The sequence below is a fragment of the Hymenobacter tenuis genome, from assembly GCF_054780495.1.
The window spans coordinates 1,887,589-1,945,259 of sequence record NZ_BAAGWF010000001.1; the positions used below are offsets into that span (position 1 = coordinate 1,887,589).

Consider the following 57,671-nt stretch of genomic DNA (forward strand, 5'->3'; position numbering starts at 1 on the left):
CAGGCTTTGCCCACGCTGCAATCTGCTTTCTGAGTTGCAGCGCATACGCTCCTACTAGAGGCGCTGGGTTCTGGGCATACGTGCTGTCACAACGGTGATGCAAGTGTACCAAGCTTTCGAAGTCGCCGGCAGCCGCGCCAGCCTGAAGCCACGCCAATGCGCGCTTCTTACTAACTAAGCCAGAATACCAGAATTCACCTCCGAGCGTGCGTTGCGCCGGCACATACTGGCGCTGGGCAGCTTTTTCCAACCAACTGATGGCTAGCGTATCGTTCCGGGTTACGCCTTGCCCGGCGTGGTATGCTTTGCCCAACTCATACTGGGCCTGGGGCATTCCTAACGCAGCCGCTTGCCGTAAGAAGGGTAGCGCCTGCTCATACTGGGCAGTTTGTTGAAGGGCATGCGCACGCTCGAGCAACGCCATGGCTCCTTGCTGCGCCTTACACCACGGGGCCAAGCTTAGCAAGATAACTACTACCCCTACTGCACGCATAAACCGTTACGGCACATAGCTGGTCTCTACCCGGAAGCGCTGGTCGGGCGTGGCAAGACGCTGCACCGCTTTCTTAGACAGGCGCACCAGAATGTTGGTGTTTTCGCCGGTATCAGGCAAGGGTCCAATTACCCGCACGTACACCGATTGGCCATTCATGATGTTGCGCACCTGCATAATGGTACCTACCGGCGCCGTTTTGTGCAAGGCCAGGTATTTATCCGATGCATCCGTCTGGATAGCCGTAGCCAGCCCGCTTTCTGATACGCGGCGCACAATTTCACTAGCTCGCTCCGGGCCGCGTTCCTTTTCTGGAGCTGGTGCAGTGCTTGGTGCTTCGGGGGTTACGGCGGGGGTAGTGGCTGAGTCGCGGGCCCGCTCACGAGCGGCGCGCTCCCGCGCCTCCCGTTCCCGGGTTTCCCGCTCCCGGTTGCTGCGCTCAGCATCCTCATCGCGTTCTGGGCGCGCGGCGGGGGTAGTGCGAGTCGGAGCGGCAGCAACAGGCGCGGCCGGGCGAGCCGGTGCAGGAGTGCTTGCACCAGCGGCCACAATCACGCTTTGGCCCACACGCACATTGTAGTTTGTGGCAAAGCCGTTCAGGCGGGCTAGTTCGGCCGGCGTGGTTTGGAAGCGGCGCGCAATGGCAAACAGGGTCACGCCGGGCTCTACCTTATACACGCGGTTGCCGTTGGCATCCGTTGGCAAGGCCCGAACGGAAGCAGTGGTAGTGGCGGGAGCTGCCTTTGGTGCAGCAGGCTGCGACAAAACCACACGGTTGCGGGGCACCAGCACAATCTGGCCGGTTACTAATGCTCCTTTCTGGTCGGAGTTGGCTTCCACGATCTGCTCCACGGGCACTTTGTAGCGCCGCGCCAGCCCATAAAGGGTTTCGCCAGGCACTACGCGGTGCTTAATCAGCATTTTATTGTTGCGATACTCTACCCCAATGGAATCGGGAGGAGCAACCCGACCGGGCCCGGCCAGGGCAGTAAAACCAGTAATGGTAAGCGCGGTGCTCAGCAACAAAAATCGGGACATACTAACGGCAAGCAGAAAGAAGGTGAGCTGGCCCTAAAGCGGGCGAAAACAGCAACTCACATAAAGTTTGCCGAAAGTTACGGATTCAGGCGAAAGCAACCGCCTCAATATCACAGCAGCAGTTTTTTATTGCTCGATTTCAGGAGATGCTGGTGCTAGGCTGGTTTTTTCGACTTTTGTGCTGCTCACCTTTTTTCGCACTTGCTTATGCACGCCATCGGTATCATTCCTGCCCGCTACGCCTCTACCCGCCTGCCCGGCAAACCGCTGGTTGACTTAGGCGGCCAATCCATGATTCAGCGGGTGGTAGCGCAGGCCAGCCAGTCGGGCCTAAGTCGGGTGGTAGTAGCCACCGATGATGCGCGCATTCTTGACCACGTACGTGGGTTTGGCGGCGAGGCCGTGCTTACCTCCCCCAACCACCCTAGTGGTACCGACCGGGTATGGGATGCCTACCAACAGCTCGACACTGCCGCTGATTGTATCATTAATATTCAGGGCGATGAGCCTTTCGTTCACGCGGCCCAGATTGACGCCTTGGTGCAGCTCTTTGCACGGGCCGAGCCGCCTCAGCTGGCTACCTTGGTCAAGCCGGTGCTCACGGAGGAAGAGCTTTTCAGCCCGCACCTGCCCAAAGTAGTGCGCGACGCCGCCGGCTATGCCTTGTACTTCAGCCGCCATCCACTACCCTTCCAGCGCCAACAAGCCGAAGACCAATGGCTGCAGCACCACCGCTACTTCCGGCACATTGGCCTTTACGCGTATCGGCCCGATGTGCTGGCCGACATCACCCAGCTGCCCCCCTCGGCCCTGGAGCTGGCCGAAAGCTTGGAGCAACTGCGCTGGCTGGAAAACGGCTACCGCATTCTTACCGCCGAAACCGAATTGGAAACCATTGGTATTGATACGCCCGAAGACGTAGCCCGCGCCCTAGCCCATTTGGCGCAGCAAAGGCCCTAGTGGCTTATTGGTTGGCCCGCCGGTCGAGGTGCGCTTCGGCAACTTGGTGGTGTTCGTCTTTCATTTCCTTGGAGAGAAAGAAGTTAAGGGCCGTCCGGATGACGGCAATAGCACCCAACTTCCCAATTTGCTCCCAACTGGGCGAAATGGCCGTGGACAGGATATCGGCGCCAAGCTGAAATTCCAGGGCCAGGGCCAGGTAGCGCGCCAAGGTCAGGCGAATGGCGGTGAAATCGGCGGTTTGGCGCTTGGCCAACGCTTTCAGAAACAAGATGCCGGCTAGCACAATGCCGAGGGCAATGATGACAGCCCCAATCGTTTCAATCCCGAGCTTGAGCCATTGCACAGCTTCAATAACCCAGTTTTCAGCAAGCAAATGGACAGTAGCAGGTTCAGCAGCCATAGATAACGAGGAAAGGCAACGTGGAGGCAAGCGCGGCGGCCCGCAACCTTAGCCGCCGGCCTTCTTGGCCTTATACCCTTTCTCCAGCAGTACGGCCATCACCTTGTCGCGGAAATCTCCCTGGATGATGATTTCGCCCTCTTTGGTGTTGCCGCCCACTGCGCATTTGGTTTTAAGCAGCTTGCCCAGCTCCTGTAGGTCGGCGTCCTGACCCACGAAGCCTGTTATCAGCGTAACCTGCTTGCCACCCCGCGCCTTTTTATCCAGTTGCACCCGCAAGTTCTGCTGTTGGGGCGGCAAGGTGCTGGCCTGCTCCTCGCCGTTTTCCTGGTACTCAAAATCGGGGTTAGTGGAATATACCACTCCTTCCCGGCGTTTTTTATCGGCTTTCATAAAGCAATTTGTGAAGTTGTGAAGCGTGAAATTGTGAAAACGTTTCGGGTGCGCGGTCAAACCCCTGACTGTTCCAGTGTTTCCATAGTTGAAGTTACAGTAAGGCAAGATGACCCACGCGTCTGTGCGCCGCTTCTCCTTCCACTGTTTTACCCTTGATCACACGGCTACCTCCAGGGCCAGCTCTTCCAGTTCTACTTCAAACTCGGCGGCCTCTCCTACATAGTCGCCATCCACGTGAAAACCCAAGGAATGTGCTGTCTGGACGCGGATATGGCGGCTGGTGTGAAACACGGCACTGCCGGAGGTTGCCAGCGTTCCGAGGGCTAGGGCCACACCCACCCGCACGGCGCGGGTCAGCGGCAAGGCATCAATCAGGCACACATCCAGCAACCCATCCTGAATATCGGCGCGGGGCGCGATGTAGGCGTTGTTGCCGTATTGGGCGGCATTAGCGAAGGCCAGCACGTAGCAGCTGGTTTCCAGCACCAAGTCGTTGAGCTGCACTTGCACCGGCACCGGGCGGTAGCGCCGGTACTCGCGCAACGCTACCTTCACGTACGTGCTCAACCCCCGCGTGCCGGCCCGGGCAAACATCTTGCTGACATGCGCGTCAAAGCCCAGCCCGGCCGTGCAGAAAAACCAATGCCCGTTAATGCGGCCAGCATCAATGCGCTGGAACGAAGGGCGGCTGACTCGTTGCACGGCCCCCGGCAAATCAAGCGGGATGTGCAGATGCCGGGCCAAGCCATTACCGGAACCGCGAGGCACAATACCGAGCGCCGCCGAGGTACCCAGCAGGCCGCGGGCCACTTCATTTACCGTGCCGTCGCCGCCCACGGCCACCACCACCCGGAAGCCGGTTTGCGCCGCGTGGCGGGCTAGTAACTCCGCATGCCCGGCGTATTCGGTGGCTTGAATCTCGAAGTCGGCACCGGCGGCGGTGGCATAGCGCGTGAGGAGCGCCGGCACATCCTGGGTGCGGTTGGTACCCGAGGTCGGATTCAGGATAAAGCAGATGCGCACAAACAGTAACCTAGTAAGTGAATGATAGAGCCCGCTAAAGATAGAAGTCCAAGTTGGGTTCGGAGCGTCTGGGCTTCCTTGTGCCCACATAGCCCCTCATTACTAGCCCTCCGATAAAGTAAAACCGCCTGCCCGGTTTCCCGAGCAGGCGGCTTCGTATGCGATAAGCTTAAAAGCTTAGCCGTTCATTTTCTCGCCCAGTTTCTGGATGAGGTCAGCAGTGCGAGTGCTGTAGCCGGTTTCGTTGTCGTACCAGCCTACCACTTTCACCAACGAACCGTTGGCTGAGGTCAGCTCCGAGTCGAAGATGCACGAGTGCGGGTTGCCCACGATGTCGATGCTCACCAGCGGATCGGTGCTGTATTCCAGGATGCCTTTCAGCGGGCCTTCAGCAGCAGCTTTTACGGCTGCATTGATTTCCTCCTTGGTTACCTCACGCTTCAGAATCACGGTCAAGTCCGTGGTCGAGCCATCCGGAATAGGCACGCGCATGGCGATACCGTCCAGCTTGCCCTTCAGCTGGGGCAGCACCAGGCCCACGGCCTTGGCAGCACCTGTGCTGGTTGGGATGATGCTGTAGGCAGCAGCACGGGCGCGGCGCAAATCTTTGTGCGGCGCGTCCTGCAGGTTCTGGTCAGAGGTGTAGGCGTGCACCGTGGTGATGTAGCCTTTCTCGATGCCGAAAGCGTCGTCGAGAACCTTGGCCATTGGAGCCAGGCAGTTGGTGGTGCACGAAGCGTTGGAGAGGATGGTTTCCTCGCCGGTCAGGATGTCTTCGTTCACGCCCAGTACTACCGTAGGGATGTTACCCGTAGCCGGAGCCGAGATAACCACCTTTTTAGCACCAGCGGTCAGGTGTTGGCCTGCGCCAGCCTCATCTACGAAGCGGCCGGTTGATTCCAGCACCACGTCAACGCCCATCTGGCCCCAGGGCAGCAGCTTGGGGTCGCGCTCAGCCAGCGCAGCAATACGCTTACCATTTACGGTCAGGCTTTCCTCATCGTAGGCTACGGTGCCGTCAAAACGACCGTGAACGGAGTCGAATTTCAGCAGGTGCGCCAGCGTTTTATTGTCAGTCAGGTCGTTGATAGCCACGACCTCTACGTTCTCGCGCTGCAACAGCGCTTTGAACGTGAGACGGCCAATGCGGCCGAAGCCGTTAATGGCAACTTTGATTTTAGCCATAGTAGTATGGGGAAATGGGAGGTTTATCGGTCCGGAGGGGCCGGGTGAAAACGCGCAGCGAAGGTAGGAGGCTACAGGTATTTCGCCAAATCAAACCGAACATCCGTCTTTCCCGGGCTGCTTTTACTACCCCTGCTCAGGCTGCAAAGCCCCCTGATCTTAAAATTTTCACTTGAAAATCAGCCTATTCAGCTAAAGCAGCACTTTTTTTCAAATCGAGCTATTGCGCCGAATGTTTGGCTCCCTATCTTTGCATCACCAAAACGGAAAACGCTCCGTGGGTAACTGGTCCGTTCGTCTAGGGGTTAGGACAGTAGATTTTCATTCTACCAACAGGGGTTCGATTCCCCTACGGACTACAACATTGTAAAAAGCCTCTGCGCTAGCGCAGAGGCTTTTTTGTTGCCCAAGTGCGTCTATCACTCCTCTTTATTGGCTAGGATTCGGCGCTACACACAGTGCTAGTCTGAAAGCTGTTGTGCAAGCACGGTTTCCCTTCCACGGTATCAGTTCATCCGGCCTCGCGGTTCGCCAGTTGAGTGGGCCTAGCCCCTGCTGCATCGGCTCAAAAACACAGCCATTCTTTGCCTTCTCATGCGGCTGCCGGAGTGTTGAGCTTGGGTTTGGGTTGCGCGCACGGTAGAAAAAAGGAGAGAAAAAAATAATGGCTGATCACCATTTTCTCCCGTAAGCTTGGTAGTTAACCAACTGTTTGCAGGCTCATGTCCCGAACCATTATCGTCTCGAATCGTCTCCCAACTAAAGTCCAGCGCACCGAAGAAAGCCTCACGTTTCAGCCCAGCGAAGGCGGGCTGGCTACCGGATTAGGCTCTATCTATAGGCAGGATGGCAATATGTGGGTGGGCTGGCCGGGGCTGTTCGTGGAGGATGAGGCCGAGGAAGCCTATGTAACGGAGCAACTCAGCACTGATAGCATGTCGCCGGTGTTTCTGACCGAGTCGGAAATTCGGGATTTTTATGAAGGGTTCAGCAACTCCACGCTGTGGCCTACCTTTCATTATTTCCCGCAGTATGCCACCTACGAGCAGGCGCATTGGGATGCGTATGTAGCAGTAAATGAGAAGTTCTGCCGAGCTGTGCTGGCGCTGGCGGGCCCCGAAGACACCATTTGGGTCCATGACTACCAGCTGCTGCTGCTACCTGAAATGCTGCGCCGTGAGCGGCCAGACGCAACCATCGGTTTTTTCCTGCACATCCCCTTTCCTTCCTACGAGCTGATTCGGGCACTGCCTTGGCGTGCTGAGTTGCTACGCGGCATGCTGGGCGCTGACCTAATTGGTTTTCACACGTTTGGCTACATGCGGCACTTCCTCAGCGCCGTGTCGCAGCTGCTGGGCTTCTCCTCCCAGAACGGACAGATTGATACGCCTACCCGCACCGTGCTGGTAGATGCCTTCCCGATGGGCATTGACTACGAGCGCTACGTGCAAGCAGCCGCCTCAGAAGAAGCTCAGAAGCACGAGGCCGAATACCGCGAAGCATTACGCGACACGCGGGTTATCCTTTCCATTGATCGGCTCGACTACTCCAAAGGCATTGCCCAGCGGCTGCGCGCCTTTGAGGTGCTGCTGCAGCGCTACCCTGAGTGGCGCGAGCAAGTAAGCCTGATTATGGTGGTAGTACCCTCCCGCGACCAGGTGGCGCAATACGCCAGCCTGAAAGAAGAAATCGACGAGCTGGTGGGCCGCATTAATGCGCAGTACCGGACCATCAGCTGGACGCCTATTCACTACTTCTACCGCTCTTTCCCGCTGGAGGAGCTAGCCTCGCTGTACCGCTTGGCCGAAGTGGCGCTGGTAACTCCCATGCGCGACGGCATGAATTTGGTAGCCAAAGAGTTTGTGGCAAGCAAAGTCGACCAGCGTGGTGTCCTGATTCTAAGTGAGCGGGCTGGCGCAGCCCGAGAGCTCTCGGATGCCATTATTATTAACCCCACCGACACCAATCAACTCGCGGAGGCAATGCACGATGCGCTGGTGATGCCTGAGGAAGACCAGATACTGCGGATGAGTGCTATGCAGGCCCTCGTAAAACAGTACAATGTGTTTGCCTGGACCAAGCTGTTCATGAACCGCCTGGAGTACAGCAAAATAAAGCAGCAAACGCTGGCCACTGAAATTATGTCGCCAGCAGTGCTAACGCAAATCCAGACCAAGTTCCGAGCCGCCAAACACCGCTTGCTGCTGCTCGACTACGACGGTACGCTGACGCCCTTCAACTCCTTGCCGCAACGCGCCCAACCCGACCAGGAGCTTCTGTTTCTGCTGCAGGCTTTGAGCGCCGATCCGCTGAACCGCATCGTCATTATCAGTGGCCGCGACCGGACTACCCTCCAGAAATGGCTCGGGCACCTACCCATCGACTTTATTGCCGAACATGGAGTGTGGTTGCGCGCAAAGGGCGAGGAGTGGCAGATGTTTCAGCAGTTAAACAACGAGTGGAAGGCGGATATCCGCCCGATTCTGGAGCTGTATGTGGCGCGCACCGCTGGCTCCTTTATCGAAGACAAGGAGTACTCGCTGGTATGGCACTACCGCCGCGCCGATGCGGAACTAGGCGAGGTCCGGACCCGGGAGTTGCTTAACCACCTCACCTTCATGACTTCTAACACCGATTTGCATGTCATGGAAGGCAATAAGGTGTTGGAAATCAAGACGGCGGGCATTAACAAAGGCTCTGCTGCCTCCCGCTGGCTGGCCACTTACCAGCCCGATTTTGCCCTAGCCATCGGCGACGACCGAACCGATGAAGACACGTTCCGGGCCATGCAGGCAGAAGGCTACACCATAAAGGTGGGCACCGGCGGCCGCTCCCTGGCTCAATACCACGTGGCCTCCACCAACGATGTACGCAAGCTACTCCGGGCTTTGCTGTAGGAAATGACCTAGTAAAAGCCAGGCCTACAAACTAAAAAAGAGCGACCCTGTGCAGGGTCGCTCTTTTTTGGGCCTAATATTCACAGTCTGTGCTGAAGAGCCGTAGCCATTATGCTCTTACTGACCTTTTTGCTGAGCAAAGTCGGAGCAGCTCGCTCAGCAGAGAGGTTTGGAGTTTTCAGATACTGCCTAGATAAAGTTTGGCTTGCTGAGCTTCTGCGCAATACGATAGGCAGCATTTACTAAGCCTACATGGCTGTAGGCCTGCGGGAAATTGCCCCACTGCGAGCCGGTTTTGGCATCCACATCTTCGGAGAGCAGCCCTAGGTGGTTGGTGTAGCTGGTGAGCTTCTCGAACTCCGTAATGGCCTCCTCTACCCTGCCCACGCTGGCCAAGGCCTCAACGTACCAGAAAGAACAAATCAGGAACGTGGTTTCAGGAGTACCAAAGTCATCGGCGTGGCGGTAGCGGTAGAACAGTCCTTCAGGGGTTTTCAGCTCCCGCTCCAGCGCGGCCAGGTGCTTGCGGGCCCGTTCGGAGGCTGGGTCCAGGTAGCCCATCAGGATAAGTTGCATGGCACTGGCATCGAGGTGCGGCGAGCCGATGGCGTTGGTATACGCCTCCAGTTCGGGGTTGTAGCACTGCTCAATGTGGTCGGCGGCGGCTTGCATCAGCCGGTTGGCGCGGGCTTCCATGTCTGTGTTGCCCAGGGAGCGGGCCACTTTGCCAGCTGCCAGGCTGCCTGCCCAATGGAACAGGTAGGTGTAGCAGTGGTACTGCGCTAGGTTACGGAACTCCCACAAGCCGGCATCGGGCTGGTCCATGGTAGCCTCAATCAGGCTTAGGGTTTCGTACACCAGCTTTTCCGGGTTGGGCCGCTCGGGGTCGAGAAACCGGCAATCCACATACAGGGGCAGCAGCGCCACCAGCACCTGGCCATACACGTCGTTCTGCACGTGGGTATACGCATCATTGCCGATGCGCACGGGCTGGTTTCCTAGGTAGCCAGCCAGCGGCAACTCCTGCTCCACTAGCTCCGACTGGCCACTGATGCCATATAAGGGCTGATACTTGCCCTTTACTTTGGTAGAGATGTTGGCGATGTAGTGGAAATACCGCTCTAGCTCCTCAAAATGGCCAATGTTGTTGAATGCCGTCAGGATGTAATACGTGTCGCGCATCCAGCAGTAGCGGTAGTCCCAGTTGCGGGTGCTGCCGGGTGCCTCGGGTAGAGAGGTAGTGCTGGCCGCAATAATGGCTCCGGTATCCTCGTACTGGTGGATTTTCAGGGCCAGTGCCGAGCGAATCACCTGGTCCTGGCTGAAGTTGCTGATGCTGGTGCTCTTTACCCAAATGCGCCAGTAGTCAATGGTGCTGCGCAGAAACCGCTCGGCGGTGCTTTCCAGAGGGGCCTCCAATGGCGCGCCGTAGGTCAGGACCAGGTACTTGGTTTCGTTCAGCACAAAATCCTCCTCATCCAGCACATAGGTCAGCGGGATGTTAGTAGTAAGCCTGATTTCCTCCTCAAGGCCCAGAAAGGCAATGTGGTTAGAGCTCCGACGACGTTTCAGCTTCAGGGCGCCGTACTCGCCTACCGGGCGGCAGGCCACCCGCACGCGGGGCACACCTTCCAGCGGCTCTACCTTCCGGATGAACATCAGGGGCTTGTAGTAGCGCTCATATTGCTGAAAGCGCGGGGCAAAGTCGGTTACGCGGTAACTGCCTTCCGAGGTGGTTATTTCCGTGCACAGCACGTTGGTGTTGGCGCGGTAGTATTGGTGGGAGGTAACTTCTAGCGTTGGGTCGGCGGGCCGGATGCTGTACTCGCCGCCTTTATCGTCATCAAGCAAAGAACCAAATACAAAGCTGCTGTCGAAGCGAGGCCAGCACAGCCAACGCACGGCGGTATCGGTGCCAATCAGTCCTAAAAAGGCACAGTTGCCAATCAGGCCGAGGTCGTAGGTATGTTTTGTCATGAGGAAAGGGTTTGCAGCGTCAGCAGGGCTAGGCGCCACGGGGTTTGGTAGGGGTGTACCGTGCTTGCGCCGCTGAGGTTGCCGCAGCTTTTTGGCTAATAGCTGCGTATGCCTTGAGCTAATGCCTTTCGCAGGCCCCAATCAAGCCTTTTTCGGTGCCTTACTCCGCAGGTTATGCCCTCTACCACCATTGCCTCTACGCCAGCCATTAGCAAAAAGACCAGCCGCGTTCCGCTTTACATCACCTTGGCGTTGGTAGCGGGGCTAGCGGCCTGCTGGTTTCTGTGGCCCGCTTTTCAAGCTGAAGTCCGGGAAGCCTGGACGGTGCTTAAAAGTGGTGAGCAACCGCGCATTGCGGCCTGGATGCGGCAGTTTGGCTACTGGGGGCCCCTAGTGCTGATAGCTGCCATGGTGGTGCAAATGTTTCTGTTTGTGGTAAATGTGGTGCTGCTTATTCTGGTGGCTATTCTGGCCTACGGCCCATGGTGGGGCTCTTTGCTGGCTCTGGTCGGCATCTGTATTGCCTCCACGGTGGGGTATGGCCTGGGCCGAAGCCTAGGAGAATCGTTCGTGGCCAAGGTGCTGGGCCAAAAAACCGAGCAGAAAGTGATTGACATCGTGGACCGCTACGGCATGTGGGCCATTATGTTAGCGCGGCTGTCGCCGGCGCTTTCCGATGATGCCATCAGTTTTGTAGCGGGGCTGGCCCGCCTAGGCTACCTGAAATTTATGTTGGCGACTGTAGCAGGGGTAGTGCCCCTCATTGCCCTGCTCGCATACCTGGGCGAGGACAGCGAACGGCTGAAAACCGGCCTGCTGTGGGTGACTGCCGTGAGCATTCTGCTGTTTGGGGCCTATGTATGGTGGGACCGAAAACACGGCGTCGGAAAAAAATCAGCCTGATTCTGGCGCACTTAGCTCAATTTTTGAAAAATTTTAAGCGCCAGCTATTGCTCTGAAACCTTGGCCCCGTATCTTTGCACCACCAAAACGGAAAACGCTCCGTGGGTAACTGGTCCGTTCGTCTAGGGGTTAGGACAGTAGATTTTCATTCTACCAACAGGGGTTCGATTCCCCTACGGACTACGCTAAAAGGTCTTTTGCTTCGGCAGAAGACCTTTTTTCTTTTTCACCCTAGGTGGCGTGGGTAGTACAGGCCTAAAAAATACTACCGGCGCGCATACAACGGCCGGGCAGTGGATCCTACCTTTGTAGGGCTTCCGGTGGGTCGGGAGCTGCTTTTTCTTTCGTTTGCCGTGTTGAACCTTTTCAGGATTCGCGGACTGCTGGGCCTCGTGGTCGGCAGCCTGCTGCTACTCCTTTGTGCCGTTTCGGCCCGCGCCCAACAAGTGCCCCTTGTCCGCGACGTAAGCCTCCGCACCGACACCAGCCGCTACAGCCTCAGCCGGCACACCATAGCCATTCAGGGAGAACCCCACCTATTTTTTACGTATCGGCAGGATGACGAAATAGCCGAACTGCTGGTCTACCCCTTTGCCCCTAGCCCGACGGCTCCGCTGCGCCTACAGCGCTCCGCCGATTTTGTGCTGGTTGATTCACTGACGGCGGTGGATGGCGGCCAGTACTATCGCGCCAAAATGCGCTTCAAGGACCTGACCGGCACCCGCTACCTGCGCCTAACCTTCCAGCAGGCCCCCGACACCGTGGGCCGGCCCCTTCGCACCCAAACCATCAATCTGCTGCCCGTTACGCGCACCACCCTGGAGTTCCGGCCTTCGGATACGGAGTTGTTTGTGGGCGAAGAGAAGGTGTTTGACCTGATCAGCAACAACCCCAAAAACATCCGGGTAAGCCCCGAATGGACACGCGGCCAGGACATTGACTACCGCATTGAGCAGGAAAAAGGTGTGCTACGCCTGCACGTGCTGCCCAACGCAACCGGCACGCGCCAGCTTACGCTGCGGCCCCAAACCGAACGCCCGTTCCTCACCGATAATAACCGCCGGGTAACCTACGCCTTGCCGCCAGTGCGCCAGGAGTTCACCGTGAAGGCCTCGCGGCTTCGTTTCCTGAGCGTTGATAAAAAGGAAATCACGCTCGATGACCTTTCCCGCCGCAAAGGCGTTGAGCTGATTCTGGACAACGGCCGCACCTTCGACCTGAAGCGCACCTACCGTATTGAAGATCAAGAGGAAGCTGGCGGCGCACTTATCGCTGAGCTGTTCACGCGCCAGTACCTCACCAACGACCGGGTGTTGTGTTGGCTGCGTGTGTACAATACCCACCGCCAGACCGAAAGCTACCTGTACATCAAGGAAAACGACCAGGCCAAGTACGTTACCAACTTTAATATTTCGCCCAAAACGGCCATTAGCAACGTGAGCGTGCGCCACCGCGGCGGCGACTGGACCAACAGCACCAACGTGAACCCAGGCGAAACCGTGGACGTGCGCCTGGAAGGCGAATCCTTGACCCGAGCCCGGTTTCACTTCGAGGATGTGCAGGTGATTCCCTCCGATTCCAGCATCCGATCCGATGCCGCCGTGGTGTACCGCATCCAGATTCCGGTAACGATAGATAAAAAGCGCATTACCATTTTCAATGCGGGCCAACCAACCGGTTTTGGCTTATCAGTACGGGAGTTTCAACGGCCCCATCCCCTCGATTTTGTGGGCGTCACGTTTGGAGAAGCGCCTAGGCCCGTTACCCGCCTCAATGGCCCTATTCTGTACGACCGCACCATTCGGGACTTGGTATTCAGCTTTAATTCCGGCGCTATCGACTCGGAGCAGCAGCTCTATGGCAAGCAGTACCTGACCTTCGACATTCGAACTCAAAATGCGAAAGGAGAGCTGATTGAGCTTCGCACGATTGATAACGTGGTGGTGTGCCCCGATGGCAGCTCGGTTCGGGCCGCCTTCTACCAGGACAAGCAGTGCCAGGTAGGCAACCTCAGCCTGAATAGCCTGCTCAGCTACCGTAAAACCTACGACCTCGACGACTGGAGCACGATTATCATCACCATCAAACACACCCAGAGCCAGTACCAAGAGCCGGGCTTTTCGCAGAAGCTGGAGCTAGTGTTGCAGCGGCGCGTCAAGTTTGACATCGATATTAGTTTTCCGGCGGGCTTGCTTACCAAGCAGATAAACAGTGACGTGAAAGGCTACAACTCCTTTAACGGCATTAGCTTAGCCACGCTGGCACAGTTCAGCTTTTATAACCCCAACAAGATCAACAAGCTCCGGCCTTATAAGGTAGGAGCCGGGTTTGTGGCCTTCAATGCCTTCAATTTAAGCCAAGATGCTGCTGTTTCCCGCGAGTTGGGCTTAGTTATCCTGGGCTCGGTGTACCCTACCCGCAGCGACGCGAAGTTTACGTTCCCGCTATACCTAGGCGGGGGTTATCTGCTGAACAAGCAACGTTTTTTCTTTATGCTGGGTCCGGGAATTGGCATTAGGCTGTAAAGCGGCGCAGGCAGCCCGCAGAGAAAAAGCGCGTTATTCTGAGCACACCCAAGCGCCTTCTTCCGTAAGCACTACCCGCACCTGAACGGTTATCAGTCGGGCCGGGGCAGTGAAACGGGGAATGCTCTTCGGTTGAACGCTCCGGTTAGCGCGCTTTTGCTGTTCCCGTTTTCGCCCTGCATGTCTGCTCCCATCACTGCTCCTGTTCCTGCCGCCGCCTCTAGCTCGCCATTCACACCCCTGCGCATTCCGTTTTTTCGGATGCTCTGGATTGCCTCTTTTGTTTCGAACATCGGGACGTGGATGCAGAACGTGGGGGCCGTGGGGCTGATGACCGAGCTGACGCCTTCACCCGTGCTGGTGGCCCTGCTCCAGACGGCTTCGGCGCTGCCCGTGTTTCTGCTGAGCCTGCCCGCCGGTGCTCTCGCCGACCTCGTTGACCGCCGCAAGATGCTGCTGCTGACCCAGTGCTGGATGGCCGCGGTGGCGCTGCTGCTGGCCACTGTCACGCTACTCGGGCTTAATAATCCGTGGCTGCTGCTTACCCTTACCTTTCTGCTGGGGCTAGGTGGCGCCCTGAACAACCCCGTGTGGCAAACCGTGACGCCGGAGTTGGTGCCGCGCCAAGAGTTGCCTCAGGCTATTGCGCTTAATAGCGTTAGCTTTAATCTGGCCCGGGCCTTTGGGCCGGCGCTGGGTGGTTTGGTAATCGGGTATTTCTCGGCGGGGGCGGCGTTTCTGCTGAACGGGCTGTCGTTTTTGGCTACCATTTATATGGTGTACAGCTGGAAACGGGAGCCGCAGACCACCTCTACGTTAGCCACGGAACGCGTGGTGGCGGCCATCCGGGGTGGCATCCGCTACGCACGGTTTGCGCCCCCAGTGCAGCACATTCTGGTGCGCGGGGTTTGCTTCACGTTTGGGGCTAGTGCGCTGTTTGCCCTGATGCCGGCCGTAGTAGCCCGGCGCCTGCAAGAGCCGACTTCGTTTTACTCCTTGCTTCTTTCCTGTATGGGGCTAGGCGCGGTGCTGGCGGCCTTTATCTTGCCAAAGCTCAACCGCAAGCTAACCATTGACTGGCGCGTGACGCTGGCAACGGGTGCCTTTGCAGTGAGTTTGCTAGGCCTCGGATACGCTGATAACCACTGGCTGCTGTACGCACTGCTCACGCTGGTGGGCATGGCCTGGATGCTGGTGCTCAATTCGTTTAGCGTGGGAGTACAAACGGTGGTGCCGCGCTGGGTACAAGCTCGCACTATAAGCTTGTACCTGCTTACTATTCAGGGCGGAATGGCCCTAGGTAGTGTGGTATGGGGAACTGTGGCCGAGCAGGCCGGGCTCCCGCTGGCTCTTACTGCCTCCGCTATCTGGCTCGGCCTGACTATGCTGCTGGCATTCCGCTTCTCATTGCGCACCTCCCCTGAAAGCCTCGACCACACCCCGGCGCGCCCCCGTCCGGAGCCGGTGCTGGCCGAAGCTCCCAATCCCAACGAAGGCCCCGTTATCATTACAACTACATACCGCGTAGCCGCCCCTGACCAGCCGGCCTTCACGTATCTGATGGAGCAATTGGCGCGCATCCGGCGCCGGGAAGGAGCTATTGGCTGGGGCCTGTACGCCGACATGGCCGACCCAACCCGCATGGTGGAATACTTCATGACGGACTCTTGGGAGGAGCATGCCCAACAGCACCTCCGAGGTGTAAGCCGAGACGAGGCCGAACTGAAAACGCAAATTAACCAGCTCCACCAGGGCCCGGAGCCTCCCGTTGTGTCGCACTTGCTAGCCCAGCACTACCGCGCCACGGCCCCGCCCGCACCTATGGTACCCGGCAGCACCCGCATGGTAGCCAGCACGGCCGGCGAAGCCACCGCATAGTTGTCTGTCATATGGTTCCAATAGAGCCCAGACCATTGTACTAAAACCTAATGGCAAGCTTGTCGCTTTCTACCTGAGCTTCTCTTTCCTCTCCCCTCCGACTTCATGAAACTACTTTACAGCTACCTGCGCAATTACTGGGGGCTGCTGGCCCTGGCATTGCTGCTTGCCGCTATCAACCAGATTTTCTCGCTCCTCGACCCCTATATTTTCCGCCAGATAATCGACCGCCATGTCGTGAAGGCGGGTGAAAACGCGTACCACGATGGGTTCTGGGCCTTTCTGCAGAGTGGCGCGGGCCTCCTAATTCTGCAGGCCATGGGCGTAGCCATGGTGTCGCGCATTGCCAAAAACTTCCAGGATTACTACGTCAATGTCATCACCCAACGGCTTGGGGCCGAGCTGTATTCGGATGGACTGCGCCATTCTCTGGAATTGCCCTATCAGGTGTTTGAAGATCAGCGCTCCGGCGAAACCCTGGGCAAGCTCCAGAAGGTGCGCACCGATGTAGAGCGACTGATTCAGAGCTTCGTGAATGTGCTATTCATCTCGCTGGTGGGCATCATTTTCGTGGTGTGGTATGCCATCAGCGTGTACTGGCCTATTGCGGCCGTGTACTTTCTCACCATCCCAATTCTGGGTTCGCTAAGCTTGTTTCTGAGCCGGCGCATCAAGGTGATTCAGAAAACTATTGTGGCCGAAACCACGGCACTGGCCGGGTCTACCACCGAAAGCCTGCGCAACATTGAGCTTATCAAAAGCCTAGGCCTCGCGCAGCAGGAAACCAAGCGCCTGAATGCCACTACCGAAAAAATTCTGAAGCTAGAGCTGAAGAAAGTGCGCTACTTACGCTCGTTATCGTTTGTGCAGGGCACGTTTGTGAACCTGATGCGCAACGTGATTTTGCTGATGCTACTGTTTTTGGTGGTTCAGAAGATTATCACCGTCGGCGAGTTTTTCTCCTTCTTCATTTACTCCTTCGCCATTTTCGGGCCGCTGCAGGAAATGGGGACCATCATCAACGTGTACCGCGAAACGGAAGCCTCTCTGGCTAACTTCCAGCTGATTCTGGACACGCCCAAGGAAGTAAAGCCCACGCACCCCAAGGTGATTGACAAGATTGAGACGCTGGCTTTCGACGCCGTACACTTCCAGCACCTTACCGCCAGTAGCCCAGCCCTCGATGGTATTTCGTTTGAGGCCAAGCTCGGCGAAACCATTGCATTTGTGGGCCCTTCCGGCTCAGGCAAAACCACGCTGGTAAAGCTGCTCGTGGGCCTTTATCCACCGGCCACTGGCCAGATTTTGTACAATGGCATTCCGGGCCCTGAGCTCGACCTAGACTTGCTGCGTGAGCAAATTGGCTTCGTAACGCAGGATACCCAGCTGTTTGCCGGTACCATCCGCGAAAACCTGTTGTTTGTAGCGCCGCAGGCCACCGACGAGGAGTGCCTGCGCGCCCTGCACCAAGCGGCCGCCGACGGCTTGCTAGCCCGCGCCCCTCTCGGCCTCGACACGGTGATAGGCGAGGGCGGCGTGAAAGTCTCGGGCGGTGAAAAGCAGCGTCTGAGTATTGCCCGGGCTCTGTTGCGCCGCCCCACCCTGCTGGTATTCGACGAAGCCACTTCCGCCCTCGACTCACTTACCGAAGAGGAAATCAGCCAGACCGTACGCGACCTATCCGGCTCCCGCCAGCACATTACCATCCTGATTGCGCACCGCCTGAGCACTGTTCTGCACTCCGACCGCATATTTGTGCTGGAGCGCGGCCGTGTTGCGGAAGCCGGCCGCCATGAGGAGCTGTTAGCCCAGCGTGGCCTCTACTATGCTATGTGGCGCCAGCAAATTGGCGAGCGGCCGCAGGCAGCCATTGCGCCCCAGCGCCGGCCGGCCACGGTGTAAGCGCCGCTGAATACTTTTTCTTGCCTTGCTTTCGTTGCATGCAGGAGGGTAGTAAGTACGCTCGCCTTACTCCATGCAATAGAGACCAACTGGCTTCTGAACTAAACTTAAGGCAATTGTGTTTTTTCGATGTAACGCAGCTATATATCAGCTCATTTCAAGCTGGCATCGTTGGGTTATCCGAAATGCATCCTGATTACCTGGGTTAGCAAATTCAGTTTCCAGGTAGTATTTCAGCTGTTGTAAGCCCGAAAATTTTCGGCAAGGTTCTTGTCAATCATCTAGTATCACTTAACAGGACTTTTTCATGAACCACCCTCGCTTCTTCCGCCGCTTCGCAGGCTTGGTGCTTGCCGGGTGGCTGGTTCTTACCGGCTCGCTTTCGGCGCAGTCACAAGCCTCAGGCCAGCGCGACGTACTGCGCGAAATCACGGATGTGGTTGGTTTGAAGCCTCGTTTTGAGTTACTAGCTTCAACGCAGGTGCAAAACGCCGCTGCTGTAGTGTATGGCGGTAAGCGCTACTTGCTGTATAACCCGCAGTTTGTGGGTGCCGTGAACCGTGCCGGGCGTACTGACTGGGCTGGCGTAAGTATTTTGGCCCACGAAATGGGCCATCATCTCAACGGACACACCCTTCGCTCGGGTGGCTCTAATCCCGCCGATGAGCTGGAAGCCGACGAGTTTTCGGGCTTTGTTCTGCGCAAGATGGGCGCAAGCCTAGCCGAAGCGCAAGCCGCTATGGCTATTGTTTCCGATGATGAAGCCTCCCCGACGCATCCGGGCCGCACGACGCGCCTTTCTTCTATTGGCGAGGGTTGGCAGCGGGCCAACCAACAGATTGTGGCCAGCACCCGTTCGGCAGCTCCCTCAGCGGCTCCGGCTGTGCTTGCCAACCGGGCCACTGCGCCTACTCGGGCAATTGCTACCAACGCTCGGCCCATGAGCGTACTGGGCAAGATTGTCTTCCGCGATAATCCGAATCAGCCCTTCTACATCACCAACCAACTCAGCATTGTGCGCGTTGATCGGCAAGACCTTAGCACACAAGTTGTTGGCCGCCTGACTCGGTCTGAAAGCATTAACTACCCTTACGTGCTCGTTGATGGTCAGCAGCGGCGCCTTTATATCAGCCGCACCGGCAGCATTCATGATACCAGTGGGCGCCAGGTAGCCATGCTTTCTGATCCGTCGTAACGTTTCCTACGTTTTGCTTACTTGAAAAGCCTGTTCCAATCTGGAGCAGGCTTTTTTATTGGGATGCACTGATCATCAACCTTATATAAAATACTCCTAGAAGCCCTGCGCTGAGCCGTTTACTAGATGCCGTTGTGGTCCAAACCGTTGGCAAGGGCTAGCCAAGGCCTTACGCACTACCTTTAGCTGTCACGTAGCCTATTCCCATGCCCTCCTACCCCTTCCTTCTGATTGATGCCTTTACTGAAACTGCGTTGGGCGGAAACCCCTGCGCCGTGGTGCTGGATGCCGATGACCTGACTGACGCGCAAATGCAGCAGCTGGCCCGCGAGTTCAACCAATCGGAAACGGCTTTTGTGCGGCGCTCCGAGGTAGCGGCGTTTGGCGTCCGGTACTTTACACCCAGCGAAGAAATTCCGCTGGCCGGCCACCCCACCATTGCTACCATCACGGCCCTACTGCACACCAGCCGCCTGCCCCGCCCTACCACCGAGGCGCTAAATATGCAGCTTGAGTTGCTCCACGGGCCAATTGACATTACCATCCTGCCTGCTGCCGCTGGCACGCTCTCGCAGGTACTCATGACCCAGCGCCGCCCGGAGTTTGGGCGGGTACACGACCTAGCAGAAGTGCTGCCGCTGTTTGGCCTGACTCCCGATGACCTGGTGCCCGGCTCGGTGGTGCAAACGGTTAGCACTGGCACCCCGCAACTGATGGTGTTCCTGCGCGATGCCGCCGCCCTCCGGCGCGCTCACCTTCCGCAGCCAGCAGCCCTGGAGGAATACCGCCAACACCACCAGTTTTTCAGCTCTCACCTGTTCTGCCTCGGCGGTGCTACTCCGGCCGGCGACACTTTCGCCCGCCACCTTTGCACACCTCCTGATGTACTGGAAGACCCCGTAACCGGCTCTGCTACTGGCGGGATGGCTGCGTACTTGTGGCATTACGGCTACCTAGCGGAGCCTCAGTTTACAGCCGAGCAAGGCCACTGGCTGGGGCGCCCCGGTACTGTGCAAGTAAGCATTCAGGGCCCGCGCCACGCCATTGAGTCGGTCCGGATTGGTGGTACTGGAGTCATTGTCCTGGAAGGGCACCTGAGCCTCTAGGCCTGCCAGAGCAACAAACCGTACGGGTTTGGGTGAAGTAAGGCTTGTGACCGGAACACAACCTAGCGTTGTGCTTGTTACTATCGTTTAAGGCCTTACCAGGGTCTCAATTATTTTGAACAGCATCCCGAGCCTACATGCCAGAACTACCCGAAGTAGAAACCTACCGCCGTTTCCTACACGACGCACTACTGCACCAAACCATTACGGCCGTTGAAGTACGGGATGCCCACGTGCTGGCCACCGATGAGGATATACTGCGCCAAGCACTAATTGGGCGCACCGTAACCGACACTTCCCGCTTAGGTAAGAACTGCTTTCTGCACCTCGACGATGGGCGGGTACTAGTTCTGCACTTCGGGATGACCGGAGACGTAGGAGCCTACCGCGACGAGCCCGATGCACCGCGTTTCACCAGAGTAGCCTTCCATGTGGCCTCAGGCCTGCGGGTAGCGTTTGTCGATCCACGCAAGTTCGGGCGCATTCGGCTGGCCGAAAGCGTAGCCCAATACCAAGCCGACAAAAAGCTGGGCCCTGATGCGCTGGACATTACGCCCGAGCAACTTGGGAGTAAGCTCAGCCGGCGCAAGACCATACTCAAGCCACTGTTGCTCGATCAAAGCATCACGGCTGGGCTGGGTAACTGGATTGTGGATGAGGTCTTATTTCAAGCCAAAATTCATCCGGAGCAGCCAGCTAACACATTAGATACCAGCAAATTCAAGGACTTGCACGAGGCTATTCAGGTAGTACTCCAAACAGCCATTTCACACGAAGCTACCTACCGTGATTTCCCGGCTGAGTTCTTGATTCATGCCCGCGAATGGGATGATTCCGCGACGCCCGGAACGGACAAGCACCAGTACTGTCCGCGTCACCCGGCTACCAAAATAGACAAAAATTATGTTGGCGGCCGAGCTACCTATACCTGCTCCCAGTGCCAAACCGTAAACTAGGCATCGGAATAGTGCAAACTATATATAAAAGGGCCCGCTACCAGTTTAGCAGGCCCTTTTTAATTTTTCATGAATTTACTACCACAGTATCAAGAAAATACGCTGTTTTTTGCAACATAAGTATACATGGTGGTAAAAATCTACTTTTCTTCACAACCCCCTGAACCAGTATGATTTATAATTATTTAGATTTGCATCAGCGGAAGCCACCCGGCAGCCCAGTAGTAGAGAAGTTGGACATTAAAAGTGAGGCATATGCCGCAGAAGTACTACGCCTCGAAGCGTGTTGTTGCACAATCACCAAAAACCGTTTTCATGAAGAAACTGCCCGTATTCCTGAGCTTGCTAGCATCTACCCTAGTATTCTCCTCATGCGAGAAAGAAATAGAAGAAATTAAGGATCCTGCCCAGGAAGTGGCCGCTGCCGCTACTAACGCTCAGTCTAAGTCCGAGTTGCTGACTGCTGGTCAGTGGCACTTGTCCGGCCTAACGCTGTCCACGACGGCTGCCGGCGCTGCCGCAACTCCGGCTATCGATATGTTACCCCGCTTGAAAGCCGCCCAGAGCGACAACTTGCATACGTTCAAGGCTGATGGTTCTTACATTTTGGATGAGGCAGCCATAAAGGCGCACCCCGAAGCTCCTCAGCAAATTACTGGTTCCTGGAAGCTTTCCGGCGACTCGCTTACCATTGCCCAGCCTAATGTTACCCGTCGTTTCGCCGTAGAGCAGCTCACCAGCACTACGCTGCGCATCAAGCTGACCCAGGCCGGCGACAAAGGGGTTACTACTTATACGTCCGTTTTCTCGCGCTAAGCTTTTTGCAGCCGATGAGAAACCAAGAGCGCCCGGCTTCCACGCCGGGCGCTCTTGGTTTTTATAGACCTCTTGGCAGCAGTAAAAAGGCGCTTGCTGCAACCAGCTGATTGTTTTACAGCTCGTTGTTTTGAATTTCGGCTTTACGGGTGAGGGCCGTCAGCCACGACTTACTGGCTTCCGATTCGCTTTCGTAGCCCCAGCGCCGCTCGTCGCCGAGGGGGCCGCCGGAGCGGGGCAAGGTCCGGTTTACCCAGCTGAGTACATCAGTAGTAGTACCTGGAAACAGGCCGTGGAAGGCCGACAGCATTTTGGCGGGTACGCTCAGGATGACTTCCGCATCGCCGCGGCGGCAGGCATTCCAGATCTGGCGGGCAGCGCTATCCGCATCAATAGAAAGCACTGGCAAGGAGTCAGCAATGATAAAAGCCGCGTACTCCTTCTTGTGCTGGCCTTTCACAATGGCATTCCGGGCGCTGCCGGTTCGCATAAGCCCCGGGCAAACCGTTGTCACCTGAATACCATGCTGCAGCAGCTCGGCGCGGAAGCTTTCAGAGAGGCCTACGAGGGCAAACTTACTGGCACAATAGGGCGCCAGGTGCGGTACAGGCACTTTCCCCCCCACGGACGCAATGTTGACGATACGACCCTCGCCGCGCCGGCGCATGGCGGGCAGCACGGCCTGCATGGCGTGCAGCGGAGCCCAGAAGTGGGTATCCATGGAATCCTGGTAGTCGCGCAGTTCAATGTTATCCAGGGGCCCCGCCGTAATGATGCCGGCATTGTTAATGAGCACATCAATACTTCCCAGCGTGCGCTGCACTTCGGCTACCAGAGTCTGAACTTGCTCGGCATTGGTTAGGTCGCGCACGAGGGCTAGTACTTCGGCCCCGTCCTGAGCCAGCTCCTGACGGGCGCGCTCCAGTTCCTCGGCGTCGCGGGCACAGATGGCTACTTTGGCACCTTCTGCAATGGCCTGGCGGGCTAAAATCAGGCCCAGGCCGCGCGAGCCGCCGGTAATAAGCACCACGCGCCCGGTGAGGTTGTAGCTGCCGCGGCGGTTGGAATAGAAGGTGGCAGCCAACAGTCCTACCGCACCAGCGGCAGCAGCTAGTAGAGTATTACGGGTTTCAGGTTTCATACGCTAGGTTGATAACGGAGACGAAGTACTACCTCCTGTATGGAAACCTACCCGGAAAGGTTACGTGCGGCCCCGGACAGAATTTCTGCTTCCGGCGGAATACTATCCGGAGTTTGCGCGTTGTCGGTGGCAGATTGCTATTCTGGCATCATCTTTACTGTCTGAAAGTTTCGGCCGCGTACTTTTATCTCGCGGCCCCATCTTTTCGCTTTTCCTCTGCATGAAAACTTCTTTGCTCGCTTCCCTGCTTTTCCTGGCTGCGCCTACGGCCCTGCTTGCCCAAACCACCGCGGCTAAGCCGAAGCCCAAACCAGCTACAACCGCTGCGGCGGCCGCACGGCCCGCGGCGGCACCCAATCCGGCGCAAATTGAAGCCCGCGCCAATGCGCTTACCGATAACATGCAGAAGGCCCTAGGCCTGAATCCGCAGCAAGTGGAGAAAGTGCGCCAGATTAACCTGATTAGCGTACGCGGCGTGGAAACTGCCCGCCAGAAATACCGCCAAGACGTGCGTAAAATGGCCGCCGTAGTGGACGACATCGGACAGTCGCGCCTCTCGATGCTGAAGGAAACTCTCTCGGCGCAGCAGTTTGATAAATATCAGCGCAAGCGCGAAGAGAAGATGGGCGTTCCGAGCACGCAAGGCGCGCAGGGCAACGCCGCACCCGGCCTGGGTAGCCGCTACGAGGAATAGACAACTGAATATTAGCTACCAGCAGCGGAGAGTTGGATGGTGTTGCGCTACTAGGCCTGCAACGCCATCCAACTCTCCGCTGGCTTTTTGGGCGTTATCCGAGCACTTGAATTCCCAGCTTCACGATAAAGCCGCCTACCACCACCAGAAACAGAATCCGGACGAAGCCGGTGCCGTGGCGCAGGGCCAGATGCGCCCCCAACGTGGAGCCGATGATGTTGCTGACCGCCATGGGCAAGGCCACCGCCCACAGAATCTGGCCGGTGTACGCGAAGTACGCCAGGGCCGCCAGGTTAGTGGCCACGTTTACTAGCTTAGCCGAAGCCGAGGACGTGATAAAGTCGTAGCCAAACAAACCCACAAAGGCAAACAGCAGAAAAGAGCCTGTGCCCGGCCCAAAAAAGCCGTCATAGAAGCCAATCAGCACCCCGACAAGGGCGCCATATACGGGCTCGCGCTTGGCTGAAAGCCTGGGGGCGTGCAGAGAGCCGAAATCTTTGCGCCAGAACGTGTAGATGGCAATAACCACCAGCAGCCCTAGTACTAGCGGAGGCAGCAGCTCCTGCGGCAGCTTACTTACTACCCGCGCCCCCAGAAACGAAAACACGCCTGCTACTGCGGCAGCGGTGCCTACTGCTCGCCATTGAATGGGCACCTGCCCGGCATAGCGCCGCAAGGCCGCTGCCGTTCCCATCAGGGAAGAAACCTTGCCCGTACCCAGAATAGTGGGCACCGGCACGCCGGCATCTTTAAGCAGCACCAGCATGGCGGGCAGCTGAATAAGGCCGCCGCCGCCCACGATGGCGTCAATTAGGCCCGCTAAAAAGGCAAATACGCACAGCAGCGCGAGAGTAAGGGTCGAAATCATGCGGCCGCGAAGGTACGCTACGGCAAGGGGCATTCCGAGTAGGAATCCGCATCAAGAGCTAGTGATTTACAGAAGCCCTACTAGCCCTCGATTTCAAGTAAAACCGCCAGCCTGACCGGCCAAGACTTTACACGATAGACAAGGAGCCGTAAACTTCCGCGGCCAACAGGTGGTTAGTAAGGCTATTCCTTTTTCTGCCATGAATATTTCCTCAACGTTGCGCGTGAGCGTGCTGGATCAGTCGCCGGTACCGGTGGGCCGTACCCCGCGCGAGGCTCTGCAACATACCATTGAGCTGGCCCGCCTCACCGACCGGCTGGGTTTCACGCGTTTCTGGGTGTCGGAGCACCACAATACCAACACGCTGGCGGGCACGGCGCCGGAGGTGCTGCTAGCCCGCCTGGGGGCCGAAACTTCTCGCATCCGGTTGGGCTCAGGGGGTGTGATGCTGCCCCACTATTCTTCCCTGAAAGTGGCCGAAAACTTCCGGCTACTGGAAACCCTCTATCCCGGCCGCATCGACCTGGGCATTGGCCGCGCCCCCGGCTCCGACCGCGTAACGGCTCACGCCCTGAATCCGCACAACACCTTCAGCGACGAGGATTTTGCCGAACAGCTGATGGATTTGCGGGCGTACCTGCGCAATGAGGTAGTGCCCGATACCATCCATACCAACGTGAAAGCGGCCCCTTTCATTGATACGCAGCCCGAGCTTTGGCTGCTGAGCTCGAGCGGGCAAAGTGGTCTGTTTGCTGCTCATGTAGGTGCGGCTTTCTCGTTTGCGCACTTCATCAACCCCAACAGCGGCCCCAAGCTTATGCAGCTCTACCGCGACCGGTTTCAGCCTTCGCCGGAGCTAGCCGCGCCAGAGGCCAACGTGGCCATATTTGTGGTATGCGCTGATACCGCCGCGCACGCTCAGGCCCTGGCTGATAACCTGGCGCTACAAATGCTGAAGCTAGAAACCGGCAACTACTCGCCTATTGATGCCGTGGAAAAGGCCAACACCAAAGCGCTTTCTGCCGATTTACAGGCCCGTCTGGTATATCATCATAAGCGCATCATTAGCGGCACTCCGGATAAAGTGAAGGCTGACTTGCTGGCGCTAGCGGCCGACTATAAAGTAGATGAAGTAGTAGCCGTTACTATCACTCACGACTACGATGACCGCCTGCGCTCCTACGAGCTGCTGGCTGATGCCTTTGCGCTGCCGCAGAAGCTAGTAGCTCAGCAGGGCAGCTTGGTGCACTAGGCGCCGACAGCTTACTAACCGGGGCTGCTTCTGTCCCATACTACTAGGTTGCCTTTACCTTTTAAGCCCGGCTCAGGTCGGGCTTTTTCTATTTCCAGGAAGATAGCATGAAATATCTACATGGGTAAAACACTGAGCTACAAGACACTTATCGTTGATTTAGAATTTTTCTAAATAGATATTTTGAATCATTCTAAATAGACACGAGCTTTGCATCGCTTTACATCAGTCTACGCAACGCTACCCGATACGCACTTTCCATGCCCCGACCTTTTCCCCTCCTGCTGCTCTTATCTCTTCCATTATCAACCGTTGCAACTCCTGCTTTTACTACTGCCGGAGATGTTCCTACCCCTACTACCAAGCACGGCGACGACACAGCGCAGCGGGGCCGCCTGGCCGGCGTAGTGAAGGATAGCGAAGGCAAGCCAGTAGAGGGGGTAACGGTAGCCCTGAAAGGCACGGCGTTCGGGACCATGACCAGCACCGATGGCACCTTCCGGCTTTCGGCTCCGGCTGGCACTTACCAACTGGTTATCAGCAGCCTGCGCTACATTTCGCAGGAAATTCCGGTGACGGTTACGGCCGGCGAAACCACCCCAGTACCCGCTTTTACCCTGGCGCAAAGCAGCGAGCAGCTCAGCGAAGTAAAGATAACCGGCAACCGGAGCCTCAATGAGCGCCCTACCAGCGTCAGCAAGCTTCCCGTTGCCTCCCTTGATTTGCCCCAGAGCGCCGTTACGGTAGAGCGCCAGGTGCTAGAGCAGCAGCAGGTGTTGCGCCTCTCCGATGCCCTAGTAAACGTGAGTGGCGTGTACGTAACCAGCACCACCGGCGGCACGCAGGAAGAGCTGGGCAGCCGCGGTTTTGCCTACGGCAGCAATAACACCTTTAAAAACGGCGTGCGCTTCAACAACGGCGTGATGCCCGAGGCCAGCTCGCTGGAGCGCATGGAAGTGCTGAAAGGCAGCGCCGCTATCCTGTATGGCAACGTGGCCGCCGGCGGAGTGTTGAACCTCGTAACCAAAAAGCCACAGTTTGAGCGCGGCGGCTCGCTGGGCCTGCGCGTAGGCAGCTTTGGCTTCTGGAAGCCCCTAGTAGATGTGTACGGCGCCGTAGGCAACAGCGAGAAAGTGGCCTTCCGCCTGAATGGCACCTACGAGCAAGGTAACAGTTACCGCGACGAAGTGAAGTCAGACCGCGTGTATGTGAACCCCTCGCTGCTGTTTGAGTTGACGCCCAACACCACCCTAGTGCTGGAAGGCGACTACCTGCGCGACAACCGCACGCCCGATTTCGGTATTGGTGCCATCGACTACACGATTCTGGACTCACGCAGCCGGTTCCTGAATGCGCCGGGCGCCCGCAACGCCACCAACCAAACTAGCACCACCGCTACCCTTACCAGCCGCCTGAACGATGCGTGGCAGATTAAAGGAGTGGCCGGCTTTCAGCGCTACGACAACGAGTTACGCAGCGCCAACCGCCCCGTAGGCATCAACAATGGCACCATGCCCGAGCAAAAAGCCACGGCAACCACGCCTAGGGTGTCCGCGCACGCCAAGCCCTCCTTGTACGGCGACTGGGGCCGCAGCCTGCAGCGCACCATCACGGCCGAAAATTACTTTCTGGCCCAGATTGATTTGACCGGGCAGTTCCGCACCGGGTTTCTGGGGCACACCGTGCTGGTAGGCGCCGATGCCGACCAGTATCAAACGAACACCTTAACCCACGTAACGCAGGCCTACGACTCCATTAATGTGTTCGACCGCAGCCGGGTGTTGGGCGCGCCGGCCAAAGCCGTGAGCAGCTACGAAGAGCTGCGCCGCAATACCCGCACGCTGGGCAACACCCGCCGCGCCGGCTTCTACGTGCAGGATTTGCTGAGCGTAAGTGAGAAAGTGAAAGTACTGGCCGGCCTGCGCTGGAGCTACCAAGAAACGCCCAGCGACGTGTACACCTACGCTGCTACTACCACCGTAAAGGAAAACCGCCGTTACGATGATGCCTTTTCGCCGCGCTTGGGCCTAGTGTATCAGCCAATGAAAACCACGGCGCTGTTTGCTTCTTACTCGAACTCGTTTACGCCCCAGGGCAACACGGTGCTGGACCTCAATGCCCAGCCCTTGCCGCCTTCCATCATTGATCAGTATGAGGTAGGCATCAAAAACGACCTGTTCAAGGGGGCACTGTCGGCCAACGTAACGGCCTACCACATCGTGAACAGCAACCAGATTCAGACGGTGCTACCGAACGATCCGCGCATTGCAACAGCCGCCAACAAGGTGAATCCGCAGGAGTTGGCTGGTGAGGTAACCAGCAAGGGCGTGGAGGTTGACATCCAGAGCCGGCCGTTGTATGGCTTGTCGTTTATTGCCGGCTACAGCTACAACAACACGGCGTACACCAACAGCAATATTTACGAAAACGGCAGCCGCCTGCGCTACAACCCAGCGCATACGGCTAACCTGAGTTTGTTCTACAATTTCGGTAGTGCCTTCGGCGAAACTGCATTCCTGCGAGGTCTCACCGCAGGCGTAACCACCTACTACATCGGCGACCGACTGGCCGGCCGCAACAACCGCCAGGTAAACCCAGCCACCGGCGAGCCGTGGGTAGATGCCAGTGGCAACCCGGTGTCGGATGCCTTCAAACTGATTGCCGTGCCCAATTACCTGCAGCTAGATGCCTCGCTGGGCTACACCTACGACCGGTTTTCGGTGCGGGTGAAGGTAGCCAATTTGCTCAACGAGCTCAGCTACAACCTCCACGACGACAATAGCGTGAACCCCATTGCCCCGCGTAACTTTGCGGCTACCCTGGGCTACCGCCTGTAATACCCACCAAGTGGGGTAGCCCGGCTGCCCCCTGCATCTCCCCTCCTGTGAGTGAATAGAAAACCCGAAAGCTGCTGGCTGCAACCGGCAATCTTTCGGGTTTTCGACCGACATTGTGGTCTGTATTTCTTAGCCTGACATGAAAATTTTCTTTCGCAACATTCACCTGTACCTCAGCCTGGTTTCAGGACTGATCATTGCCGTGGTTTGCCTAACGGGCGGGGTGCTAGTATTTGAAAAAGAGCTGGAGCAAGCTTGGCACCCCGAGCGCTACTTTGTAGCTCAGGCTACTACCCCTGCCCTGCCGCTCAACCAGCTTACTGATGCCGTAAAAGCCTACAAAGCCGACGCCAAAATCACGGGCGTGAAAGTGTACGCTGACCCCACCCGCACCGTGGAGTTCAGTCTGGCAGGCGCCCCGGGCGGCCCCGGTGGTGAGCGGAAAGAGGGTGCCCGCGCAGGCGTTGAAACGCCGGCCAAAGAAGGCAGCGGCAATGCCCAGCAGCCAGAAGGCAAAGCGGGCAAAGGCGGCGAGGAAAAAGCCAAAGGCGGTAAAGGTGGCGGCGAAGGCGGTGGTGGCCCGAAGGTGTTCGTGAACCCCTACACGGCTTCCGTAACCGGCGAGTTGAACTACCGCGAAACGTTCTTCTTCACGATGATGGCTCTGCACCGCGGCATGGTGGGCGGCGCCATCGGGAAGCTGATTGTGGGCGTAAGCACGGTTATGTTCCTGTTCATCATCGGGACGGGAATTGTGCTGTGGTGGCCCGCCACGCGCAAGGCCATGAAGCAGCGCCTGCAAGTGAAATGGAGCGGCGGCTGGAAGCGTCTCAACCACGATTTGCACATTGTGCTGGGTTTCTACTCAGCGCTGTTCCTATTCGTGTTTGCGTTTACTGGCTTAGCGTGGTCGTTTGAGTGGTTTAATAAAGGTATTTATGCCGTTACCAACTCACCCATGCAGCGCCCCGAGCCCCCGGTTTCGGTAGTGCCTGGTACGGCTGCGCCAGCGGCTCCGGTGGAAGCTCCAGCGGCTCCGGAAACTGCTTTGGCTACTCCCCCTAGCCTTTCGCCCGATGCGGCCCTGGCCCGCGCCCGGGAGCTAGCCCCCAATGCGGTTTACTACACGCTACAGCTCCCGAAAGATGAAACTGGCAGCATTCGGGTCGCTACGTTGCGGCCCAATGCCGTGTATGAAAACGCCACCGATGAAGTGTACCTCGATCAGTATTCGGGGCAGGTGCTTAGCCAGCAAACGTATGAGCAGCGCAACTTGGGCCAGCGCGTACGGGGCATGTTCAAGCCCATACACACGGGCGCCGTGTTCGGGTTACCTTCCAAAATCATTGGCTTAATAGTGTGTGTACTAGGCTTTACCTTTCCTATAACCGGCACTATTTTGTGGCTGAACCGCCTGCGCAAGCAGCGCCGCAAACAAGCCAGATTGGTGGGCATAACCGCCTAGGCCAACGGCGGCGCTAAACCCGCAGCTTACTACCCCGTATTTTTTGAAAGCGTCAGGCCACTTTAGTCTGACGCTTTTATTTTGCCGCCATGAGTCAGCCCGCTACCCAGGTTCCAGTAACATCGCCCCCTTCATCTGATAACCGCTTTGTAGCCTTACTACGCAGGGCCGGTCTGCTCGACTGGTTTCTGCTAGGGCTGATTGGGGCAGTGCTGCTGGCTTACGTTATTCCAGAAGTAGGCAGCAAGTCGAGCCCCATTCCGTGGAAAGCTATTACCACAGCGGGCGTGGCGCTCATTTTCTTCTTTTATGGGCTGCGCCTGAGCCTCGAGAAGCTAAAAGCCGGATTGCGCAACTGGCGCCTTCATGTGGTGGTGCAGCTCATTACGTTTTTGGTGTTTCCGGCGCTGGCACTGGTGTCGCGGCCTCTGTTTGATGGCCTGAAGGGCGAGCAGCTCTGGCAAAGCATCTTCTTTTTGTGCACGCTGCCCAGCACGGTTTCTACTTCTGTGGTAATGGTGAGCATAGCGCGGGGCAACCTACCAGCTGCTATTTTCAATGCCAGCATCAGCAGCTTACTTGGCATTTTCCTGACGCCGCTCTGGGCCAGCCTGTTTCTGAATACTTCCGCTGATGGAAGCCAGCTCTGGGGCCTAGTCATCAGCCTTACCTGGCAGGTAATTGTGCCCGTGGTAGCGGGCGTAGTGCTTAACCACCGATTTGGGGCCTTTGCCGAGCAGCACAAAGGCAAACTCCGCATTTCTGATCAAATCGTGATTCTGCTGATTGTATTTACGGCCTTCTGCGAGTCATTTGCTGAAGGCATATTCAACAGCTATGCCCTCCGCGACGTGCTGCTCCTGGGCTTGGGCATGGTAGCGCTTTACGCAGCCATTTTTGGAGTAGTTTGGCTATTGAGCCAGCTTTTAGGCTTCTCGCGCGAAGACCGAATTACAGCTCTGTTCTGCGGTTCCAAAAAATCATTGGTGCACGGCAGCGTGATGGCCAGCCTGCTGTTTCCGGCTACCGCCGCCACTGGCCTCATCCTCCTACCCCTTATGCTCTATCATGCCCTGCAAATTATTCTGGCCAGCATGATGGCCCAGCGCATGGGCCGGGAAGTGCCAGCCACAGTACCAGCGTAAAAAAGCTGCATCTTTCACTACTTACTTTCAACAAAAACGCCCGGCAATAGCTGGGCGTTTTTGTTGAAAGTAAATGTGCAGTACGTGCCGTTAGGCCGTTGCGGCTACTGGCTGCACCTTCCGGGGCTTCTTGGCTTTGTTGCGCCGACCCCACCAAATAATAGTGCCGGTTACGGGGAGGCTCGCCGAAATCAGGCTGGCCAGGAACGCCACAATTTTGCCGCCCAGTCCCAGAATCTGGCCGGTATGGATGTCGTAGTTCATGTCGGTCAGCTTTGTGCCGGCGCTTTTGGTGGTGTGCAGGCTGGTTTGCAGTTCCCGGCCCGAAACGGGGTGAAAGGCGTAGTCGTCGCGGTGGTAGTAGTGCAGCGCCTTTTGGTAACTCCAGCAAAGAGCGGGCTCTTTACCCGTACCAACGGGCCCCAGCAGAATCATTTCGGCCTGAGGCGAGCGGCGGCGTACGGCCTGGTAGATCATATCGGATACGGGCTGAGCTGCCGCAGCCACGGGCTGCAAGGTGTCTACTTTGGCCGTTATCAAATCTTGAGGGTAGGTTTTCCCGCCGTTGGCCACATACGCTATGGGGGTAAGCACCGCCGGAAAAATCATGAACAGCCCCGTGAGAGCCAGCAGCAACCCAATGCTGGCGGCATAAAAGCCCAGCACGTTGTGCAAATCGTAGTTGACGCGCCGCCACCGGGCGCCCCACTTAATGGTGAAGCGTTGCTTACGCTCCTGTTTGCGCTTGGGCCACCACAGCACCACCCCGGTAACGAGCATCAGCACAAAAATCATGACGGAGCCGCCTACTACCCACTTCGCTAGGGGCTCGGGCAGCAGCAAGGTCATGTGGATTTCCTGCACAACAGCGAAGAAGTGCGTACGCAGATCGTGCTCGTGCAGCACCTCGGCGGTGTAAGGGTTCAGGTACACCTGCGTGGGCGCCCCGGCTTTGGTGGTAAAGAAAACGGTAGCGGAGCGCTCAGCCCCGAAGTAGGTAACCCAGGTGTCCTTGCTGGCAATATCGGGGTGGCTGGCCAGGGCTGCAGCCTGCAAACGAGAAGGCAACAGTGGAGCGGTGGCCTGGGCTTGTACCTTACGCCACGGCTCAATCAGGTCCCGGATTCCATCCTGAAAGACGAAGATGGCTCCCGTGATGCTTATAATGAACACCACTAGCCCCGTGGCCAGTCCTAACCACAAGTGCACCTTCCCAACCGCTTTCCTGAATTTGCTCATCGTTACAGCAACTGCTTCTGGCTTATTCTTGCAACCGAGCCTAGGAATGAAACCGTGGCCCGGCTGCCTTTAGCCGCCCTTACTACCTAGCGCTCCAAAACGCTACTTAGAACTTATAAGCTACGCTGCCCACAAAGCTGCGCAGCTTCTGCGCGTTCATGGTGGTGTAGCCAATCCAGTACCGCTCGTTGGTAAGGTTATCTACCTTACCCGAAATCCGGAACTTGGGCTGATCATAGAACACGGAGGCGTTCAAAATAGTGTAGGCCGGCAGCGTAAACTGACTGAGGGTAGTGTTCTGAATCTTGTTGTCGCTGGCGTAGTTGCCGCCCACCCCAAAGCCGAAGCCTTTCAGGGCGCTGGCGGGCACGCGGTAGCTTAGCCACAGGTTAGCCAGATACGGCGACGAAGCCGTGGCTGGCCGGCGCCCGTTCACCGTTTCGTCTGATCTGGTCAGCTCGGAATCGTTGTAGCTGAAGCCGGCTACCGCGTTAAAGCCTTCGAAGGGGTTGGCAATCAGGCTAAGCTCCACGCCTTTGCTGAGCTGCGTGCCGTTTTGGGTTTGCGCATTCGTGATGGTAGCCGTGGGCGTAGGACGCAGAATGTCTTTCACCCGAATATCATAGTAGCTGACCGTGGCGCTCACCTTGCCCTCGGCGGCATCCAGCTTCACTCCGGTTTCAAACTGGTTGGCACGCTCCGGCGTGGCGTTGCGCACGGTGCCTTCGGTATCAATAAAGGAGTTGCGGTTGGCGAAGCTGTTTTGGTAGTTGGCAAACACCGATACCCGGTCTTTCAGCGGCTGAAACACTACGCCAAATTTGGGCGAAAGCGTGGTTTGGGTGTACGCGGCCACCTCGCCGCCTACCTTGCCGCCCTGGTTTTCAAACCGATCAAGACGCAACGCCGCCAGCACGCTCAGCTTATCGGTAATGTTCAGCACATCCGACACGAAAGCGCTGTAGGTGTTGGACTTGGTGGTTACGGGGTACGTGAAGTCGGGGTCTTTGCTGTTGTACAAATTGCCCTGGTTGGTGCCGTTGAACTGCGTGTAGTCGTAGCCGGGCACATTTAGGGGCACAATATCGTAGCTGCTGCCGAAGAAGTTCTGGTCGGAATCAACCCGCAGGAAATCAAGCCCCAGCACCACGCGGTTGCGCAGGCCCGCCACCTGGAAGTCGCCGTTAAAAAGCTGCTGCGCCTCCAGCACCGTATTGCGGCTGTTGCCCGTCGATTGGTCGGCGCGGGCGAGGTAATTGGCGCCAGGTGCCGCGTTGGGGTTGCCGGTGGCCACGGCATCGGGTACTAGGTAGAAATACGGCCCAAACCCATCGGAGAAGCTCCGGCTGAAGGTAAGGTTGGTTGATGACGTGAAGGCCGATGAGAGCCGGTAGTTTACCTGGCCAAATAGGTTGGTGCTCCTAGTCTTCAGCTCCAGGCCGCTGCCCATGTAAGAGTTCTTATAGTCGAGGTTCAGCTCGTCGGCACGGGTAGCGCCCAGCTGCGTGGAGGGGAAGTAGAAAAAGATAAGCTGGCGGCCTACGTTGCGCCCCTGAAACAGCTCGGCATCGAGGTTAATGCTCAGCCGCTCCGTGGGCTTAAATGAGAGGCTAGGTGCCACGGCAAAGCTTTTGGCAAAGCCCTCGCTCTGGAAACTATCCTCGTACTGGTAGGCGGAGTTCAGGCGGAAGCCCAGCGTTTTGCTTGGGTTGAGTGGGGTATTCACGTCGGCGCTCACGCGGTGAAAGCCGTAGCTGCCGGCTGCTACCCCTATTTCGCCCCCAAACGTCTCGTAGGGCTTTTTGGTCACGCGGTTGATGAGGCCACCATAGGAGGTCAGGGAACTACCGAACAGCGTAGCCGACGGCCCCTTGATAACTTCCAGCTTCTCCAGGTTTACGGCATCAATATCACTGGTCACGTTGCCAGCCAGGCCGTTGCGCAGCTGGCTTTGCACAATAAAGCCGCGGCTGTTATAAAAGCTGCCACCATCGCCGGCCCGGCCCGTGGCTTCCCACATGCGCTGCACGCCCACGGCATTGCGCATGGCGTCATCTACGGTAAATACTAGCTGCTCCGAGAGCAGCTCCTTGCCCACCGTAGCATACACCTGCGGGTTTTCGAGGTTGCTTAGGGGCATTTTGGCAACGTAGTCGCTGCTTTTGCGCGCGAAACGATTCACGCGGGCGCCGTTCACAATCACCTCCCGAAGCTGCTCCGCGTTCTCCGATAAGGTAAAGTCCAGCGTTACGGCCTGGCCCCCACTTACAGTTACTAGCTTCTCTTCGGTCTTCAACCCAACCGCCGTCACCACTACCGTATACTGGCCATCGCGCACGCGCTCAATACTATACTGGCCTTGGTTGTTGGTAATGGCGCCCTGGCTGCGGCTCTTCAGGCCGATGGTTACGGCCTCGGCCGGCTTGCCATCCACTGTAGTAACCGTGCCCCGAATGGCGGCCGACTGTTGAGCGTATACTAGTATAGGAAAGGCCAGTAAGGAGGAAGTTAGGCCCAGGCGTTGCAGTGTGTTCATGTACTTTTTTCTATTTAGAACTATTCTAAAACAATACAAAGGAACACTACAGCCGAGTAACAACCAAAGTTATTTAGAATGATTATACATAATCATCTATAAATAGTTGGGCTTGAAGAGTTAGCTTATAGAAGTAACGGACTGATCTTATGTAGCTGGTGCACCCAAACGTTTTTAACGAATCAGTTGAGTAGCGTCGCTGTAAATCGGAAGCAGAAATAGGGATATTCCGGCATCAAGGCCTTACATTTGAGATTATTCTCTTCTTTCAATTGGATTTCCCGGCATGAAAAAACTTCTTCTCGTTTTTACTCTATTTCTCGCCGCTACTACGCTTTCTCACGCCCAAACGGCTACGCAAAAGGTGTATGCTGCCGTTGTAAAAAATAAGGCTGCTGACGTGGATGCCCTGCTCACTGCCGGCGCTGATGCCAATGCCCCAGTAGAAATGATGCCCGGCTTTCCTACCACTTTCCTTATTCTAGCGGCTGGCAACGGCCATTTAGACGTGGTGAAGGCCCTAGTAAAAAACAAAGCCCAGGTCGAGAAAGCAGATTCCTTTAACACCACTGCCCTCATGGCCGCTGCCGCCAACGGCAGCCTTGATGTGGTGGAGTTCCTGCTCGCCAACGGCGCTAACCCCAAGGCCAAAGATAAGGACGGCAAAGACGTGCTAGCTAACGCCAAGGAAGGCGGTAACGCCGATGTGATTAAACTCATTCAGGCTAAAGCCAAGTAGAAGCTTGCCCAGACAAAACCAGAGCGGCCGATCCATTTGGGTCGGCCGCTCTGGTTTTGTCTGAAAATAGGTGCTTTACTCGCGGTTGCGGCCTCATCATCACCTAGTAATTAAGTGAGACCCGGCTAACTGCGCAGCTTACCGTTGAAGAAAGCCAGCGTGAGAGCCCAGGCTCCGGCGGCAGCTTCGGGGTGGTAGCTGGGCCGTTCGTCGCAATGGAAACCGTGGTCGGCGTAGGAAATGACGGTGTTGATGTAGGGCTTGCCGGCCGCCTCTACGGCATCTGTTACCTGCGCAATGTGCTCCTTGCTGATGTGCGCGTCTAGGCCACCCCAGAAGAACAGGTGCGGGGCATGAAGGTCTTTGGCCCGGTCAGTGAGCGTGTGGGTGCCGCCGCCATAGTACGAAACCCCAGCTGACAGCGGCAACACAGCATTCGTCAGGAACGACACGCGCCCACCCAGGCAAAACCCAATGCTGCCGATTTTATCCGTCACACCCGACTGGCCTAGAAGCCAGTTGTAGCAGGCCTGCACATCGGCCGTGAGGCCCTCCGGAGTAATGGCGTTGTAGTGCGGCAGGGCTCCCGCAAAATTGGAATACGGTATTTCCAGACCAGGTTCGGCGGTACGGTGGAAAATTTCAGGCGCCACCACCACGTAACCGGCCTGGGCCAGCCGGTCAGCTACGTTGCGAATGTGGCCGTTCACGCCAAAAGCTTCCTGCAGCAAGATGATGCCGGGGTGCGGCCCATCGGTGGTCGGGAAAGCGGTATAGGCGTTGAACTGGGTATTGTCGGAGGCAGTAAGCGTAACAGCGTTCGGATAGCTCATAGAAGAGGTTAGTGAGGGGATGAGGAACAGGCTACCTAAAGCGGTTTCCGATGGTATTGTTTTTAATTGCTCTTACTTCAACCGTTCTATTACAATCCCAGCAGGAGTTTATGGCCCCATCCAGTTGTAGTTTATTATTAGAGCGAACCTACATTTATAGCTGCGTACCTCTTATTCATCTTTCATAGTCAAATGCCTAGAATTCTACTTACTGCTCTGTTTATTCTCGCCCTATCAGTTACTGGTCTTGCACAGAATAAATCGAAAGATCTTTTCGCAGCTATTCATAACAACAATGCCAAAAAGGTTGAAAGGTTATTAGACCAAGGTGCTGACCCAAGCTCCGTTATGCAACTTGGGCCAGGAGCTCAGTTTAGTGCCCTGACCATGGCGGTTAACGGCAGTACGTTAGAGATTGTAAAACTCCTGGTAGAGCACAAGGCCCAACTGGAGTGGAAGGATTGGTTTAAGTCCACAGCCCTGATGTACGCTGCAGCCAAAGGCGACCTAGCAATGGTCGAGCTTCTGCTGGCTCACGGTGCCAATGTTCTTGCCTCAGATGAACAAGGCAATTCGGTGCTGACGGCCGCGCAGGAGAGTAAAAACCAGCTAGTGATCGAATTAATAAAAGACAAGCTCAAGAATTAGGGAAAATAATACGCCGATAGCAGCGCATCTACGCTACTGTACTATTTAAGCTCAGCTACCTCCTGCATTTGCAGCAAACGCACAATCAGGCCGGTCCAGCCGGTTTGGTGGTTGGCACCCAGGCCGTGGCCGTCATCGCCGTGGAAGTACTCGTGGAAGAGTAGGTAATCTTGGAAATGCGGGTCATGCTGCAGTAGCTCACTATCGCCGAACGCCGGGCGGCGGCCGTTCTCATCCTTCAGCAGCAGTTTGGTGAGGCACCCCGCCAGGGCGGCCGCTACCTCCTGTAGATTCAGCAACTTGCCTGAGCCCGTCGGGTACTCAATCTGGAAACTATCGCCGTAGTAAAAGTGGTACCGCTGCAACGACTCCAGTATCAGGTAATTGATGGGAAACCAGATGGGGCCGCGCCAGTTGCTATTGCCCCCGAACATACTGCTTTCGGCCTCGCCGGGCACGTATTGCACCACAAAGTCATCAACTTCAGTGCTGAACACATAGGGGTGCTCTAGGTGGTGGCGGGACAAGGCCCGGATGCCGTAGTCAGATAGAAATTCGGTTTCATCGAGCATGCGGGTAAGCAGCCGTTTCAGGCGGGAGCGGCGCAGTAGCCCCAGCAGGTGGCGGGCACTTTTGCCCGGCTCTTCCCACCGCGAAACCAACTGGGCCAGGTGGGGGCGGTTTTCGAGCAGCCAAGTGGCACGGGCCGAAAACTCGGGCATAGCATCTAGCAGTTCCTGCTCAATTACCTCCACGGCAAACAACGGAATCAGCCCTACAATGGAGCGCACTTTCAGCATGGTGCGCTCCTCGTTGGGGGTGTGAAGTACGTCGTAATAAAAGCCGTCTTCCTCGTCCCAGAGGTTGAAAAGCCCGTCGCCGCCCCGGGTCATGGCATCGGCGATGTAGAGGAAGTGCTCGAAGAACTTAGCGGCCATATCCTGATACACAGGGTTGGTACGGGCCAGCTCCAGGGCCATGCGCATCATGTTCAGGGCAAACATGGCCATCCAGCTCGTGCCATCCGACTGCTCAATGAAGCCTCCGGTGGGCAGCGGGGAGCTTCTGTCGAATACGCCGATGTTGTCAAGCCCCAGAAAGCCGCCTTCAAAGATGTTTCGCTCGCTTTTGTCTTTGCGGTTTACCCACCACGTGAAGTTGAGAGCCAGCTTATGGAACACGCCCTCCAGAAAAGCCGTGTCGCCGTGGCCGTCGCGCAGCTTTTTGTCCATTTTGTATACCCGCCAGGTAGCCCAGGCGTGCACGGGCGGATTCACATCGGATAGGTTCCACTCGTAGGCCGGCAGCTGGCCGTTGGGGTGCATATACGAGTCGCGGGTGAGCAGGCGAAGCTGATTTTTGGCAAAATCTGAATCGACCATGGCCAGCGGAATGCAGTGAAAAGCCAGGTCCCAGGCCGCGTACCACGGGTACTCCCACTTATCGGGCATGGAAACAATATCGGCGTTGTGCAGGTGGCGCCACTGGCGGTTGCGGCCTTTGCGGCGTTCGGGTGGCGGCGTCTGCACCGAGGGGTCGCCTTCCAGCCACTGGGTTACATCGTAGTAATAATACTGCTTGCTCCAGAGCATACCGGCAAAGGCTTGGCGCTGCACGTTGCGCATGTCTGGGTCGGGCGGTAGGCTTTCCTGCACGCAGTCATAAAACTCGTCGGCATCGTGCTTGCGGGCCGCAAAAATGTGGTCGAAGTCCAGAAACGGCTCCTTACAGCCCGGCTGGCGCAGACGGGCGCGCACTACCCCCGACTGACCCGGCTGCAGATTCAGGTGGTACTGAGCCGCTACTTTGGTGCCTTTTTGGTCGGTGTTAATAGCGTCCTGGTCGCCGTTGACTACGTAGTCGTTGATGCCATCTTTAAAGTGCAGCCCCTTGGCCGGTAGGTTGTAGAGGCGGGCGCCGTTGGTTTCGTTTTCGCAGAACAGCAGCGTGGGAGTTTCATCACAATAAAGCTGATACTCTCCTAAAAGCGGGTGCTCGGCCACGACGGTACTAGGCCCTGTGGCGCGCAAAACCGGCTTGTCCTCGGCATGTCCCCACGACCACGTATTGCGAAACCAGAGTTGAGGCAGCACCTGCACCGATGCTTTTTTGGGGCCTCGGTTATGCACCGTAATTTTTATCAGGATGTCGTCGGGGCCGGCCTTAGCGTATTCGATGAACACATCGAAATACCGATTTTTGCTGAAAATATCGGTTTCCAACAGTTCGTATTCCGGCTCCTGACGGGTGCGGCGGGCATTCTCCTTTACCAACTTGCGGTACGGAAAGGCCCGCTGCGGATACTTATACAGCATACGCATATACGAGTGCGTGGGCGTACTATCAAGGTAATAGTACAGCTCTTTCACGTCCTCGCCGTGGTTGCCCTGGCCGTTGGTGAGGCCAAACAGGCGCTCTTTCAGTATTTCGTCTTTGCCATTCCAGAGGGCCACCCCGAAGCACAGCAGCTGCTGGTCGTCGGAGATGCCGCCGAGGCCTTCTTCGCCCCAGCGGTACGCTTTGCTGCGCGCCATATCGTGGGTAATGTAGTCCCAGGCGTTGCCGTCGGCGCTATAGTCTTCACGTACTGTTCCCCACTGGCGCTCGGTTAAATAGGGTCCGAATTTCTTCCAATCGGCTTTTTTGGTGGTGGTATCGGCTAAGCGTAGTTGTTCCTGCGTCATAGAGTAGGTGGCTCGTGGCTGAAGATACGGGCGACTGGCGGGTGCCAGCCATCCGGTAGTAAGCCAGTCTGGGCGCAACTTCGGGCTAGGGCTGCTTTCTACTACTAGGTGCCCCAGGCGTGCGAAGTGCAGTCTGCCGTACTCTGTTTTCAGCAAAACAGTTGCTACCGTGCAGGTACGTAGGCCGGAATATTTCGCTAGGCCTGCCCCGAGGCGGAACCCGCCGTGTGCTGAGTTCCGGGCCATACGGCACCTAGTAAACTGGGGTAACGCGGCCGAAGCAAGCCCTTAACACCTTGCTGTAAAACCAGGCCGCCCTGCCTTTAGCGCTTTATACCTATCAGATTGATAGCCAGACATGGATTTCGCCTCTGTTTGACAATATAATGGATTATATATATCTTTCACATACACCTTAAAGCCTGCTTATTTCTGGCTTGCCCGCCTGTCCGGGCCTTCTGTTGGGTGCCCGCAATCCTGATGCGGGCACAGAGAGTTACTATCGAGCTCACCCCATGACGATGCTATGGGCCAGCACATACCCCTCGCAGTTGCGGCTGCACTCTGGCTGTATTGGCAGCCGTTACCGGCAAAAACAGAGCGCAAGCTAGCTGCTCAGCTGCCTTCAAAAGCTGGGGCTACCTTACCCAAAGCCGCCGTGCCTAGTTTCACGGTGCGCGGAATGGTAGAGGCCGGCCGAGTGGTGCCCCTGATTACGCCGGCCCACGGCTGGGTGCGGCAGGTGTACTTCGAGGAGGGCGAATACGTCCGGAAAAGGCAAATCCTGCTGAAGTTTCTGGAGAGCAGCTCTTCGTCCAACCAAGTAAATCGGGCGTATTTCCTGGCGCCTTATGCGGGCTTTGTTGTGCAGAAGAAGGTAGTAGTGGGGGGCCATTTGAAAGCCGGCACTTGCCTGGCCACACTGCACGATGTTTCGCACGTGAAGGTGGTGCTGGCGGTTTCGCCCGAGGTAGCTAGGCAGTTGAAAGTCTGCGACCCGGTGGCGGTGCGCATTGCGGAATATCCTGCCCGGCGGTTCAGCGGAATAATTGAGCAAATTCAGCCCCAGCCCGCGGCCCACGGCACCCAGCGCCTCACAGTGCTGGTACGCAACCATACTACCCCTCTGATTCGGCCCCAGATGCATGCCAGCGTGCAGTTGCCGGCTTTGCTTGCAGGTGCCCTCAGCCAGCGGTAAGCCCTGTTTACTAGGTCCGGTGCCACCCCGAAGTGGCCTCGGCCACCCGTTATGCTCCCCTTCCCCTATTAACTATGCGACAATTTCTACTGGTAGCAACCTATGCCCTAGCGGGCTGCCTGGCGGCACAGGCACAGTCTTCCTCGCCCTCGGCTATTTCCAACGAAACCACCACTACCTCCAGCGCCCTGCCCTTTACTGAGCACAGCAGCATAGTTGTGAAAGCCAGCCAGCAATACGCGGCTGGCCCCGTCAAGACGTGGCTGTTGGGGCGCAACTACCGCCAGGAGTGGCAGCAGCCGGTGCAGGTCCCGGTCCTGAACCTGAGCACGGCGCAGGGTGGTTTGCGGCCCTTCAAACAAGGTGGCGGTAAGCAAACCAAGTCGCTGAGGCTGCGGGCAGCGAACGGCCGCGAGTATGTGCTGCGCTCCATTGAAAAGAATACGGAGCAAGTCCTGAGCGCCGAGCTGCGTAATACCCTGGCGGCCAAAGTAGTGCAGGATCAGGTATCGGCCGCGCACCCGTATGCGGCCCTCACGATTCCAATTTTGGCGGAGGCGGCCGGCGTGGGCCATACCAACCCTGAGCTGGTGTACGTGCCCGAGGATGAACGGCTGGGGGAGTTTAAAGCCGAGTTCGGCAATACGCTGGCCATTCTGGAGGAACGCGACCCGCAAGTACCCGCGTCCTTCTCCGGCAAACCGCTGGAGAAAAACTACCCCACCGACCAGGTGCTACAGCTGCTGCGCACCGACTCCAGAAACCAGGTTGACCAACGCGAGCTGGTGCGGGCCCGGCTCTTTGATGTATTGGTAGCCGACTTTGACCGGCACGAAGACCAATGGCGCTGGATGGCATACGCCCAACCAACGGACGGGCTGCTGCTGCGCGCCGTGCCCCGCGACCGGGACCAGGCATTCTTTGTCAACCAGGGTGTGCTGCCGAACCTGGCCAGCCGGAACTGGGCCGTGCCGGCGGTGCAGGGCTTTGATGGCCACCTGCGCAACGTGAACACCTTCATGTTCAGCGCCCGATACTTCGACCGCTCTTTCCTGACCGAAACCACCCGCGAAGACTGGCTCAGCATAGCACAAGACCTAAAATCGCGCCTTTCTGATGCCGTGCTGGAAAAGGCCATTCGCCAACTGCCCGATTCGGTTTACCAGCTTTCGGGGCCTAGTATCATCAGCAAGCTCAAGACCAACCGCGATGCCCTACCTGCTTACGCTGCGCAGTATTATCGCTTTTTGGCCCGGCACGTGGATATTACGGGCAGCGACCAAGACGAATTCTTCCAGGTGGAGCGGCTCGACGACCAGCACACCCGCGTTCGGATGTACCAAGGAAACCCTAGCCCCCAGGAGCCCACTACCCGCCAACCGCTGTATGACCGCACCTTCCTGACCGAGGAAACCCAGGAAATCAGGCTGTACGGGCTAGGCGGCCAAGACCGGATGGAAGTAACCGGGGAGGCCCGCGCCGGCATTACGGTACGCCTAATTGGGGGCGACGGCCACGACACGCTAGTTGACCACTCCCGCTTGGCGGGCCCGCGCCGGCATACCATTATCTACGATACCCCGATTGGCAACCAGCTGGAACTGGGTCCGGAAAGCCGCAACCGAACCTCTCCTGATTCTCTGGTGAATGAGCACAACCGACAGGCGTTTCGCTACCCCTACGTTGGCCCGGTGCTACCACTAGCCTTCAACCCCGACGATGGCGTGTTTGTGGGGGTGGGCGTAGAAATGCGGCAACCAGGATTCCGGAGGTTGCCGTGGGCCTCAGTGCATCGGTTGCAGGCCAGCGTGGCCCTAGGCACCGCCGCGTACAGCTTCCGCTATGCCGGCGAACTGAACCACGTAGTGGGCAACCTCGATTTGCTGTTGCGCGCCGACCTGCAGGCGCCCAACTATGTGCGCAACTTCTTTGGCTTCGGCAACAACTCAGACTATGATAAAGATGTTGGTATCAGCTACTACCGCGTACGCTACAACAACCTGGTGCTGCAGGCCCTGGCCCGGCGCCGGGTAGGCGAGCACCACCAGTTTTTCGCGGGGCCAACCTATCAGCGCGTGCGCATCCGGCATTCGCCCGGGCGGTTTATAGAGCAGCCCACCGATGAAACAGGCATGGGTGCCACCCAATTTGCCGCCCGCCACTATGCCGGCGTGCAGCTCGGACACGTGTTTGATACGCGCAACAACGACTGGCGCCCCACCAAAGGCCTGTTCTGGCACACGGAGTACACCGGTCTGCGGGGCACCCGCGGCCCGGCCCGCCCGCTTTCCCAACTCACCTCCGAAGCGTCTGGCTTCTGGACCCCCGCCGGTCTACCGGCCCTGACTTTGGCGGCCCGCGTTGGGGGTAGCCTGAATTTCAGCCGCTTCGAGTTTTTTCAGGGCGCTACCCTGGGCGGACTCTCCAACTTGCGCGGCTACCGCCGGACGCGCTTTGTGGGCGAAAACAGCCTCTATAACAATCTGGATTTCAGGCTCTACCTCGGCACCCTGAATACCATGCTGGTATCTACTAAAGTAGGGTTAGTAGGTTTTCATGACCTAGGCCGGGTGTGGCTTGATGGCGAGACCTCCTCCACCTGGCACACGGGCTACGGGGGCGGCCTGTGGTTGGAGCCGTTTCGGCGGGTAGTACTCATGGCCAGCTACAATATGTCGCGCGAGGACCGACTGCCGGTGGTGCGGCTGGGCTTCCTGTTCTAAACCAATCACTTGTGCCTCAGCAGCACCCTGGCAAACCAGTACGCTAAAGCGCCTGCGACCGCCTCGTTTTCTTGCCTGAGAAAACCGAGGTGGTCGCAGGCGTCCGTAGTTTAGCCAACCACAAACGTGCGCATGCTCATGCCCCCAAAGCTTACTTCCTCAAAGGCGTGGCGGATGTCATCGTCGGGCTCGGCCAGGGCCAGGCTGTAGAGCATCGGGATGTAGTGGTCGGGGGTGGGGACTGAGAGTGGGCCGCTGGCGCCGGCTTGCTGGTAATGAGCCAGGGCATGCAGGTCGCGCTGGTCTATTTTAGCTTTCGCCCACTCATCAAACTCAACGGCCCAGGCGTGGGGGCGCGGGTCGTCGTTCATAAAGCTGGGCATGCTCTGGCGCAGGTTGTGCACAATGTTGCCGCTACCCAAAATCAGCACACCACGGCGGCGCAAAAACTGCAGCTGCCGGGCAAGCTCGGCGTGGTACGTAATAGGCTTATAGTAGTCGATGCTGAGCTGGAACACCGGAATATCGGCCTCGGGGAAAATGTGGTGCAGCACCGTCCAGGTGCCGTGATCGAGGCCCCATTCGTCGCTAGGGTGCGCATCGGGCAGGGCTGCCAGTACCTCCTGGGCTACCTCAGGGGACCCTGGCGCAGGGTACTGCATCTCAAACAGCTCCTGCGGAAAGCCGCCGAAATCGTGAATGGTTTCGGGCCGCTCATTCACGGCCACAAAGGTGCCCCGCGTAAGCCAATGCGCCGACACCACCAGCACCGCCCGCGGCGGCTGTAGGTTCCGGATATCACGGCCCAGCTGGTGCAGGGTTTGGGTAAAGGGGTTATCGGCCAGCGCATTCATCGGCGAGCCGTGGCCCACGAAAAGCACGGGCATTTTGGCCGTTTTCTGGAAGGAATTAGCTGTTTTATGGAGGTCTTGCAGAGAGTTCATAGCAGGAGCAAGTGGGAGCACGGCCAAGGCTTTCAGAAAATCTTTGCGGTGCATGCGTTGTGGAGTTTCTACCTAACAAAAGTACCGTGCCCTAGGTGGCGAGACCTTGATGTAGGATAAGAAACGAGAGGCTTGGTTGAAGCGTGTGGCTATATTGTTCCTATTTGGCAGCATTCAGAAAAAACAATTGAACGTCATGTCGAGCTTGCCGAGACATCTCGCGTGCTGATATTGTAGCGTTAATTTTCTTTAATGAGCTATTTCGTATATATCCTGAGTAATCCAGCGCGTACGGTTCTGTATATCGGGATGAGCAATGATCTGGAACGGCGACTCTATGAGCACAGCCGAGGCCTGTGAGATGCGAGTAAGTTCACCGGCCGCTACCAATGCAACTTGCTTGTGTATTTCGAAACCTGCCCGGATGCCCTGCAGGGCATTGCTCGTGAGAAGCAACTCAAGAAATGGAGTCGAGCCAAGAAGGAATTGTTGATCAGAAGCTTGAATTCAAACTGGGAGCCAATCGACTTGCACGCATGGAATGGATGAAAATACCGCTGCAACATCAGCACGCAAGATGTCTCGACCAGCTCGACATGACGTTCATATTACGATTACGTTCTTGCTGATTTGAACACTTTCCACCTCAACTTACTACCCCCACATGGAGCTTAAACTGGCCGACCTTGCTGACATTGATGACGTCCTGACCCTTCATCGGAAATATCAGATTGATACGATTCGGGAGGAGGACAAGAAGGACGGCTTTGTTACCACTGCCTTTACCCGCGAGCAGCTCACCAAGCTGATTGAGGAAGAGCAGGGGCTGTTTATTGCCCGGCAAGGTGCGGCAGTGGTGGCGTATGTTATGTCGGCCTCGTGGCAGTTCTGGTCGGTGTGGCCCATCTTCTCCCAGATGATTGCCGACCTGCCGAAGCTGGAGTATGCGGGCCGCACCCTCAGCGTTGAAAACTCCTACCAATACGGGCCGGTGTGCGTGGATAAGGCGTACCGGGGCAGCGGTTTGCTGGAGGCTATTTTTGAGTTTGCGCGGGAGAAGATGGCCGTTCGCTATCCGGTGCTGGTCACGTTCATTAACCGCATCAATACGCGCTCCTACGCGGCGCACACTCAAAAGCTGGGCCTGGAGGTCATAGCCGAGTTCGAGTTCAACAACAACCACTACCTCGAGCTCGCCTATGATACCTCGAAAAAGCTGAGCTTGGCTTCGGAAAGTAGCCAGGGGTAGCGGCAATACTGGAGGAGTTTAGGCAATTTGCCACTCCGTACTACCCCTCCTGCCCCACCCAACCCCTATGCGCCGAATACTTCCTACCATTGTGCTGGCGCAGTTTTTCTGCACCTCGCTTTGGTTTGCCGGCAACGCCATTGCCCCCGATGTAGCCGCTGAGTTTGGCCTGGCGCCCGGCTTTGTGGCCACGCTCACCAGCGCGGTGCAGTTGGGCTTTATTACTGGCACGCTCACGTTTGCGCTGCTGGCCATTGCCGACCGGTTCTCGCCTTCGCGGGTGTTTTTCTTTAGTGCGCTGCTGGCGGCCTTGTGCAACCTGGGCATTAACCTCGGCGGCATTGGTACGGAGGAGCTGCTGGCCTTCCGCTTCCTGACGGGCTTTTTCCTGGCGGGCATTTACCCTGTGGGCATGAAAATCGCCTCCGACTACTACCAGGCTGGCTTGGGAAAGTCGTTGGGCTTTCTGGTGGGGGCCTTGGTGCTGGGCACGGCATTTCCGCACCTGCTGAAAAGCGCTACGGCTCAGCTGCCCTGGCACTACGTTACGTTGGCTACCTCGGGGTTGGCGGTGCTGGGAGGCCTAGCGCTGGTGCTGCTGGTGCCCGATGGTCCCCACCGCCGGGCCGGGCAGCAACTGCAGCTCACCGCATTTCTGGCAGGATTTCGGCGGCCGCAGTTTCGGGCGGCGGCGTTTGGCTACTTCGGACACATGTGGGAGCTCTACACCTTCTGGGCCTTTGTGCCGGTGCTCCTGGCGGCTTATAACACGGTGCACCCTAGCGTAGCATTCAATGTACCCTTACTCTCCTTCCTCATTATTGGGGTGGGCGGCCTGGCGTGCGTGGGGAGCGGGTTGCTGTCGCAGAGGTTGGGGCCACGCCCGGTGGCTACGGCGGCGCTGGCTTTGTCGGGTTTGTGCTGCCTGGGTTCGCCATTGTTTCTGCGAGGGGCTTCTCCGGCGTTGCTGCTGGGGTTTCTGTTCTTTTGGGGCCTAGTGGTGGTAGCCGATTCGCCGCTGTTCTCAACGCTGGTGGCCCAGAACGCTCCGGAAGCTTCGCGCGGCACCTCCCTTACCATTGTTAATTGCCTGGGCTTTGCTCTCACCATTGTCAGCATTCAGTACACCAGCTGGCTTGCTCACTTAGTGGCGCCGCAGTATCTGTACATGACGCTGGCTATGGGGCCGGCGCTGGGGCTGCTGGGGTTACTAGGCAGCAAAAACCGACAACCCGTTCCTCCCGCTTTACCCCACGCTCGGACCTAGCCAGTAATAAGTCCTTGTTCCTAAAGCAGGTGGGCACCTCAAGCCCGGCACGTTGGTTAGGTCTGATTTCGGTATATTCAACCTACTGAATGAAACCTACCCTCCGGTACGAAAGCCGCTTCAGTAGCCGGAAAACACAGACAGTAGCAGAAGCACTACAGCACCTCTTCACGCGTCAGGTATGAGAAAGACGCTTTTCACCGGTCATTGGCTATGGGCTGTTCTGCTTTGCGCGGTGGTTTCGTGTCGGGAGAAATCCGCTGTGCCTTCCGCTGAAGCCATTCGGGAAATGAAGCTCAATCGAGGTTCGCAGGTGGTCTGCGGCATTCCCAACCCGAAATACGGCTTTTCCGGGTTTACGACTTCCTGCGCCGCTACAGGTGCTGCCGACTTCAACCTGGCCGTTTCGCTGCTGCACTCTTTTGAGTATGATGAAGCCGAGAAGGCCTTTGCCACGATTATCGACCGGGAGCCCGGCTGCGCTATGGCTTATTGGGGCGTGGCCATGGCCAACTACCACCCGCTGTGGGCGCCCCCTACCCCCACTGAGCTAGCCAAAGGCACCAAAGCCATAACCCTGGCCCAGCGCATTCCGCAAAAAATGCCCCGCGAAACCGCCTACATCCAAGCACTGGCGCAATTTTACCAGGATGGCACCACCACGCCGCACGGGGTGCGCTGCGCCCGGTTTGAGCAGGCTATGGCCAAGCTGCACGCCACTTACCCCACCGATAAGGAGGCCACCATTTTCTACGCCCTAGCCCTCAACGGCGCCGCCGACCCCGCCGATAAAACCTTCCGCCGGCAGCGCCAGGCCGGCGCCATGCTCACTGAGTTGTTGCGGGGTGCGCCCAACCATCCGGGCATTATTCACTACATCATTCATAGCTACGACTACCCCGAGCTAGCCGCCAACGCCTTGCCGGCGGCCAGAAAGTACGCGGCCATTGCCCCATCCTCGGCCCACGCCCAGCACATGCCCTCCCACATTTTCGTGCGCTTAGGGCTCTGGGACGACTGTGTAGCCTCGAACCTTGATGCGGCAACCTCAGCGAAGTGCTACGCGGAGAACACCGGTATTAAGGGCCATTGGGACGAAGAACTCCACGCCCTGGACTACCTCACCTACGCCTACCTTCAGAAAGCCGATAACAGGCAGGCCAAAGCGCAATGGGACTACCTGAAAACCATACAGGAAGTGCATCCGGCCAACTTTAAGGTGGCCTACGCCCTAGCAGCCATTCCGGTCCGCTACGTGCTAGAAAACAAGCTATGGGCCGAAGCGGCTCACCTGAAGATCCCAGAGGCGAATGTGGCCTGGGAGGAGTTTCCGTGGCAGAAATCCATGGTGCACTTTGCCCGAGCGCTCGGCTATGTCCACCTCGGCCAGCCCGACTCGGTGCGTCAGCAAATACAGCAGCTACAAGCCCACCACACCACCCTACTCGGGCAGAAGGATCAATACAAAGCCAACCAAGTAGCTATTCAGCTGAAAACCGCGCAAGCCTGGCTCCTGGCTGCCGAAGGCAACAATCAGCAAGCCTTGCAGCTCATGCGCCAAGCCGCCGACATAGAGGAACGCACCCAGAAGCACGCCGTAACCCCTAGCGAGGTGCTACCCGCCCGTGAGCTGCTCGGCGACCTACTCCTGCAAGCCAAGCAACCTCAGCAAGCCCTACTAGCCTACGAAGCCGATTTATCCCAGCACCCCAACCGCTTCAACGGCCTGCACGGTGCTGCCACAGCCGCCACCCAATCCGGCGACATCGCCAAAGCCCGACGCTACTACCAGCAGCTGCTTGCAATTACCACCCCCCAGTCTACCCGCCCGGAGCTGACAATTGCGCGGCATTTTCTGGCAAAAAAGTAGGTACATCCCTTGGCTTCTGGTATAACTTGCCTGCTTTGCTAGCAAGCAGCCTTCACTACTCTGTGGAAGCTACCAACGACCTCAAGAAGCGCGAAACCGAATACCGCCACTCCTAAAGCGACCTAAACATCTGGGGCTACACGCTGCTGCGCCAGAGCGAAACACAGAAAACCCTGGAAATCTTCAAGCTAAACACAGTACTCAACCCCAAAAGCGGCAATGCCTTCGACAGCCTCGCTTGAAGACGTTGTAGATATTTGTGGAGCTGCATATGCTTTCTGCCAAACCGTACTAACCTCCTCCAGCACCTCAATCTCCTTAAGATCTCTACAGCGCTGCCAGCAATGCTGCAAAAGCGGGTGACATAGCCAAATCTTAACGCTACCATTAGCAGCTGTTTACTTTTATACTTCTAAGCTACCCAACTGAGCTTGCCACGGTCCATCTGTTCATATATTGTAAAATAGTAAAGCCTTTCTTCGATATACTTTATGGCAACTTGGTCTTAAGCTTTATCAACGTAAGCAGTTTCGCAGGAGTGATTACCTTTTTATAACTCAAATTTCTTGACTCTCTTTACTTGTTTCCATGATTAAAATTGCGGCCTTATTTCTCGTCTTGTGCTTCACCTGTTCCTACGTATACGGACAGTCTAGTATCCCCATTTCGATTCCTACTTTTAATGATGAGTACACAACATATGTACGTGCACTTGAATCAGGAAACACTGATATAGATTATCAAAAATTTAGAGAGAGCTTTATAGAAAGTAAACAATTTATTGTTTCATCTAAGCAGTCTGGTGATTTTGAAAAACTTAAAAAGCAGATGTATTTACAAATAGAAAAAAGTCAATACCAAGATGTAATCAATACCACTAAAAAAATGCTATCAATTAATTATACGAATATGCTTGCTCATAAAATATTAAGGCAAACCTATAAAATAGTAGGTGACACAGCGAATGCAGCTAAGTATAAAAGCATTCAATTTGGGTTGCTTAAATCAATAGTTGAAAAGGGTGATGGCAAAACATGCGCAACCGCTTGGCCAGTAACTCAAGTCGATGAAGAGTACTTTATTTTAGATATGATAGGAGCTAGAGTTACAAAACAAAGTGTGGATACCTCAGGCCCCTGCGATAAACTGGAAGTAGAAACCAAAGAAGGAAATAAACAGATTTACTACTTTGAGATTGCAAAGTCTTTGAGAGCACTAAAAAATTAGGAATAAAATAGTACCATAAAAAAAGCCCCAGCACTTTACAGCGCCGGGGCTTTTTTTATGGTACAGCAAACCGGATTACATCAGCTTGTCCAAGTAAATAGGCAGGTCGCGGACGCGCTTGCCGGTAGCGTGGTACACGGCGTTGGTTACGGCGGCGGCAACGCCTAGCAGGCCTACCTCCCCAATGCCTTTCACGCCCAGCGGGTTCACGATGTCGTCTTCCTCCTCCACAAAGAGCACTTCCAGGTCGCGGATGTCGGCGTTGACGGGAATGTGGTACTCGGCGTAGTTGTGGTTCATGTACCGGCCGAACTTGTGGTCCATCACGGTTTCCTCCATCATGGCCATCCCTATTCCCCACACAATGGAGCCTAGCACTTGGCTACGAGCCGTTTTGGTATTCAAGATGCGACCGGCAGCCACGGCATTGAGCACACGCGTAACATGCACGGTACCCAGCTCCTCATCAACTTCTACCTCCACAAACACGGCATTGTGCGAGTGCATGGAGTAGGGCTGCTGCTTTATCATGTTGGGCTGCGCCGAGTTATCTACCTCCAGTTTTTCCTCGCCGCTGGCTTGCAGAATGTCGCGGAGTACTACCCCTTCGTTGTGGTCAAGCCGCAACCGGATCTGGCCGTTCACGAACTCTACATCGTCAAAGCTGGCGCCTTTTAGTGGCGAGCCTTCCATCTTTTGGGCTAGTTTCAGAAGCTTTTCGCCTAGCGCATCGCACACATTTTTTACAGCCGTACCCACCGAGGCCGCCGTCCAGGAGCCACCTTCTACGGGAGCTTCGGGCATGGTGGTATCACCGAGCTTAAAGCTTACCGCCTCCAGGGGCAAGCCCAGGGTTTGGGCCGCAATCTGGGTCATGATGGTGTACGTGCCTGTACCGATATCAGCAGTGGCGCTGGTTACTTTCAGTTTGCCATCGGCGGTGAATACAGCTTTGGCAGCCGCTTTCTGTTGCGTGGCATCCCACACCCCGCCGGCCATACCGTAGCCTACCAAGCGGTTGCCGTTGCGCATTGAGCGTGGCTCGGGCGTGCGCTTCTCCCAGCCAAACTTGGCCGCGCCTTGGTGGTAGCACTCACGCAGTTTTTTGCTGGAGAAAGGCTTATTCAGGTTTTGGTCTTTTTCAGCGTAGTTGCGCAGGCGAAACTCTACTGGGTCGAGCCCGGCAGCATAAGCCATTTCGTCCATGGCCACTTCCAGGGCAAACGAGCCGGTAGCTGCACCGGGCGCGCGCATATCCTGGGGCGTAAACACATCGAGCTTCGTGATTTGATAGCCCAGCTTCACGTTTTCGCACTGATAAAGCATACCCGACCAGTTCACTACGTTCTCGGTGTAGTCTTCAAACTGCGAGGTTTCGTGCAGGGCGTGGTGCTGCAGGGCGGCTAGGGTTCCATCTGGGTTGGAGCCTAGTTTGAGGTACTGCAACGTGTGAGGCCGGTGGCCGAAGCTGAACATTTGCTGGCGCGTGAGCGTGACCCGTACCGAGCGTTTCAGTTCCAAAGAGGCCATTACTGCCAGAAACACCGAGTATTGAGGCCGCAGACCCGAACCAAAACCACCACCCATGTAGTGGTTTATCACCCGGCAGTCATCTTTGCTGAGCCCAAATATCTTGGTAAGGTAGTTCTGCACATTCACTACCCCCTGCGTCTTGTCATAGACGGTGAGTTTCTTGTCGGCGTGCCACTCTACGGTGGCCCCGAACATTTCCATGGGGTTGTGGTGCTGGGTGCCGTGCACGTATTCCTCCTTAATGCGGTGCTCGGCGCCTTCCCAGGCTTGGTCAGGGTTGCCGCGGGGCGGTGGTGGCGGCATCCAGCCGGTTTTGCCCCGGCCGGGCTCAAACCCTTTGTCGCGCTTATTTTCAATATCGGTGTCGTGCTCTGCCTGGTCAAAGTCGAAGCGCAGCACGGAGGAGGCGTAGCGGGCTACCTCCAGGCTCTCGGCCACTACCAAGGCAATAGGCTGCTGACTGAAGTTAATTTCATTGTCATGCAGGGGCCGGAAGGGCGAGCCGCCGGGGGCCACATCATCCTTATAGTTCCTATCAAACCACGGGAGACTAGGTACGTTTTCGTGCGAAAACACCTGCAGCACGCCCGGAATGGCCAGCACTTCGTCAGCGTGTACTTTCGTGATTTTGCCTTTGGCAATGGGGCTGCTTACCACCCAGCCGTAGGCCATGTTGGGCACATGAAACTCCGCTGCGTAGGTAGCGGCGCCCGTTACCTTAGCTGGACCGTCGACGCGGCTTGTGGGTTTGCCGATGTAGGTGGTATTGCTCATGGATTCGAGTTTAAAAAGACATCGGATGCGTGCTGGTTGCCTTCGGCGGCCTGCTTGAGGGCGCGCACAATGGCGCGGCGGGCCAGCTCAATCTTGAAGTTGTTGGAGCCCTGCCCCACGGCCCCTTCCACCACTTTTGCGGCGGCGCGGGCAAAGGTTTCGGGCGTGGCGGGCTGGCCTTTCAGCAGGTTTTCCGCGTCCTGGTCGCGCCAGGGTTTGTGGGCTACTCCGCCTAGCGCTAGGCGCGCATCCACAATGGTGTTACCTTCCAGCTCCAGCGCAGCCGCCACCGAAATCACGGCAAAAGCATACGAAGTCCGGTCGCGGAGCTTGAGGTAGGTGAAGTTCTTTTCGAAACCTTTAGCGGGCAAATCGAGGCCCGTAATCAGCTCGCCGGGTTCCAGATTATTGTCGCGCTCCGGGGTGTTGCCAGGCAGGCGGTGGAAGTCTTCGAAAGGAATGGTCCGGTCGCCATTAGGGCCGGTTACGCGCACCGTAGGGGCTAGGGCGGCCAAGCCCACGCACATATCTGAGGGGTGGGTAGCAATGCACTGCTCACTAGCCCCCAGAATGGCATGAATCCGGTTGAAGCCCCCAATAGCGGAGCAGCCGGAACCGGGTTCGCGCTTATTGCAGGGGGTAGCAGTATCGTAGAAATAGTAGCAGCGGGTGCGCTGCATGAGGTTGCCGCCGTTGGTGGCCATGTTGCGCAGCTGCGGCGAGGCGCCAGCCAAAATAGCCTGGTTCAGCAAGGGGTAGCGGCGCTTTACTTCCTCGTTCCAAGCCGTGTCGGCGTTGGTGGCAAGGGCACCGAGGCGCAGACCGCCGTTGGAAGTTTCCTCTATTTGCGTGAGCGGCAATTTGCTGATGCCAACGAGGTGCGTGGGCCGGGCCACGTTTTCCTTCATCAGGTCCAGCAGATTGGTGCCGCCCCCAATGTAAGCGGCGCCGGGGTGACTGGTGTTGTCCCGCACGGCGTCCTCAACGGCCCGGGCGTGGGTATAAGTAAATGGATTCATGGTCGAGAGCTTAGAACGGAGAGGTGAGAACTTAGAAATGGAGAAACATTAATGGCTGCGCCATCTGCACTCTAGTTTCTAAGCTCTGACTTCTTAGAATCCACTACCTCCTTCACGGCATTCAAGATGCCTACGTAGGCACCGCAGCGGCAGAGGTTGCCACTCATGTGCTCCCTAATTTCGTCCTCGGTGTGGGCTTTGCCTTCGTTGATGAGCCCTTGCGCCGAGCAGATTTGGCCGGGGGTGCAGTAGCCACACTGAAACGCATCGTGGTCGATGAAGGCTTGCTGCAGCGGGTGCAGGTTCTCCTGGGAGCCCAGGCCTTCAATGGTGGTAATATCCGACTCTTCATGCATCACAGCCAGCGTCAGGCAGCTATTAATGCGCTTGCCATCTACTAGCACCGTGCAGGCACCGCACTGGCCATGGTCGCAGCCTTTTTTGGTGCCTGTGAGGTGTACGTACTCGCGCAGGGCATCGAGCAAGGTGGTCCAGGGAGCAAGCTGCAGGGTATGCTTGGTGCCGTTGATGGTAAGGCGAACCACGCCGGATGGCGGTGGTGCGGCCAACCCAGCCCCGGTAGGCGCAGTAGTGGGTTGCTGAATCATAGTGCCAAAGAATAGTAGATGAAGGAGGAATCAGGACAAACTCAGCTGGGTTAAGCTGAACCGAACACTGCTTACGCCATATTTCCGCCCCGCGTTCTTCTTTTGCTCGTGTTTATACTTTCTATAATTCAATACAGGCCCGACCTCGACAATGAATAGCTAACTATCAGCCAGTTAAATCATTATGCATATTTATTCTAAATTAACCACTCATCCGTAGCGTGTGCCCATCGTGTCAGCACGTAGTATGCCTCAACAGAGCGTTAGGCGTGAATAGCCTTGCATTACTGATGAGGGTACTAGCCCTTGGGTTGGCACCAACCTGTTCTATCTGCTTCGGCTTAGCCTCGGGCCAGCTCACCCCGAATGCGGCTCAACGACTCAGGCGTGATACCGAGGTAGGCGGCAATGTGACGCTGGGGCAGCCGCCGGGCCAGCGTGGGGTAGAGCTGCAGAAACTCCTGATAGCGTTCCTCGGCCGGGGCACTGAGCACCCCAATCAGCCGGCGCTGCATAGCGGCCAGACTGTTTTGCAGCAAGCGGTAGAAGAACGCCTGAAACTCCGGCCCAAACGACTGCAACCGCTGGTAGAAATCGGCCCCAAAAACCAATACCTCCGAATTCTCGAGGGCATCGATGGAAAACAGTGCCGGCTCATGGCGCACTAGGCTGTGCTGATCAGAAATCCACCAGTTTTCGGGCGCGAATTGCAGAATATGCTCCTTTTGGCGGGCATCCGTCACGAAGCTGCGCAAACAGCCCTGCACCACAAATGCTCCATAGCGCCCAACCTCCCCTTGCCGCACGAGCACCTCCTGCTTGGCTAGGTGCCGCCACGTAAGCAACGTACTCAGTTCCGCCAGTTGCTCTTCGGAGAGCGGCAGCTTACCCTGGAAATACGTGCGAAGGGCATCGAGCATAGAGCAGTGCGGAGTTAGGAAGCTAGTAGAATGGCCTGTAGTGAGGATACCCGACAAGGTCAGCGCGATTAGGTGAACCCCAAAGTGCGATTCTACAGTCCGTACGTTACCGAGAGGTAGTACAACCCGCCCACGCTTGGGCCGCCAAGGTAGCTCACATAATAGTGGTTGAGCAAGTTGCTGGCGCCGAGCTTCAGGCGCAGATTGGGGCTAGGAACGGTGTAGCTCAACTGTGCATCGAGGGTGTGGTAGGCGGGCACGGTACCGGTGACCAGGAAGGTTTGGGAGTGGTACTTGGCTTGCCAGCGGTAGTTAAGTCCGAACCCGAAGTTTTTCACCACCTTTTCATTACCCAAACTCAGGTTATAAGCCCAGCGCGGTGTGTTGAAGCCATCCTCCAGCCCATCGCCAGATTCAGTACGGTAGAGGCGCGAGTACGTGATGCTGGCGCCGGCCAGGTAGCCGCCGGTTACGTCGTAGCGCAGCCCTAGGGAACTACCGTAGGTATACACTTTGCTTTGGGCATTGGTCCAGAGGCGGTAGCGGCTTTGGGTAGCGCGGCTGTTAAGGTAAATGGCCACCGAGTCGGGGTTGTTGGTTTTGGGCACGTAGGCTTCTACCTGGGCAATAAAGTCGCGGTAGGCGTTGTAGTAGAAATCTACATCCAGCAGCAACCGGCCCTCTGGTAGCAGTGCGGCTTTGTACCCCACTTCCCACGACTTAATGTGCTCGGGCCGTAGGTAAGTGTAGGGGGTTTTCACTAACCGCCCTTTGTTCTGCTCTATGGCCAGGCGCCGCTTTTCAGCCGCATCGGCCGGGCTGGCACTGGCATTGATATCGGCCATAACTGCCTGGTTAAAGGCATCAATAGAGCTGCGCAAGTAGCTGTTTTCAAATACCCCGTCTGACATCACGCGGAGCCCACCAATCCGCTTCACTTGCCCACTGTTTACATTGGAAAACCCCTCGAATAAGCTCGGGAAGCGGTAGCCGCTCTGGTAGCTTGCCCGGAAGTTGTGGCGCTGCGTGGGTGAGTACACCGCGGTCAGGCGCGGATTGAAACGGGTGCTGAAGTAGTTGTTTTTATCGGCCCGCATGGTGGCCGTCAGGCGCAGCTTTTCTCCAGGCAGCAGCCTAGCGCCGGCCTGCACAAAGCCGCCGGTTTTGCCGTACGTGAGCGTGCCGTAGGGGTCTTCGCCCGCAGTAGGATTGATAAAGTAATTGCCATCGGGCTCAATAAAGTACGTCCGATGGTCGGCGCCCACCAGCAGGTCGGCCCAGGCCGGCAGCACCTGGTGCCTACCGCGACGGAGCGACTCGCTTACATTCACCTGTGCTTCTGCATGCAGCAGTTGGGCCTGCACACGCAGCGCGGCGCCCTGGTCCCAATTGTTGATATCAGTTAGTTCGCGTAGGCGGTCTTTGAACTCGGGCGTGCCGGGTTGGAGACGACCGGCATCAGCCGCCACGCGGGCCGCCGCGTGGGCTTGGGCTACGGTTTGCGCTAGTCCCACCGCGTCGTTCCAGGCAGCCGTATAGTCCTGGTTCCAGCGGGCATCGGGCTTAAAGCTACGGTCGAGGTTTTCGGCGGCGGAGCGCAGGTTGTAGCTCTGGCCGGTATTCTCCTGGGTGAAATAGGCGCGGGCCTGCACCACGGAGCCGCTGAGCTGCAGGGCGTGCTGCTGCAGGCGGTAACCTTCCAGCCGGAACCGGTTGCTGCGTTGGTACACATTGTCAAGCACGGCGCCGCGGTAAGTGTATGCCAGCTCGGTGGTGCTTGTCAGTTTGTAGTGCAGGGCCGCATCGTAGCGGATGGTTTGCAGGTGGTAATCGGTTACGTCCTGCTCTTGGTAGCCGGTACGCGCCACTTGGTAGCTTTTGCCGCCCAGCAACAGCGTGGTGCGGTTCGAGGACTCGTTGCCGTAGCTATTCACCGGGTCGCGGGCGGGGTTGTCGGGTCCCAGTAGGCTAGTAGTAGCGTTACCCGTTGGATTGAGGTCGGTCAGGTCAGCGGCCACCCAGTCATAGCCGCGCAGGTAGGTGCCATTCACTTTGAACGCGAACTTCGGGCTAAGCACCTTGGCGTAGCGCAGGCTGGTTTCAGTGAACGGCCGGACGGTGGTACTAGGGTCGTGCAGGTGGTTAACCCCGGTTTTCTGCTGCACGCTCAGCCCCTCGCTCCGGAAGGGGTTGCGGGTACTGAAGTTCGCTAGCCCATTGATAGCGTTCAACCCATACAGCGCGGCGGCCGTGCCGGGGACAATCTCCACCGCCCGAATATCCAGGTCGCTAGGCCCCAGTACGTTGCCAAGGGGTCCGCCAATATGGGGCGCCTGGTTATCGATGCCATCCACGAGCTGCACGAAGCGCACATTAGTGGTGTTCGTGAAGCCGCGGGCGTTTATCACTTTAAAGCTAAGGCTGGGCGTAATCACCTGCATGCCCTTCACGTGCTCTATGGCATCGAAAAACGACGGTGCCGGCGTGAGCCGCAACTGACGCGCCGTGAGCTTTTCTACCGTCACCGGCGACTGCAACAAGCTCTCCTCCACCTTAGAAGCGGATACCACCACCTCCCCTAACTGCTGCACCCGGCGTGCGGTAT

General features: G+C 57.0%; 43 protein-coding genes and 2 tRNA genes (2 of these 45 only partly in view). 26 read left to right on the top strand and 19 right to left on the bottom strand.

The features are described from left to right. On the bottom strand, positions 1-457 hold the 5' portion of the coding sequence (locus tag ACYVGU_RS08250; protein WP_460621647.1) for a tetratricopeptide repeat protein. Its footprint begins 347 nt before the window's first position; the window shows 457 of its 804 coding nt (coding positions 1-457); it begins with the start codon at positions 455-457; its stop codon lies beyond the left edge, outside the window. Between the two features lie 42 nt (positions 458-499). Continuing rightward, complete coding sequence (locus ACYVGU_RS08255) at positions 500-1,531, bottom strand: LysM peptidoglycan-binding domain-containing protein (RefSeq protein ID WP_460621648.1); 1,032 nt, start codon at positions 1,529-1,531, stop codon at positions 500-502. Between the two features lie 207 nt (positions 1,532-1,738). Here ACYVGU_RS08255 and kdsB point away from each other — a divergent pair, with 207 nt between their 5' ends. Beyond that, positions 1,739-2,491 (top strand): 3-deoxy-manno-octulosonate cytidylyltransferase, encoded by a 753-nt coding sequence (gene kdsB / locus ACYVGU_RS08260; protein WP_460621649.1) that lies wholly within the window; start codon positions 1,739-1,741, stop codon positions 2,489-2,491. 4 nt (positions 2,492-2,495) lie between these two features. Here the strand turns inward: kdsB and ACYVGU_RS08265 are convergent, their stop codons facing one another. From ACYVGU_RS08265 to gap, 4 genes are all read right to left on the bottom strand, one after another. Further along, positions 2,496-2,894 (bottom strand): DUF1622 domain-containing protein, encoded by a 399-nt coding sequence (locus ACYVGU_RS08265; protein ID WP_460621650.1) that lies wholly within the window; start codon positions 2,892-2,894, stop codon positions 2,496-2,498. A 48-nt stretch (positions 2,895-2,942) separates the two neighbouring features. Further along, positions 2,943-3,287, bottom strand: coding sequence for a translation initiation factor (locus tag ACYVGU_RS08270; protein ID WP_460614345.1), 345 nt, complete (start codon positions 3,285-3,287; stop codon positions 2,943-2,945). A gap of 159 nt (positions 3,288-3,446) precedes the next feature. Continuing rightward, positions 3,447-4,313 (bottom strand): diacylglycerol/lipid kinase family protein, encoded by an 867-nt coding sequence (locus ACYVGU_RS08275; protein WP_460621651.1) that lies wholly within the window; start codon positions 4,311-4,313, stop codon positions 3,447-3,449. 177 nt (positions 4,314-4,490) lie between these two features. After that, positions 4,491-5,498 carry a type I glyceraldehyde-3-phosphate dehydrogenase gene (gene gap, locus ACYVGU_RS08280; protein WP_460614347.1) on the bottom strand — a complete coding sequence of 336 codons (1,008 nt, stop codon included), beginning with the start codon at positions 5,496-5,498 and terminating at the stop codon, positions 4,491-4,493. Between the two features lie 287 nt (positions 5,499-5,785). On the opposite strand from gap, the gene ACYVGU_RS08285 reads away from it, so the two are divergent. Both ACYVGU_RS08285 and ACYVGU_RS08290 read left to right on the top strand, forming a co-directional pair. Further along, positions 5,786-5,857, top strand: a tRNA-Glu gene (locus ACYVGU_RS08285). A 363-nt stretch (positions 5,858-6,220) separates the two neighbouring features. Further along, a complete protein-coding gene (locus ACYVGU_RS08290; RefSeq protein ID WP_460621652.1) occupies positions 6,221-8,395 on the top strand; it encodes a bifunctional alpha,alpha-trehalose-phosphate synthase (UDP-forming)/trehalose-phosphatase in 2,175 nt (724 codons plus the stop codon). Between the two features lie 189 nt (positions 8,396-8,584). Here ACYVGU_RS08290 and ACYVGU_RS08295 read toward each other — a convergent pair whose 3' ends face one another. Continuing rightward, positions 8,585-10,372, bottom strand: a complete 1,788-nt coding sequence (locus ACYVGU_RS08295) for a glycoside hydrolase family 15 protein (RefSeq protein WP_460614349.1) — start codon at positions 10,370-10,372, stop codon at positions 8,585-8,587. Between the two features lie 174 nt (positions 10,373-10,546). Here ACYVGU_RS08295 and ACYVGU_RS08300 point away from each other — a divergent pair, with 174 nt between their 5' ends. The 9 genes from ACYVGU_RS08300 (at position 10,547) to ACYVGU_RS08340 (ending at position 21,653) form a co-directional block, all read left to right on the top strand. After that, positions 10,547-11,275, top strand: a complete 729-nt coding sequence (locus ACYVGU_RS08300; protein WP_460621653.1) for a TVP38/TMEM64 family protein — start codon at positions 10,547-10,549, stop codon at positions 11,273-11,275. Positions 11,276-11,386: 111 nt separating this feature from the next. Continuing rightward, a tRNA-Glu gene (locus ACYVGU_RS08305) sits at positions 11,387-11,458 on the top strand. A 110-nt stretch (positions 11,459-11,568) separates the two neighbouring features. Next, positions 11,569-13,800 (top strand): hypothetical protein, encoded by a 2,232-nt coding sequence (locus ACYVGU_RS08310; protein WP_460621654.1) that lies wholly within the window; start codon positions 11,569-11,571, stop codon positions 13,798-13,800. A gap of 180 nt (positions 13,801-13,980) precedes the next feature. Further along, positions 13,981-15,678: an MFS transporter gene (locus tag ACYVGU_RS08315; RefSeq protein ID WP_460621655.1), complete on the top strand. Its 1,698-nt coding sequence runs from the start codon at positions 13,981-13,983 to the stop codon at positions 15,676-15,678. A 105-nt stretch (positions 15,679-15,783) separates the two neighbouring features. Continuing rightward, the gene (locus ACYVGU_RS08320; protein ID WP_460621656.1) at positions 15,784-17,580 is read left to right on the top strand and encodes an ABC transporter ATP-binding protein; all 1,797 of its coding nucleotides are present in this window, start codon (positions 15,784-15,786) and stop codon (positions 17,578-17,580) included. 307 nt (positions 17,581-17,887) lie between these two features. Further along, positions 17,888-18,775: a M48 family metalloprotease gene (locus ACYVGU_RS08325; protein WP_460614354.1), complete on the top strand. Its 888-nt coding sequence runs from the start codon at positions 17,888-17,890 to the stop codon at positions 18,773-18,775. Between the two features lie 206 nt (positions 18,776-18,981). Further along, the gene (locus ACYVGU_RS08330) at positions 18,982-19,881 is read left to right on the top strand and encodes a PhzF family phenazine biosynthesis protein (protein WP_460621657.1); all 900 of its coding nucleotides are present in this window, start codon (positions 18,982-18,984) and stop codon (positions 19,879-19,881) included. Between the two features lie 137 nt (positions 19,882-20,018). Next, positions 20,019-20,837 carry an Fpg/Nei family DNA glycosylase gene (gene mutM / locus ACYVGU_RS08335; RefSeq protein WP_460621658.1) on the top strand — a complete coding sequence of 273 codons (819 nt, stop codon included), beginning with the start codon at positions 20,019-20,021 and terminating at the stop codon, positions 20,835-20,837. 315 nt (positions 20,838-21,152) lie between these two features. Beyond that, positions 21,153-21,653: a DUF5004 domain-containing protein gene (locus ACYVGU_RS08340; protein ID WP_460614357.1), complete on the top strand. Its 501-nt coding sequence runs from the start codon at positions 21,153-21,155 to the stop codon at positions 21,651-21,653. A 115-nt stretch (positions 21,654-21,768) separates the two neighbouring features. Here ACYVGU_RS08340 and ACYVGU_RS08345 read toward each other — a convergent pair whose 3' ends face one another. Continuing rightward, positions 21,769-22,794 (bottom strand): SDR family NAD(P)-dependent oxidoreductase, encoded by a 1,026-nt coding sequence (locus ACYVGU_RS08345; RefSeq protein WP_460621659.1) that lies wholly within the window; start codon positions 22,792-22,794, stop codon positions 21,769-21,771. Positions 22,795-23,014: 220 nt separating this feature from the next. Between ACYVGU_RS08345 and ACYVGU_RS08350 the strand changes: the two genes are divergently transcribed. Beyond that, positions 23,015-23,488 carry a hypothetical protein gene (locus tag ACYVGU_RS08350; protein WP_460621660.1) on the top strand — a complete coding sequence of 158 codons (474 nt, stop codon included), beginning with the start codon at positions 23,015-23,017 and terminating at the stop codon, positions 23,486-23,488. 94 nt (positions 23,489-23,582) lie between these two features. Here ACYVGU_RS08350 and ACYVGU_RS08355 read toward each other — a convergent pair whose 3' ends face one another. Continuing rightward, positions 23,583-24,356: a sulfite exporter TauE/SafE family protein gene (locus tag ACYVGU_RS08355; RefSeq protein ID WP_460621661.1), complete on the bottom strand. Its 774-nt coding sequence runs from the start codon at positions 24,354-24,356 to the stop codon at positions 23,583-23,585. Between the two features lie 199 nt (positions 24,357-24,555). Between ACYVGU_RS08355 and ACYVGU_RS08360 the strand changes: the two genes are divergently transcribed. The 4 genes from ACYVGU_RS08360 to ACYVGU_RS08375 all read left to right on the top strand — a co-directional run bounded on the left by ACYVGU_RS08360 (position 24,556) and on the right by ACYVGU_RS08375 (position 31,055). Then, positions 24,556-25,608: an LLM class flavin-dependent oxidoreductase gene (locus ACYVGU_RS08360; RefSeq protein ID WP_460621662.1), complete on the top strand. Its 1,053-nt coding sequence runs from the start codon at positions 24,556-24,558 to the stop codon at positions 25,606-25,608. 260 nt (positions 25,609-25,868) lie between these two features. Then, positions 25,869-28,445, top strand: coding sequence for a TonB-dependent siderophore receptor (locus ACYVGU_RS08365; protein ID WP_460621663.1), 2,577 nt, complete (start codon positions 25,869-25,871; stop codon positions 28,443-28,445). Between the two features lie 139 nt (positions 28,446-28,584). After that, the gene (locus tag ACYVGU_RS08370) at positions 28,585-29,910 is read left to right on the top strand and encodes a PepSY-associated TM helix domain-containing protein (RefSeq protein WP_460621664.1); all 1,326 of its coding nucleotides are present in this window, start codon (positions 28,585-28,587) and stop codon (positions 29,908-29,910) included. A gap of 89 nt (positions 29,911-29,999) precedes the next feature. Then, positions 30,000-31,055, top strand: a complete 1,056-nt coding sequence (locus tag ACYVGU_RS08375) for a bile acid:sodium symporter family protein (protein WP_460621665.1) — start codon at positions 30,000-30,002, stop codon at positions 31,053-31,055. Positions 31,056-31,145: 90 nt separating this feature from the next. Here ACYVGU_RS08375 and ACYVGU_RS08380 read toward each other — a convergent pair whose 3' ends face one another. Together ACYVGU_RS08380 and ACYVGU_RS08385 are read right to left on the bottom strand one after the other, a co-directional pair. Beyond that, positions 31,146-32,294 carry a PepSY-associated TM helix domain-containing protein gene (locus tag ACYVGU_RS08380; RefSeq protein ID WP_460621666.1) on the bottom strand — a complete coding sequence of 383 codons (1,149 nt, stop codon included), beginning with the start codon at positions 32,292-32,294 and terminating at the stop codon, positions 31,146-31,148. A 106-nt stretch (positions 32,295-32,400) separates the two neighbouring features. Next, a complete protein-coding gene (locus ACYVGU_RS08385) occupies positions 32,401-34,830 on the bottom strand; it encodes a TonB-dependent receptor domain-containing protein (RefSeq protein ID WP_460621667.1) in 2,430 nt (809 codons plus the stop codon). A gap of 286 nt (positions 34,831-35,116) precedes the next feature. Here ACYVGU_RS08385 and ACYVGU_RS08390 point away from each other — a divergent pair, with 286 nt between their 5' ends. Beyond that, positions 35,117-35,569: an ankyrin repeat domain-containing protein gene (locus ACYVGU_RS08390; protein ID WP_460614367.1), complete on the top strand. Its 453-nt coding sequence runs from the start codon at positions 35,117-35,119 to the stop codon at positions 35,567-35,569. A 125-nt stretch (positions 35,570-35,694) separates the two neighbouring features. On the opposite strand, the gene ACYVGU_RS08395 is transcribed toward ACYVGU_RS08390, so the two are convergent. After that, complete coding sequence (locus ACYVGU_RS08395) at positions 35,695-36,402, bottom strand: dienelactone hydrolase family protein (protein ID WP_460621668.1); 708 nt, start codon at positions 36,400-36,402, stop codon at positions 35,695-35,697. Positions 36,403-36,594: 192 nt separating this feature from the next. On the opposite strand from ACYVGU_RS08395, the gene ACYVGU_RS08400 reads away from it, so the two are divergent. After that, entirely contained in the window at positions 36,595-37,050 is a 456-nt protein-coding gene (locus tag ACYVGU_RS08400; protein WP_460621669.1) for an ankyrin repeat domain-containing protein, read from the top strand. A 41-nt stretch (positions 37,051-37,091) separates the two neighbouring features. Here the strand turns inward: ACYVGU_RS08400 and ACYVGU_RS08405 are convergent, their stop codons facing one another. Further along, positions 37,092-39,734, bottom strand: a complete 2,643-nt coding sequence (locus ACYVGU_RS08405) for a glucosidase family protein (RefSeq protein WP_460621670.1) — start codon at positions 39,732-39,734, stop codon at positions 37,092-37,094. Positions 39,735-40,392: 658 nt separating this feature from the next. Here ACYVGU_RS08405 and ACYVGU_RS08410 point away from each other — a divergent pair. Together ACYVGU_RS08410 and ACYVGU_RS08415 are read left to right on the top strand one after the other, a co-directional pair. Further along, entirely contained in the window at positions 40,393-40,932 is a 540-nt protein-coding gene (locus ACYVGU_RS08410; RefSeq protein WP_460621671.1) for an efflux RND transporter periplasmic adaptor subunit, read from the top strand. A gap of 74 nt (positions 40,933-41,006) precedes the next feature. Continuing rightward, entirely contained in the window at positions 41,007-43,655 is a 2,649-nt protein-coding gene (locus tag ACYVGU_RS08415) for a BamA/TamA family outer membrane protein (RefSeq protein WP_460621672.1), read from the top strand. 110 nt (positions 43,656-43,765) lie between these two features. On the opposite strand, the gene ygiD is transcribed toward ACYVGU_RS08415, so the two are convergent. Beyond that, the gene (gene ygiD / locus ACYVGU_RS08420) at positions 43,766-44,653 is read right to left on the bottom strand and encodes a dioxygenase family protein (RefSeq protein ID WP_460621673.1); all 888 of its coding nucleotides are present in this window, start codon (positions 44,651-44,653) and stop codon (positions 43,766-43,768) included. 198 nt (positions 44,654-44,851) lie between these two features. Here ygiD and ACYVGU_RS08425 point away from each other — a divergent pair, with 198 nt between their 5' ends. The 5 genes from ACYVGU_RS08425 (at position 44,852) to ACYVGU_RS08445 (ending at position 50,212) form a co-directional block, all read left to right on the top strand. Continuing rightward, positions 44,852-44,959, top strand: coding sequence for a GIY-YIG nuclease family protein (locus ACYVGU_RS08425; protein WP_460621674.1), 108 nt, complete (start codon positions 44,852-44,854; stop codon positions 44,957-44,959). 304 nt (positions 44,960-45,263) lie between these two features. Next, positions 45,264-45,848: a GNAT family N-acetyltransferase gene (locus tag ACYVGU_RS08430; RefSeq protein WP_460621675.1), complete on the top strand. Its 585-nt coding sequence runs from the start codon at positions 45,264-45,266 to the stop codon at positions 45,846-45,848. A gap of 67 nt (positions 45,849-45,915) precedes the next feature. After that, the gene (locus ACYVGU_RS08435; RefSeq protein ID WP_460621676.1) at positions 45,916-47,115 is read left to right on the top strand and encodes an MFS transporter; all 1,200 of its coding nucleotides are present in this window, start codon (positions 45,916-45,918) and stop codon (positions 47,113-47,115) included. Between the two features lie 181 nt (positions 47,116-47,296). Further along, the gene (locus ACYVGU_RS08440; RefSeq protein ID WP_460621677.1) at positions 47,297-48,985 is read left to right on the top strand and encodes a tetratricopeptide repeat protein; all 1,689 of its coding nucleotides are present in this window, start codon (positions 47,297-47,299) and stop codon (positions 48,983-48,985) included. Positions 48,986-49,573: 588 nt separating this feature from the next. Then, positions 49,574-50,212, top strand: coding sequence for a DUF4919 domain-containing protein (locus ACYVGU_RS08445; protein ID WP_460621678.1), 639 nt, complete (start codon positions 49,574-49,576; stop codon positions 50,210-50,212). Positions 50,213-50,287: 75 nt separating this feature from the next. Here ACYVGU_RS08445 and ACYVGU_RS08450 read toward each other — a convergent pair whose 3' ends face one another. The 5 genes from ACYVGU_RS08450 to ACYVGU_RS08470 all read right to left on the bottom strand — a co-directional run. Further along, on the bottom strand, positions 50,288-52,519 hold the full coding sequence (locus tag ACYVGU_RS08450) for a xanthine dehydrogenase family protein molybdopterin-binding subunit (RefSeq protein ID WP_460621679.1): 2,232 nt from the start codon (positions 52,517-52,519) through the stop codon (positions 50,288-50,290). Continuing rightward, positions 52,516-53,538 carry an FAD binding domain-containing protein gene (locus ACYVGU_RS08455; protein WP_460621680.1) on the bottom strand — a complete coding sequence of 341 codons (1,023 nt, stop codon included), beginning with the start codon at positions 53,536-53,538 and terminating at the stop codon, positions 52,516-52,518. The genes ACYVGU_RS08450 and ACYVGU_RS08455 overlap by 4 nt, the downstream gene beginning before the upstream one ends. Before the next feature lie 71 nt (positions 53,539-53,609). After that, positions 53,610-54,146 carry a (2Fe-2S)-binding protein gene (locus tag ACYVGU_RS08460; protein ID WP_460621681.1) on the bottom strand — a complete coding sequence of 179 codons (537 nt, stop codon included), beginning with the start codon at positions 54,144-54,146 and terminating at the stop codon, positions 53,610-53,612. Positions 54,147-54,487: 341 nt separating this feature from the next. Beyond that, entirely contained in the window at positions 54,488-55,066 is a 579-nt protein-coding gene (locus tag ACYVGU_RS08465) for a Crp/Fnr family transcriptional regulator (protein ID WP_460621682.1), read from the bottom strand. Between the two features lie 92 nt (positions 55,067-55,158). After that, a protein-coding gene (locus ACYVGU_RS08470; RefSeq protein ID WP_460621683.1) for a TonB-dependent receptor crosses the window boundary here: on the bottom strand, positions 55,159-57,671 show its 3' portion. Its footprint extends 91 nt past the window's final position; 2,513 of the gene's 2,604 nt are visible here — the last part of the coding sequence; its start codon lies off the right edge, out of view; the stop codon is at positions 55,159-55,161.

What these genes read in the sequence shown, in the direction of transcription:
- ACYVGU_RS08255 (WP_460621648.1), bottom strand. Translation starts at nt 1,531, where the DNA reads ATGTCCCGATTTTTGTTGCTGAGCACCGCGCTTACCATTACTGGTTTT.
- kdsB (WP_460621649.1), top strand. Translation starts at nt 1,739, where the DNA reads ATGCACGCCATCGGTATCATTCCTGCCCGCTACGCCTCTACCCGCCTG.
- ACYVGU_RS08265 (WP_460621650.1), bottom strand. Translation starts at nt 2,894, where the DNA reads ATGGCTGCTGAACCTGCTACTGTCCATTTGCTTGCTGAAAACTGGGTT.
- ACYVGU_RS08270 (WP_460614345.1), bottom strand. Translation starts at nt 3,287, where the DNA reads ATGAAAGCCGATAAAAAACGCCGGGAAGGAGTGGTATATTCCACTAAC.
- gap (WP_460614347.1), bottom strand. Translation starts at nt 5,498, where the DNA reads ATGGCTAAAATCAAAGTTGCCATTAACGGCTTCGGCCGCATTGGCCGT.
- ACYVGU_RS08290 (WP_460621652.1), top strand. Translation starts at nt 6,221, where the DNA reads ATGTCCCGAACCATTATCGTCTCGAATCGTCTCCCAACTAAAGTCCAG.
- ACYVGU_RS08295 (WP_460614349.1), bottom strand. Translation starts at nt 10,372, where the DNA reads ATGACAAAACATACCTACGACCTCGGCCTGATTGGCAACTGTGCCTTT.
- ACYVGU_RS08300 (WP_460621653.1), top strand. Translation starts at nt 10,547, where the DNA reads ATGCCCTCTACCACCATTGCCTCTACGCCAGCCATTAGCAAAAAGACC.
- ACYVGU_RS08315 (WP_460621655.1), top strand. Translation starts at nt 13,981, where the DNA reads ATGTCTGCTCCCATCACTGCTCCTGTTCCTGCCGCCGCCTCTAGCTCG.
- ACYVGU_RS08320 (WP_460621656.1), top strand. Translation starts at nt 15,784, where the DNA reads ATGAAACTACTTTACAGCTACCTGCGCAATTACTGGGGGCTGCTGGCC.
- ACYVGU_RS08325 (WP_460614354.1), top strand. Translation starts at nt 17,888, where the DNA reads ATGAACCACCCTCGCTTCTTCCGCCGCTTCGCAGGCTTGGTGCTTGCC.
- ACYVGU_RS08330 (WP_460621657.1), top strand. Translation starts at nt 18,982, where the DNA reads ATGCCCTCCTACCCCTTCCTTCTGATTGATGCCTTTACTGAAACTGCG.
- mutM (WP_460621658.1), top strand. Translation starts at nt 20,019, where the DNA reads ATGCCAGAACTACCCGAAGTAGAAACCTACCGCCGTTTCCTACACGAC.
- ACYVGU_RS08340 (WP_460614357.1), top strand. Translation starts at nt 21,153, where the DNA reads ATGAAGAAACTGCCCGTATTCCTGAGCTTGCTAGCATCTACCCTAGTA.
- ACYVGU_RS08345 (WP_460621659.1), bottom strand. Translation starts at nt 22,794, where the DNA reads ATGAAACCTGAAACCCGTAATACTCTACTAGCTGCTGCCGCTGGTGCG.
- ACYVGU_RS08350 (WP_460621660.1), top strand. Translation starts at nt 23,015, where the DNA reads ATGAAAACTTCTTTGCTCGCTTCCCTGCTTTTCCTGGCTGCGCCTACG.
- ACYVGU_RS08355 (WP_460621661.1), bottom strand. Translation starts at nt 24,356, where the DNA reads ATGATTTCGACCCTTACTCTCGCGCTGCTGTGCGTATTTGCCTTTTTA.
- ACYVGU_RS08360 (WP_460621662.1), top strand. Translation starts at nt 24,556, where the DNA reads ATGAATATTTCCTCAACGTTGCGCGTGAGCGTGCTGGATCAGTCGCCG.
- ACYVGU_RS08365 (WP_460621663.1), top strand. Translation starts at nt 25,869, where the DNA reads ATGCCCCGACCTTTTCCCCTCCTGCTGCTCTTATCTCTTCCATTATCA.
- ACYVGU_RS08370 (WP_460621664.1), top strand. Translation starts at nt 28,585, where the DNA reads ATGAAAATTTTCTTTCGCAACATTCACCTGTACCTCAGCCTGGTTTCA.
- ACYVGU_RS08375 (WP_460621665.1), top strand. Translation starts at nt 30,000, where the DNA reads ATGAGTCAGCCCGCTACCCAGGTTCCAGTAACATCGCCCCCTTCATCT.
- ACYVGU_RS08380 (WP_460621666.1), bottom strand. Translation starts at nt 32,294, where the DNA reads ATGAGCAAATTCAGGAAAGCGGTTGGGAAGGTGCACTTGTGGTTAGGA.
- ACYVGU_RS08385 (WP_460621667.1), bottom strand. Translation starts at nt 34,830, where the DNA reads ATGAACACACTGCAACGCCTGGGCCTAACTTCCTCCTTACTGGCCTTT.
- ACYVGU_RS08390 (WP_460614367.1), top strand. Translation starts at nt 35,117, where the DNA reads ATGAAAAAACTTCTTCTCGTTTTTACTCTATTTCTCGCCGCTACTACG.
- ACYVGU_RS08395 (WP_460621668.1), bottom strand. Translation starts at nt 36,402, where the DNA reads ATGAGCTATCCGAACGCTGTTACGCTTACTGCCTCCGACAATACCCAG.
- ACYVGU_RS08400 (WP_460621669.1), top strand. Translation starts at nt 36,595, where the DNA reads ATGCCTAGAATTCTACTTACTGCTCTGTTTATTCTCGCCCTATCAGTT.
- ACYVGU_RS08405 (WP_460621670.1), bottom strand. Translation starts at nt 39,734, where the DNA reads ATGACGCAGGAACAACTACGCTTAGCCGATACCACCACCAAAAAAGCC.
- ACYVGU_RS08415 (WP_460621672.1), top strand. Translation starts at nt 41,007, where the DNA reads ATGCGACAATTTCTACTGGTAGCAACCTATGCCCTAGCGGGCTGCCTG.
- ygiD (WP_460621673.1), bottom strand. Translation starts at nt 44,653, where the DNA reads ATGCACCGCAAAGATTTTCTGAAAGCCTTGGCCGTGCTCCCACTTGCT.
- ACYVGU_RS08425 (WP_460621674.1), top strand. Translation starts at nt 44,852, where the DNA reads ATGAGCTATTTCGTATATATCCTGAGTAATCCAGCGCGTACGGTTCTG.
- ACYVGU_RS08430 (WP_460621675.1), top strand. Translation starts at nt 45,264, where the DNA reads ATGGAGCTTAAACTGGCCGACCTTGCTGACATTGATGACGTCCTGACC.
- ACYVGU_RS08435 (WP_460621676.1), top strand. Translation starts at nt 45,916, where the DNA reads ATGCGCCGAATACTTCCTACCATTGTGCTGGCGCAGTTTTTCTGCACC.
- ACYVGU_RS08440 (WP_460621677.1), top strand. Translation starts at nt 47,297, where the DNA reads ATGAGAAAGACGCTTTTCACCGGTCATTGGCTATGGGCTGTTCTGCTT.
- ACYVGU_RS08445 (WP_460621678.1), top strand. Translation starts at nt 49,574, where the DNA reads ATGATTAAAATTGCGGCCTTATTTCTCGTCTTGTGCTTCACCTGTTCC.
- ACYVGU_RS08450 (WP_460621679.1), bottom strand. Translation starts at nt 52,519, where the DNA reads ATGAGCAATACCACCTACATCGGCAAACCCACAAGCCGCGTCGACGGT.
- ACYVGU_RS08455 (WP_460621680.1), bottom strand. Translation starts at nt 53,538, where the DNA reads ATGAATCCATTTACTTATACCCACGCCCGGGCCGTTGAGGACGCCGTG.
- ACYVGU_RS08460 (WP_460621681.1), bottom strand. Translation starts at nt 54,146, where the DNA reads ATGATTCAGCAACCCACTACTGCGCCTACCGGGGCTGGGTTGGCCGCA.
- ACYVGU_RS08465 (WP_460621682.1), bottom strand. Translation starts at nt 55,066, where the DNA reads ATGCTCGATGCCCTTCGCACGTATTTCCAGGGTAAGCTGCCGCTCTCC.